The organism is Micromonospora sp. SYSU B005 (assembly GCF_055362685.1).
Map to the genome: position 1 here is coordinate 1 of NZ_JAXCFU010000009.1, position 55196 is coordinate 55196.

Consider the following 55196-nt stretch of genomic DNA (forward strand, 5'->3'; position numbering starts at 1 on the left):
CGACTGCTGTCCTACCGGGAGCTTCGTCCTATCCGGACAATCGACACGCCGCCCCCGCCTACCTGGTCAACCGCCCTTGATCACGATGAAAAGAGCTCAGTCATCGCTCGAAGCCCGCGGACGGGTTGCCGCCGAGGCGAGCATCCTGCCGTCCGATGACCCTTGGTAGGGAGCGGGGCGGCGTACGTGATCTTGCATTCGCGTGCTCGGGGGTGCTCCTGGGCTGGGAGAACAGGGGGTCCGGGTTACGGGGGTGAACGTGGGTCACTCCCTGCCACCCCGGGTGAACCCCCAGGTCGCTAGACTAGGCCCTCGCGCCCTCGTAGCTCAGGGGATAGAGCATCGATTTCCTAAGACGATGCTCTATCTGTACCCGGAGGCTGACTGCCTGCCGGTTCCTATTCTTCTTGCATATTAATGGGTCGCACGCGGTCCTTGCTGTGCTCGCTTGCTGAAGATCAGCAGAATAGGCGTAAGTCCTGCTCAGGCCCTGCCTCGATCGGTTCGACGCGTCCTTGCCGAGATCTCGCGAAGTTGCCGCGCCGCGTCAGTTTACGGTGCCGCGAGAGCGTGGGCCAGCAGCGCGGCGAGTTTGGCTGCGCGTGCCGGATGGTGATGACCGACCCAGGCAACTCGCCCGATGAGGTATTGAGCGAAGCCGGGGTGGCCGGTCCGGTTCTGCGCGGCGAGGCCGGTGCGGGCGGCGTTGTGGAGGATGGCGCGGAGCCGGTCGTAGTCGTCGCGTGGTGTGGCGGGGTGGTGGTTGACGACGAGTCCGACGAGGAGTTGCCGGTCGGCTTGGCTACGGACGCGGGTCTTGGCTGGGTGGAGTTGGAAGCCCTCGTCGCGGGCGATGTGGGTGACGGAGGCGATCAGGTCGTTAGTGCGGCGTGGGGTGAGGTCGCCGGAGAAGGCGAGGTCGTCGGCGTAGCGGGTGTAGGTGATCTCGTAGGCGTCGGCGAGGCCGGTGAGGCGTCGGTCGAGTCGGTAGGCACACAGGTTCGCCAGCGCGGGTGAGGTGGGCGCGCCTTGGGGCAGGTGACCGGTGCGCAGCGCGGCGAGCCGCGCCGCCCGCTGCGGTAGGTCGGTGGGTGCGCGGCGCAGGACTGGGTGCGGGGTGCGGGTGGTGCAGAGTCCGGTGAGGGTGTGGGCGACGGGTTCGGGGTAGCCGGCGGTGCGGTGTGGGCGGCGGCGAAGGTGTGTGCGGAGCGGCCGGGTACGAATCCGTGGGCGGCGGGGTGGACCGGGATGGGGCCGAGGACCTCGGTGAGGAGCCGGCGTTGCAGGGCGCGCAGCCGGGACTTCGGTGCCTCGATGAGCCGGCCACCCTCGGTCCAGCGGTAGTGGTAGTGGTGCAGCCGGTGGGCGGTGGCGCGTCGGTTCATGGCGCGTCGGTCGGCGTACCAGTCGAGGTGTTCGATGCTCAGGTCGAGCATCGCGGCCAGGTCGCCGACCGTGTCGATGACCGGAGTGTGCCAGGGACGGCGGACGGTGCGGGTCGGTGTCACGGGCCGCGTGTGGATGATGATCGGCCGCTGGTGCTGGCGGGCGACTGCGACGCGGAGCGGATCGAGGGTGCTCAGGAACTCCGCCAGCTCGCGTGGCCGGTCGGCGGGTGGGCGCGGGTAGGCGATCAGCGCCGCGTCGGCAACCGGCCACAGCCAGCGCCGCCTTATCCCGAGGACGAGCCCACCCTGGTCGACGAGATCGGCGCGGCGCCAGCCGTCGCCGGCGAGGAACGCGTCGGCGAGCGCGGTGGCCAGGGCGTGAATGGTGGTCACGAGCGGGCCGGTGGTGGCAGCGTGTCCCGACGATGCCCGGTCGTGCGGGTGCACAGGCTCGCGGAGCGTGCCGACGCACCTGTGGCGTGGTGCCGAGGCGAGGATCGCGTCCCCGGGGTTGCCCCGGAGAGACCGTGACCGGACCCCACGCGGGGGACCGGCCTGGTCAGCTCGGGACACGCTGCCATGGGAGCAGCGTAAAGAACGGAGACCGCCATCGGTGTCCGCGCTGCGCCTGGCGTGGCGCAGAGAACCGTTTCGCCGAGCATCAACGGAGCACCGGTCCGACCGGTGGTCGGCGACGGCATCCTGCTGGGACTCGTCCTGGCGGGGGCGTGGATCAGTAGGTTGTCAGCGCAGGCCTGTGGCGATCCGGTGGTCGGCGATGAGACGTGCGACGAGTTCGGCGGCCACGTCGGTGGGGCGGGCGACGATGCTGCCGTAGTCGATGGCTTCGTCCGGAGAGACGTGGATGTGGTCTGCCTGCGCGAACCCGAAGGTGGCGGTGTTGCTCGGTACGTTGACCTTGCCGTAGGAGATCATGGTGGCGGGGTCGAGCCCGATGGCCGGTACGACGAGGTCGCTGTGAGGCAGTTCCAGCGCCGTCAGCGTGTTAAGCATGGCAGCGAGCTGCTTGATCAGGTCGTCACGGTCGAGCACCGCGCCCATTTGGCCTCGGGGCAGAGGGGCCCACGCCGACCGCTGGCCCGACCGGCAAATCACAAGCCCCTTCTCGTTGTCCCGGCCGCTGCTCGTCGCCCGGGCGGCGGTGGAGTCGGCGTGCGCGTGCAGGGCTTCCAGCCGGGTGAACATGCCGTGCTGTCGGCCATGGTCGGGCAGCAGGTCGGCAAGGGCGGCCAGCTCGCTAACCTGCAGTCGCGCCTCGTCGGCGGCGAAGGCCAGGTGCACCTCGACGGCTGCGCCGCCTAGCCTGCGGTCCTGCATGCGTTGGTCAAGGTCGCTGCGCCAGGAGACGCTGACCGGCGGTGCCGGGCTCTGCCAGCGCAGCCGCGATGGGCTGGCCGGCGCGGCAGTGCGGGCTGTCGGATATGGCACAGCCTGGGCGGGCGCCTCGGTGGACGCCGCCGACGTACCCGGGAACGGCGGAGGTGTGGCGGGCTTGTTCCGTTCGCGGCGGACGCCTTCGAGGATCTGCTTCCGCGCAGCGGTCTCGTCGAGTCCGTGAATGCGGATCTGCACCACCTGGCTGAGCAGCCCCTCCGGCTGGCACTCCTGCACCATGATCGGCACGAGGGCGTTCTTCGCGCCCTCCGGGTCGCTGGCGAAGACGGCTGCCCACTCCGAGGCTGGGAAGGGTGCCTTCAGGTAGGCCGGGGAGAGCACAGCGATCATCCGCGGACACTGCTTGAGGGCCTTGTCCATCTCGACGGCGAAGTTGCTGCCTGGCCGGAAGTCCCACTCCTGAATCGTCACGGCGAAGCCGTCCGCCTCGAGGATGTAGGCGATCCAGGTAGCCCACGCTTTGTCAGCGGCCGTATACGAGATGAAGAAGTCCTTCGCTACACCGTCCACCTAGCCAGGATAGGTACAGGCGGCGACATTGCCCCGTCCTGGACCGCCGCGATGGGTCATGCCTGAACGTAGAGCCCGCTGCTCAGGGTCGAGCCACGCGCGGTGGGACGCTCAACCGCCGCGTTCCGCCTCTCGCACGGCCGGGTCTTGAGGCGTCGGCGGCGGTCGCCGATGGCGTCGGTCAGCGGGGTCTTCTTCGTTGCTCGTTTGCGGGGCGGGGTCAGCAGGTCGGCGATCGTGGCGATGGCGGACGGCACGAGCCGGTAATAGGCCCAGACACCGCGCTTGTCCCGCTCGAGCAGGCCGGCTGTCGGCCTCGGTGAGGATCAAGGTGGTGAGTGACGGTCGGCTGGGAGTGTCCGAGGGGCGCGGTGAGGTCACTGACGGATGCCTTTACTCAAGGCTCTGTAACCGATGCTGGCAAGAGCCACGTCGACTCTCACGTGGGCCCGTTCATCGGCGGTGCAGCGAAGGACCGCCCCAGAGACTCCAGTGGGCGTACTCGTCAGCGGTGATGCCACGGAACCTGACAGGGAGATCGCGTTGGAACCAGTCGTAGGGCAGCCGCAGGTCCTCGGCATCCCAATCGCGATGGTGGGCGGAACAGATCTCGACGATGAGCCAGTCAACGAGTTGGACGATCAACGCAAGACAGGAACGGGCGCATCCTGCCTGGATGGTCGCTCCTACCATCCGCTGTTCCGGCGGAACGCTGCTGTCGCCTTCGGCATCCGAGTGCCACAACCGGTATCGACCGTACAAAATACTCGCGTAGGGATCACCGATCACTGGGTCGGTCCACCGGTGCGGGTCGCCCACGCGGTTGAGCAGCTGGTGTAGGCTGCCGTGCGCGAGGGCATTGCGTAGCGTCACCCACTGGTTGAGGTGCTGGCTGAAGGTCAGGCCTGACCGTTCCCCCGGGTCGTTCCCGGTCAACGGCTCCATAGCCTTCATCCGCACGCCGTTCCAGTCGGTCGCCGCATTCACCCGGAGTCTCAGGGCCCCGGCAAAGTCGTTAGGTGATGCCGAGGAGGGCCAGTGTCCGGCTGCTGTCGCGGGCGTGGTGCCGGTTGGCGGCGGCGATGTTGGTGACTCCGGCGAGGCGTAGGGCGCCGATGGCGGCGTTGCGTAGGGCGGCCATGACCTGTGGTCCGGTGCCGGTTCGGATCTGGCTGCGGTCTTCGTCGTAGGTGACGTCGCGGACCCAGTGGAGCTTGTTCTCGATGGACCAGTGGCCGCGGATCCACGCGGCCAGTTGATCCGGTTTCGCCTGGTGGACTTGCAGATCGGTGATGGCGTAGACGGTCTCGGTGGTGAAGCGTTTCGGCTCATCGAGGCGTCGTCTTCGGCGGCGGACCTGGATGGCCTGGGCGGCGTGCGGGAAGTCGATGCCGGTGGAGATCGTCAGGATCTTGCACGTGCGAATCTCGCGGCGACCGTGCCCGCGATCGTCGTGGCGGGTGGCGTCGGGAACGGCCCGCCAGGGCAGGCTGGCGAGTTGGGTGTGCAGGTGGGGTTGGTTGGCTTTGACGGTCAGGATCCAGTGCGCGCCGCGTTCGGCGAGGTAGGCAACGTGGTCGCGCTGGCAGTGCAGCGCGTCGGCGGTGATCACCGTGTCGCGCAGGTCGCCGATCTGGTCAAGCAACGGCTGGAAGCGGGTGATCTCGTTGGTCTTGCCGTCGACGTCGGTGCTGGCCAGGACCACACCTGTGCCCTGATCACAGGCGGCCATCACGTGATCGGCGGCGGCGACGGCGGTGCGGGATCCCCGTAGCGTCTTGCCGTCGACCGCGATCGCCCGCCGGACGCCCGAGGCGCTGGTCGTGGCCCGGCCGACGAGCCAGCCGCTGATCGCCGTGGTCAGCACATCCGGGTCCAGGGCCTGCAGCAACCGGCGGATCATCGCCTCCGACGGGCGCCGGTCAGCGGCGATACCCAGCGCCTCGGCCGTTTCGTCCGGGGCGTCCGCCACCCACTCCGCGATCGCGGAGTACGAGCGGTAGCCGGCCACCACGGCACACACCACCGCGGTCACCACCACGCACAACCGATGCCGCACGCCGCGCCGAGCCCGTGGATCAGCCACCCCGGCCAGTGCTGTGGTCAGCCCGCCAGCGGTTTCGGACACGGTCAGAGCCGGTGCAACGGATAAAGACGAGATCAGCGATGATGGCAGAGCGGGCATGACTCACTTCGGATCGATCACCGTGGCGTAGGAACCTTGATGATCTTCTGAGCCGGTCATGCCCGTCTTGCTGCCACCAACGCCGGCGCTTCTACTCCAGAAGCCTCAAGTCGGACAGCGTCACGACTTTACCGGGGCCCTGGCCCGGGAGTGCCCCGGGGACGACTTGGTCAGGGCTCGATGTGCAGGCTGGCTGGGGGCCACTCGCCTCCGGCGAACACCTTTGCCCAGTAGTAGGGGTGCACGTCGGCGAGGGTACGCGCGCTCCAACCGGCCGGGCTGTCCGAGTCGGGGACGGCCACCTCGACGTCTGGGCCCCACAGCGCGAGCCGTTCCTGGCATATACCGCAGGGTGCCATCACGTACGGCTCGCCGCCGGATTCGCGGTACAAGAAGATCGACGCGGTGATCCGACGGTTGAGGGTGTATGCCTGGCAGATCGCTCCCGTCTCGCCGCAGAGCGTCACCCCTCCGTTGACGTTGTCGAGACCGACGCTGGTGAGGATCATGCCGTCGTCCAAATACACGGCCCCGGCACCGCCGGGCGTCCCGACCGGCCAGCGGCGTTCGAGCTGATCAAGCGCGGCCTCGTACAACAGTGGGTCCAGGCGCATAAGGAGGACGGTGCCAGCCGCGGTGCCGGCTCGCAACACGTTTCCCAGCGCGACTATCCCGCGACAGCACCCGGCCGCTGGCCCTACCCGGCATCACCTGACGACTTTGCCGGGGCCCTGGGATGCAGATGGCTGTCGAGTACCGGCTGACGCTGGCGGGCAACCTCCCACTCGAACAGGTAGCGGAGCTGGCTGCTCCCGGAGCGGTCGAGACGTCCACGGCGTCCGGCGGCAGGATGCTCAGCGCCGACCTGAACGACGAGCACGGGTACGTCGTGGACATCACCGGCGGCCGGCACGGCTACTACAGTGCCGAGGACGACGGTGGCGCTCTGTGGGAATGGGAGCCGGAGGCCTACGTCGACGTCAGCTTCTACATGCGCAAGGACACCATGGTCGACAAGGGCAAGCCCCACATGCTGGCGGCCGTGGCCAAGATCCTCACCGGCAGGGCCGAGGACGCCGCCCTGACCCTCAACGGCGATGTCCTGATGCTGACGCGCGTCGCGGGCACCCTCCAGAAGCACAACACTGACGGCTGGTACGACGAAGACTGCGACAGGATTCTTCACCCCTGACAGGTATGCCTGTCAGGGGCATGGCGACTGCCCGGAGGGTGACCGGCGGCTCTCAAGGCCTCGTGATAGCCGAAGATGGGGACGCTTCGAAGGGCCTGGATGGCCAGAAGTGTGGCGGATCAGCTGAACCGTCACGGGTTGAACCTGTTCTACCGTGACCAGATGCCTGAGACGTTCGAGGTCGACCGAGTCGACCGAATCGCGGACATCCTTTTCGGCGTCGCGACAGCGAAGGGACTGATCGGCTATGGCCCCCTCGCGAAGCGGGTGGACACAAGGCCGGACTTCCTGAGCCAGCCGCTCGACAAGGTCTCCCGTCGAGCGTTCGACAAGGGTGAGCCGCTGTGGAGCGCGTTGGTCGTCTCCCGTAGCACCAACCGACCGAGTTCGGGCTTCTACGGCCTGGCTCGAAAGATGCGGCCCGAGTATGCCTCGCTGGGTGACGACGAGTTGTGGGAGCAGGAACGCGAGCGCTGTTACGAAGCGGCTTCCTAAACTCGTAAGCCTGCAGAGCTGCCCAGGTGGGCTCTCGATCGCTGGACTAATATTCCGACACGCTCCGCCGGCAAGCGTTGATCTGATTACCCAAGGATGTGCACCTTGCGCCTGACGAAGCAGGTGATTCAACAACTGTTGGATCAAAATGAAGGATTCGAGGCGTCGACTCACTATAGCGACAGAAACAACACCAACGATAGGCACTACCAGATTGTGAGTGGAGAGTTACGTATCCGCGAAACAGGCAAGACTTCATGGGCGGACAGTCGTTATGACAACGAGTTCATAGCTGACGAGGACCAAACGAGAAGGTTCCTGAGGAACAACCTTGGCGCCTTGAATACTGACGGCTTCAACATAGACTGAGACAACCGGCGCCACTTGATGTTGCAATTCGTCGCGCTCTCATCGGCTATGGGTGGTCGCCTGGTCGGTCGCGGTCAGCAACGTGGCGAGACGCTGGTGCACCCAGGAGCCGGGACCTGCCTACGCCGGTGCGGCCGGGCCTGCCCGGCTGATTTCCGGCGGCGAAGCGCAGCGCCGAGGCCAGCCGGGCAAGGCGGGCATCGAGGTTAGGCCAGTGTTCGCCGGCGCGACCGGTGTGGTCGGGCAGAGCCGTAGCGTGACGACGGCCGACGTGCTCGACGGTGGCGCGCAGCGCCCGCTGGCGGCCAGGTCGACATCCTGCCGGCTGCCGGTAGCAGCCGCGCTCGGTGAAGGGGGCCGCCTTACTCTCCCTGCGTGGAACTATCCCTGGACTCCGCGTTCGCGATCTTCGACGCCCAGGACTCCGGGTGCGTCTCCTACGGCGTCGAGGCGTCCGGACGCCGCTGGTTCGTCAAGACAGCCACCACCGCGCCCAGCCGCCGTTCCTTGCTGTGCGCCGCCCGGTTCCACGCCACGGTCCAGCACCCGGCGATCGTGCGTCCCGAGCACGTCCTCGACGGGCCGACGCTGGTCTACCCGTGGCATGACGGCACCGTGCTGAACCACGCCACCATCCACGGCTCGGACCGCAGCGCACTGCACCGGTTCCAGCAACTACCCCTGCCCGACGTCGAAACGGCCATCGACACCATCCTCGACGCACACCTGGCCGTCACCGCCGCCGGCTACGTCGCAGTCGACCTCTACGACGGCTGCTTCCTCTACGACTTCCACGTCCGTCGACTCCGCCTGATCGACCTCGACGAGTACCGTCCCGGGCCGTTCACCCTCGACACCGACCGCCTCCCCGGATCCCGCCGGTACATGGCTCCCGAAGAACTCGTCCGCGGTTCCGTCATCGACCAGCGCACCACCGTCTACACCCTCGGCCGCACCATCCACCACCTCCTCGACTCCCCATCCGGCTGGCGCGGCTCCCACCACCAGATGCAGGTAGCCGTGAACGCCACCGCCACGACACCTGCCGACCGATACCCCGACGTGGCAGCACTCACTGCCGCCTGGCGTACCACCCTGCCGAGCCCATAGCCCGGAGCCCGGGGCAGGCATCATCATCATCATCGATGATGTGCGCGGTGTGTGCTCTCCAGCGGATGCCAACCCGGGTGAACCGGTGCCAACGCGGGTCACCGCGGCCGACCGCCGGTCGCAAACCGGCGTTCGTGTGCTCCGGCTGTGGTCCTGGGCTGGGCGAACGGGGTTCCGGCGAACGTGGGTGAACGTGGGCCACTCCCTGCCACCCCAGGTGAACGCCCCGGTCGCTAGACTAGGCCCTCGCGCCCTCGTAGCTCAGGGGATAGAGCATCGGTTTCCTAAACCGTGTGTCGCAGGTTCGAATCCTGCCGGGGGCACCACATTCCGCCTACGGGCTGACCGTTCCGGACAGGTTGCTGACCCGGCCCATCGCGTCGAAGTCGACACGCAGGACCGACCCGTCCCGATCCTGCGCCGTCACCGACATCGGCGCCCGATCCAGCCGCCACCCCTGCTGGTGCAGGAACGACTCGACGGCGACGCGGTGCTCCACCGGGAAGGACTGTAGGACCTGGGTCAGGACGGTCAGCACCCGCTCCGGCCGGACCGGCGCGGTGATCTGCGGCGGGGCGTCGTCGAGGTGGAAGAAGACGGCGCCGCCGTCGTACGGCCCGCGGTAGTAGCAGCGGCCGGTGAGGCCGGACGCCAGCAGGGCGAGGCGGTGACCGTCGGCGCGCTGGAGCGGGAACGTGGGCTCGGTGAGTTCGGCGACCCCTTGGCGGTGTCCGTACTCGCGAAGCCAGCCGGCCAGATGCAGCACCGACGGCGGGAGGTTGCTGGCCTCGTTGGCCCAGGCCCACAGCCAGGTGCCGTCGTCGTGGCTCTCGGTGCCGAGGACCTGGACGCGGTACCGCAGGTCGGTCCCGAACGTAGCGATGCCGCCGGGCACGTCGAGTTGCCAGTCACGTTCGCCGAGCAGGTCGGCCAGCGCCATCTGGCGGGCCAGGCCGGTGCCGACATGTTCGGCGAAGAGTCGATCAAACGTCGGCATCGCCGCAGTGTGCCAGACCTTTCAGCGCGGGGCGGCCCCGCGTCCGGCCGGAGCCGGAGCGCGGGGCCGGCGGGTCAGCGGACCAGCGCTGCCACCAGCGTCCCGATGCAGGCGACGACGGCGGCGATGATCGGACTGAGCGTCTTGATGTACGCCAGGATGAGCCGGTGCCGGTCGGTCGGCTCGGCAACGGTTTCGTCCTCGTCCTCTGGTGTCTCGAAGTCTGACCCGTGAGGGATTACAGTCAACGTGACTCCTTCCGTTGCAGCGGTGGAGTCGAATGCGGCGTCCGGTGGCAGCCGGGCGCCGCCCTCTGTGTGAGGCGACGCAGTGCCGTTCGACGGTTCGAGCATCCTCCCGGCGGACAGCTAGCACAAGAGTGGTCAATTCACTGTCGGGTACCTGACAAGCAGATGCATCGCATCGAGAAAATTTCGGTGCCATCTCTTGCCAAATGCAATTTTCCGTGAAGCAGTTCAACCCAGCGTGACCACACCAAAGCGCATGGTGAGCAGTCGTGTCACCAGGCGCGCCGACTACGACACGACGAAGCCGGTCGAAGGGCGGGTCAGGACGCCGGTCATCGGGAAGCGGGTGGAGCCGTTCCACCAGTGCCACACCACGCGCTCGCTGCCGTCGGCGGCGGCGAAGACGTCCATCCCGCCAGGGCCCTGGTGGTTGCCGGGCAGGCCGCTGATCGGGTTGAGTCCGGCGCTGCCGGTGTAGCCGAAGAAGGGCCGCGACACGCCCTCGCGGATGGGAGTGCATCGGGAGCCGGGCAGGGGACTGGCGCCGCAGCGAGCGATGCCGGTTGCGTAGCGGGCGCTGTCCCAGTTGTTGCCTGAGTACATGAGGTACCAGTCGCCGTCGGCGGCCTTCCACATCGACGGGTTCTCCACCACGTGCGTACCGCCGCTGGTCTTGGCGGTGTCCCAGGTGATGTCGGTGCTCTTGAGCATGTCCCGGCGGGTGTCCCAGATCGCGCGGCCCTCGCCGTCGGTGCGGACGGTGGAGATGCCGGTCTCGGCGCCGGAGGCGATGGCGTCGTCCCGGTAGGTGACGTACAGGTTCCCGCCGGCCACGAAGGGGTTGGCGTCGAGTGCCCACCGGCCGGCGTCCGGGCAGGCCCACTCGCCCTGGTTCTGGAAGGGGCCGCGGGCGCTGTCGGAGATCGCTCGTCCGATGCACTTCTGGCCGGTGCCCTTGCGGGAGGCGGTGTAGAACATGAAGAACCGGCTGCCGAAGCGGGCGACGCCCGGTGCCCAGACCGCGCCGCCGGGCTCGGCCCAGGCGCCCGGGCCGGACGGCAGGGCGTCGTGCGACGCGCAGTCGGCCATGCCGACGCTGTTGCCGGAGCCGTGGACGAGGACCGGTACGTACAGCCTGCCGGTCGCGCCGCAGCGCGCGCCGGTCCCGGCGCCGACCGTGGTGCCGTAGGTGACGTACGAGCCGTCCTTCGCCAGGAGGGTGTCGGGGTCGGCCAGCGGGAAGGTGGACGAGCTCGCCAGGGCGGACAGGTCGCCCTCGGCGGCCGCCGTGGCGGGCGTCGCTGCCGTGCCGGCGACCAGGACGGTCGCCGCGAGGGCGGCGAGCGCCCCGCGCATTGGAAAGAAACTCACCGGACAGCCTCCCCTGATGAAGGTGGTTGCCGGTCGGAGGCTATAGATGGGTGGCGATCCCGTCAATGAGCCGGAGGTGGCAGGTGCCCGACGCGAGTATGTCGGTCAGGTTGGGAGGGACGTATCCGCCGACGACTGGGCCGTGAAGGGGTCTGTCGATCCCCTCCGCGCTCCAGGCGAGCAGTCGTCAGCCCGCGAGGTGGACTTGTACGTCGCGGTGCAGGCTCGGGTTCGCGACGGCGAGGATCTGGTGTCGTCTGACCTCGCCCCGGCTGAGACCCCTGACGATCTCACCAAAGTCGATCGGTCGGCCGGCGGGATCCGTGACCGTGCCTCCGGCGCGCGCCACCAACTCGTACGCCAAGGTCTCGTAGGACGGCTGACCGAACTGGTGGTCGACGAACCCGTCGACCTCACCCACCGCGATCCGGGCGGCGACGATGGCGCCGTCCACCGTCCCAAGCAGTTTGGGGCCGCCGAGCAGCTTCAGCGGCGGGTCCTGCCGGCGGTTGCGCTTCAGCAGCGACACGACCAGGAACGCGTCCTCGACGCGCTCGGTGGCCGAGCAGGTCGCGGGCGTGGTGCTGCCGTGCATCGACGTGACGTGCACACCGGTGTCCGAGGTGGCCCAGACGACACGTGGGATCTGGATGTCCGCGATGGCACCGCTGAGGAACTCTCCCTCGAGGGTGTACTCGTACACGGCCACCGCCGACTCCCGTACGCCGTGGAAGGTCAGCGTGGTGTTGCAGTAGGGGTCGCACACGATCATTCGCGGCTCGTCGCCGAGGCGCACGAGGCCGGCCTCCTCCGAGAACACCTGTCCTTGGAACCCGTGCCGCCCCAGCGCGTCGAACAGCACCCGCTCGGCGACGTCGTCCACCTTGTGGGCGGTGTGGCCGCCACCCTTGTCTTCGGTGACCTCACCGAGAGTGGTCGTCGCCGCCGCGTCCGAGAGGGCGGGTCGAACCGTTTCGGCGATCTCGGCGGCCAGGTCGAATGTCAGCGGTTCGTGCGCCACGTCCTCAGCCTCTCGCCTGCCCTCGGGCTTCGATGTCCGCGAAGCATGTCTCGCACACCGTACGCCTGCTTGCCCGATGCAGCCTGCTTCGGCGACGCCAGATGAGCCGTGCCGTGCAGACGTCGCAGTAGTGCGGCGGCAGGATCTGCTCCCTTACAGCGAGGAGGATCGCCGTTCCCAGCAGGCCGAGCAGCACACCGAACGCGTAGCAGAGAACCTGGCTCACCCGGCGGAGTTCGGTGAGATCGGTGATCGTGACGATCGCGAACAGGGCGGCGGGCACGTACAGGATGATGGAGATGGTGAAGATCCAGGCTCCAGGGCTGCGGCTGTGGATGTCGGCCGATCGGTAGAAGCCGGTCGACGGTCGTACCGCCTGGAGCACGGGCGGCGCGAGGGCGAGCGCGAGCGTCACCGCGGCCATGTCCGTGTAGCCGCCGTATACGAGTGCGATGGTGAGGGCGGAGGCCAACAGGCCGACGCATCCGGCGAAGGGCAGCATCGCGAGATTGCGGAAACGTGATTCGCTGTGCAGGCCGAAGAGGTAGGAGAGCTCGCCTCGGCCGTACGGGTAGAAGCCGATCTTGCGAACGGTGCCCGGCCCGACTCCTTGCGCCAGTGAGTGGTACTCGGACGTGTCCACCCGGCAGCGCAACGATAGTTCCGGCGAGTGTTCGAGGTTAATGATCATGCGGGAGGCGGACGGCGCCTCGACGGAGAAACCGAGTCGCCAAGTTTGGAGCACGCCGTCGCCACCCATCAGGAAGAACAGGCTGGCGCTCGTGAAACTGACGCGCAGGCTACCGGACAGTCCGCGTAGCTCCCGGGTGGGTGCCTCGACGATCAGGCAGGAGTCGGTAGTGACCTGACGCGCGCCGATAGTGCGGCTGCCGCCGGAGATGGTCAGAGCGGCGACCCGGGGTGGTGCTGTGCCGGTGGCCCGCAGGGAGTCCAGCGGGAGCGGCACCGCGAACTTGACCAGCGGTGTCCAGGCGCTGCGGCCCCGCGCCGGCACCGGTACGTCGATGTCGACATGGACCGTGCCGACGTAGGTTGCCGGTGCGTCGACCACGCGAAGGTGGACCACGGCGGCGCGTCGTTCGGTGTATTCGTGCAGAAGATCGTGTACCCGAATTCCATCGAATCGCTGCAGATTGGCGGTCACGTCGGATGAGGCAGCAGATGACATCGTCGGCTTCCCTCTGGCGCGGATTTCGCCCGGGCGGGTATCGACGACGGTAGCGGGGGACACAACATCTCCATCTCGTCGAACCATTCCAAAGCGGTAGGAGAGGAAAATGGTGCGGGTCCGGTCCGTCGTATTCGCCTCGGCTGCGGATCTCGCGACCCAGGTGGCGCTGGAAATTGCCCGTGGGTTGCGGAGCGCTGCGTCCGAGGATCGTCCCTATCTCCTGGGCTGTCCCTCGGGTCGAAGTGCGACCCAGGCGTTCCGGGCTCTCGCCGGGATCGTGGCGGAACAGGGCGTTCCGGTTGCCGGGCTCGTCGTGGTCTCGCTGGACGCGTATGTCGATTCCGGGGCCGGCGGGTTCACGCCGGTGCCGGCGGATCGCCACCACAGTTGTGAGCGGTACGTCGCAGCGGAGATCGTCGGCCCGCTCAACCGAGGGCTGCCGCCGGGGGGCCGGCTTCCCGCCGATCAGGTGTGGGTGCCCGGGCCGGAGCGGCCCGGTGACTTCGACGTGCGGATTCGAGCGCACGGGGGCATCGACCTGTTGCTGTTGGCGTCCGGATCGGGTGACGGGCACGTGGGCTTCAACGGCCCGGGGGCGCCCCGGGAGAGCGTCACGCGGGTGGTGCAATTGGCGGAGTCGACCAGGCGGGACAACCTTCGTACGTATCCCGATTTCCGCTCGGTCGACGAGGTGCCTACGCACGGCGTCACCATGGGAATCGCCACGATGGCCGATTTGGCTCACCGTGCGTTGCTGCTCCTGCCCGGGAAGGAGAAGGTGGCCGCCTTCCGGCGGGTGAGCCGGTGCCGGGACTATGACCCCGAGTGGCCCGCGTCAGTGGTGGCGGCCTGCGGCGACGGGGTGGTGTACTCCGACATTTCCGCAGCTCGTTCCCACGAGTGAGCGGCGGAGGAGATAGCCTGCGACCGGAAGGTGGCGCGGAGTGACGATCGGGGCGCGCGGACGCCGGGAGTGTCACCGTCGGTACCCTGGCAGGTCCTGGCCTGTCCGCGACGACATGAGGTATTCGTGAACGATCTTCGAGTGGTGGCGTTCGATCTCGACGACACCCTGGCGATTTCCAAGTCCCAGATCGATCGTCGGATGGCGGAGTTGCTCGGCCACCTGCTCACCGAGGTGGACGTGCTGGTCATCTCCGGTGGCCGGTTCGAGCAGTTCCAGTCGCAGGTGCTCGCCCACCTCGACCTCACCGAGGAGCAGCGCGACCGGCTGCACCTGATGCCGACCTGCGGCACCCGCTACTACCGCTGGTCCGACGGGGACTGGCGGCAGGTCTACGCGGAGGATCTGACCGAGGCCGACAAGGTCCGTGTCGTCGCCGCGCTCACCGAGTCGGCGCAGGCGCTGGGCCTGTGGGAGGCGAAGACCTGGGGCGACATCATCGAGGACCGGGGTAGTCAGATCACGTTCTCCGCGCTGGGGCAGTCCGCCCCGGCGGCCGAGAAGTACGGCTGGGACCCGGACGGCGACAAGAAGCGGCGTCTGCGGGACGCGGTCGCGGCGAAGCTGCCCGACCTGGAGGTGCGCGGCGGCGGCTCGACGTCGATCGATGTCACCCGCAAGGGCGTGGACAAGGCGTACGGCATGCGGAAGCTGCTGGAGCACCTGGATCTGAAGATCGACAACGTGCTCTTCGTGGGTGACCGCCTGGACGTGGGCGGCAACGACTACCCGGTCAAGGCGATGGGCATCCGCTGCGTCGCTGTCACCCGCTGGGAGGAGACCGCCGACTACGTCGAGAAGCTGGTCGACGACCTGGTGAAGCAGCGCGCCGAGCGCGCCTGAGCACAGCCCGCAGCAGAGCCCGCCGGTTCCGGAACCGGCGGGCTCTGGCGGTATCGACGGTGATGAGGTAGGAACAGCCGGGAGAGCGCTCTCCCGTCCCATCACCGAACAGGCAGGCAGATGCGATCATCCGACCCCTCCCGCCGCCGTTTCCTCACGCTCACCGCCTCCGCGGCCTCGCTCACCGCCCTCGGCCTCCCGGCCGGCGCCGCCGCCGCGTCCCCGGCCGCATCGCCGGCCGCGCGACCCGCCCGCGAGCCCGACTTCGGCCCGAACGTCTTCGTGTACGACCCCAGCACGCCGGTCGAGGAGATCCAGTCCACGCTGGACGGGCTGTTCACCGCCCAGGAACGCAACGAGATGGGCTTCGACAGGTACGCCGTGCTGTTCAAGCCCGGCCGCTACGAGGTGGACGCCCGGCTCGGCTACTACACGACTGTCGCCGGTCTCGGCGCCCACCCGGACGACGTGGAGATCCACGGCGCGGTCCGGGTGGTCGGGCAGCCCGACCCCAACTCGCCCGCCGGCATCTCCGCGCTCACCAACTTCTGGCGCTCGGCGGAGAACCTCGCGGTCACCCCGACCGACTGGTCGAACCAATGGGCCATCTCGCAGGCGTCACCGATGCGGCGGGTGCACGTGAAGGGCGTGCTGTGGCTGGAACCCGGCAACGGCGGCTACTCCAGCGGCGGCTACATCGCCGACTCCAAGGTGGACGGCATCACCATCAACGGTTCCCAGCAGCAGTGGCTCACCCGCGACAGCGAACTCGGCGGCGAGTGGACAAACGGCGTGTGGAACCAGGTCTTCTCCGGCGTGATCGGCGCGCCCGCGCAGGGCTTCCCCGACCCGCCGTACACCACGCTGCCGACCAGCCCGGTCACCCGGGAGAAGCCGTACCTGTTCGTCGACGCCAAGGGCGCCTGGCGGGTCGCCGTACCGCGCCTGCGCCGGAACACCGCCGGCACCACCTGGGCCACCGGCGGCGCGCCGGTGCCGTCGCTGCCGCTGTCCGCGTTCTACCTGGCCCGGCCCACCGATTCGGCCAAGCGCATCAACGCCGAACTGGCCCGGGGCCGGCACCTGCTGCTCACCCCCGGCGTCTACCACCTGGACCGGGCCCTGCGGGTACGCCGCCCGGACACCGTCGTGCTCGGCATCGGCATGCCGAGCCTGGTGCCGGACGGTGGGGACGCGGCGCTGCGGATCGAGGACGTGGACGGGGTCCGCATCGCCGGGGTGCTCGTGGACGCCGGGCCGGTCGAGTCGCCGGTGCTGGTGGAGGTCGGTACGCGGCACTGCCACCGGTCGCACGCCACGAACCCGATCTCGCTGCAGGACGTCTTCTTCCGCATCGGCGGCCCGTACGCCGGGCGCGCGGTGACCAGCCTCGTGGTGCACAGCCGGCACACGCTCATCGACAACATCTGGGCCTGGCGCGGCGACCACGGCCGGGCCGGCACGATCGGCTGGACCGTGAACACCGCCGCCACCGGCGTGATCGTCAACGGCGACGACGTGACCGCGTACGGGCTGTTCGTCGAGCACCACCAGCGTTGGCAGACGATCTGGAACGGCGAGCGTGGCCGGACCGTGTTCTACCAGAGCGAGCTGCCCTACGACCCGCCGAGCCAGGCGGCCTGGCGCAGCCCGACCGGCAACGGCTGGGCCTCGTACAAGGTGGCTGACCACGTCCGCACGCACGAGGCGTGGGGGCTCGGCGTCTACTCGTACTTCAACCAGGGCGTCGACATCCGCTGCGACCGGGCTATCGAGGCGCCGCGCCGGGCCGGGGTGCGGTTCCACGACGCGATCACCGTGTTCCTGGACGGCAGCGGCGGCATCGAGCGCACGATCAACGAGATCGGCACGCCGGTCGTCGGCTCGTACGGCACCAGCCCGGTGATCAGCTACCCCTGACCGCGAGGCGCGGCCCGGCCGGTGCGGGACCGGCCGGGCCGCGCCCGCTCACGCCGCGAGCTGGTCGACGCGGGTGAGCACCTGGTCGACGAGGCCGTACTCGCGGGCCTGCTCGGCGGTGAACCAGCGGTCGCGGTCCCAGTCGCGCTGGATCTCCTCCAGCGTCCGCCCGCTGTGCCGGGCGATCAGCTCCTGCATGGTGCGCTTCACGTGCAGCATGTTCTCGGCCTGGATGGTGATGTCCGCGGCGGTGCCGCCCATCCCGCCGGACGGCTGGTGCATCATGATCCGCGAGTGCGGCAGCGCGAACCGCTTGCCCGCCGCCCCGGCGCAGAGCAGGAACTGTCCCATCGACCCGGCCATCCCGAGCGCCAGCGTCGCCACGTCGTTCTTGACGTACCGCATGGTGTCGTAGACGGCCATGCCGGCGCTGACCGAGCCGCCCGGCGAGTTGATGTAGAGGAAGATGTCGCGCTCCGCGTCCTCGGCCGCGAGAAGCAGGATCTGCGCGCAGATCTGGTTGGCCGACGCGTCGGTGACCTCGGTGCCGAGGAAGATGATCCGCTCCTTCAGCAGCCGTTCGAAGACCCGGTCGCCGAACGCCGGCTGCCCCTCGTCGAGCATCCAGATGCCACTCATCGCCGCCACCTCCGTGCCGCCGGTGGGCGGGGGACCGCCCGGGAACCCGGCGGTCTCCAGCGTCCGCCGGGCGCACCCGTGCGGCCCAGGCTTTCTGCCCGGGGCAGATTCGCCGTCGGCAGAAGCTACGCGGCGACCGGCCGCCGCCGGCCCGCGCGGGCTCGCCGCCGCGCCAGCGTGACGGAGGTACGCGGACGGGGGCGGACGGCCGGGGCGGAGGGAGCCGGCCAGATCCGGATGCCGCCGCCGAACCCGATCGGCGTGGCGGCGTCGAGGGGCGCACCGAGCGGCGCCGGCACCAGGCCGAAGGGCCTCAGCGCGCCGCCCAGCAGCGGCGTGGCGGTGACCGGCCGGCGGGCGACGTGCGGCCGGAGCGAGACGGCGGGCCGCCGGGTCACGTGCTGCCGGGGCGACACGGCCGGACGGCGCGTGACGGACAGCCGGGGCGGGCCGACCCGCAGCTGCGGCCCGGTGCGGGCGACCGGCACCCGGTCGAAGCGGGCCGCCGAGATCCCGGGACCGACCGGGGCCGGACGCTCCCGGCGCAGCTCGTCGCGGGCCTCTTCGAGCAGGTCGGCGAGGTGGATGCCGAGCGCGCGGCAGATCGCGGCGAGCACCTCGGAGGAGGCCTCCTTGCGGCCGCGTTCGACCTCCGAGAGATAGGGCAGGGAGACGCCGGCGGCCTGGGCCACCTCGCGCAGCGTGCGGCCCTGGCGCAGGCGGATGCGCCGGAGCACCCCGCCGATCACGCGTCGCAGCAACGACATGCCGGCCTCCTCGCGGTCGCCGTCCCGACGTCCCCATCATGCCCTGTCCACGTCGCCGGCAGCGGCCCCGGCGGGTACCGATCGTCACCCGGCGGGCCGGATCCCGGCGTACCCGTTATCTTGTGGGCGTGCAGGTGGCGGAGCAGGACCGACGGTGATCCACTTTCCCGCGCAACGGCGGGGGCCGCTGAGCGCGCTGAGTCTGCGCCTGCTCGCAGCCCTCGGCCTGGTCTTCGCCACGGTCTTCGTGGTCTGGCTGGACCGCGACGGCTACCGCGACGTGGACGAGAGCGGCCTGACCCTGCTCGACTGCTTCTACTACGTGGTGGTCTCGCTCTCCACCACCGGGTACGGCGACATCACGCCGGTCAGTTCGTCGGCGCGGCTGGCGAACGTCCTGTTCATCACCCCCGCCCGGGTGCTGTTCCTGATCATCCTGGTCGGCACCACCCTGGAAGTCCTGACCGAGCAGTACCGCACCGGCCGTCGCCTGTCGCGGTGGAGGAGAACTGTGAAGGACCACGTCATCATCTGCGGCTACGGCACCAAGGGCCGCAGCGCGGTCTCCGCCCTGCTGGAGAACGGCACGGACAAGTCCAAGATCGTGGTGGTCGAGCGGAGCGGGCCGGCGCTGCGGCAGGCCACCTCCAACGGGCTGGTGACGATCGAGGGCTCGGCGACCCGCTCGTCGGTGCTGGAGCAGGCGCACGTGCGTACCGCGAAGTCGGTCATCATCGCGACGGACAGCGACGACGCGTCGGTGCTGGTGGCGCTCACGGTCCGGCAGCTCACCGCCGGCCAGGTACGCATCATCGCGGCGGTCCGGGAGGCGGAGAACGCGCCGCTGCTCAAGCAGAGCGGGGCGCACCACGTGATCGTCTCGTCGGCCACGGCCGGGCGGCTGCTCGGCCTGTCCACCTCGGCCCCGCCCCTGATCGACGTGGTGGAGGACCTGCTCACCCCGGGTCAGGGCATGGCGCTGGCCATGCGGTCGGCCGAGCGCAGCGAGGTGGGCCGCTCGCCGCGCGAGCTGGAGGCGCTGGTCATCGCGCTGGTCCGCCGGGGCAAGGTGGTCACACTCAACGACCGTGCCGCCTCGGTGATCGAGACCGGCGACATGCTCGTCCACGTCCGGGACGACCGGCCGCAGGCCACCACCGCGATCTGACCCTCACCCCGCTGAGCGCCCGCGGTCAGCAGGCGCCCGGGCCGCCCTCCGCGATCACTTCGCCGCAGGTCGACGACCGGCCCTGGGTGGCCCGCCGCAGCAGGTCGTAGAGCAGGTCCCGCTCGCCCGGTGCCAGCGCGCCGAGGACTTCCTCCTCCGCCCCGGCGAGGGCGCACTCCGCCTCGCGCAGCCGCTTCGTGCCCGCCTCGGTGAGGCGTACCTCGTGCCGGCGGCGGTCCTCCGGGGAGCGGCGGCGCTCGGCCAGGCCGTCCGCCTCCAGGTCGTTGAGCAGCCCGACCACGTTCGTGCTGTCGATCTGGAGCGTGCCGGCGAGCGCCTGCTGGCTGATTCCGCCGGCGTCGCGCAGCACGGTGAGCGCCACCAGGTGGCGGGGGCGCAGGCCCAGCGGGGCGAGTACCGACTCCGAGCGCAGCCGCATCCGCCGGGCCAGGTGGTCGAGCAGGGGCCCGGAGCGGCGCTCGGACTCCTCGACCGGTGCGGCGGACATGTGACCCAGTTTACGCGGCCCGGGGAACATCGACCTGCTATAAATAGTTGGTCCTACACGAACGATCGTCGGAGGAGGAATCACCAATGGCACACCTACTGCACATCGACTCCAGCATCACCGGGGAGCGGTCGATCAGCCGACGGCTCACCGCCCGCGCCGCCGCCGCGTGGCGTGCCGCCCACCCGGACGGCACGGTCACCTACCGCGACCTGGGCCAGAACCCGCTGCCGCACCTCGACACGGCGAGCGGCCTCGCGCGCATGGTGCCGCCGGATCAGCACTCCCCGGAGCAGCAGGCGTCCTGGCGGCTGACCGAGGAGGTGGTGGCCGAGGTGAAGCAGGCCGACACCGTCCTGCTCGGGCTCCCGCTCTACAACTACGGCGCGCCCAGCAGCGTGAAGTCCTGGGTCGACCACCTGATCGCCCCCGGCATCGCGTACGACCCGGTGACGAACGCCGGGCTGCTCGGCGACCGCCAGTTCGTCGTCCTGGTCAGCCGCGGTGGCGGGTACGGCCCGGGCACCCCGCGGGAGGGCTGGGACCACGCCGAGCCGTGGCTGCCGCACGGGCTGTCCCTGACCGGGCTGGAGCCGCGGTTCATCTGCGCCGAGCTGACCCTGGCCCCGGTCAACCCGGCGATGGCCGAGCTGATCCCGCTGTTCGAGCAGAGCCTCGCCGCAGCCGAGCGGGCCGTCGACGAGCTGTGGGTGCCCGCCTCGGCGGCCGCCTGACCGGGCCGACACACACGTGAAGGGCGGGCCGTTCCGCGGGGGAACGGCCCGCCCTTCGCGTGTGACGGGTCAGCGGCGGATCAGAGGATCGTCCAGGTGTCGCCGCTGCCGAGCAACGCGGCGAGCTGCTCCTCCGGGGTCTTGTCGACGGTGGCCTTGGCGGCCGCGACCTGCTCCTGCACCACGCTGTCGTAGGAAGGGCGGCCGACCGACCGGAACACCCCGATCGGGGTGTTGCTCAGGTCCAGGCCGGGCAGGCGGGACAGTGCGAACGCGTACGCCGGGTCGGCCACGCCCGCGTCGTGCACGACGATCTGGTCGGCAGGCGTGTTCGCGGTCTCCCGGACCTCCAGCCCGAAGCCACCGGGCGGGTGGACGACGCAGAACTGCCCGTCCTTGCCGAACGTGATCGGCTGGCCGTGCTCCAGCCGGATCAGGAAGTCGTCCCGGGTGGCCGGCTCCTTCAGCGGGTCGAACGCGCCGTCGTTGAAGATGTTGCAGTTCTGGTAGATCTCCACGAACGCCGAACCCTCGTGCTGGGCGGCGGCCCGCAGCACCGACTGGAGGTGCTTGCGGTCCGAGTCGATCGTCCGGGCCACGAACGTGGCCTCGGCGCCGAGCGCCAGCGACAGCGGGTTGAACGGGGCGTCCGCCGAGCCCACCGGCGTCGACTTGGTGATCTTGCCGACCTCGGACGTGGGCGAGTACTGGCCCTTGGTGAGCCCGTAGATCCGGTTGTTGAACAGCAGGATCTTGAGGTTCACGTTGCGGCGCAGCGCGTGGATCAGGTGGTTGCCGCCGATGGAGAGCGCGTCGCCGTCACCGGTGACCACCCAGACCGACAGGTCCGGCCGGGACACCGACAGGCCGGTGGCGATCGCCGGGGCGCGGCCGTGGATCGAGTGCATGCCGTACGTGTTCATGTAGTACGGGAAACGCGACGAGCAGCCGATGCCCGAGACGAAGACGATGTTCTCCCGGGGGATGTTCAGCTCCGGCATGAAGCCCTGTACGGCCGCCAGGATGGCGTAGTCGCCGCAACCGGGGCACCAGCGCACCTCCTGGTCGGACTTGAAGTCCTTGGCGGTGAGCTTGAGGGCGACGGGCTCAGACATTCTTCAGGACCTCTTCCAGCATCGTCTCCAGCTCGGCGGCGGTGAACGGCAGGCCGCGGACCTGGTTGTAGCCGATCGCGTCGACCAGGTACTTCGCCCGGATCACGTGGGCGAGCTGGCCGAGGTTCATCTCCGGCACGACCACCTTGTCGTAGCGGCTCAGCACCTCGCCGAGGTTGGCCGGCATCGGGGCCAGATGCCGCAGGTGGGCCTGGGCCACCGAGAGCCCGCGCTGACGCAGGCCACGGCAGGCCGCGCCGATCGGCCCGTACGTCGAGCCCCAGCCCAGCACCAGCACGCGGGCGTCGCCGTCCGGATCCTCCACCTCGACGTCCGGCACCGGGATCGTCTCGATCCGGGCCGCCCGGGTCCGCACCATGAAGTCGTGGTTGGCCGGGTCGTACGAGATGTCGCCGGTCTTGTCGGCCTTCTCCAGACCGCCGATCCGGTGCTCCAGGCCGGCCGTGCCGGGCACCGCCCACGGGCGGGCCAGCGTCTGCGGATCCCGCAGGTAAGGAAGGAACGTGGTGCCGTCCTCGCCGTTGGGCTCGGTGGCGAACTCGACCCGCAGGTCGGGCAGCGACTCGACGTCGGGCAGCAGCCACGGCTCGGAGCCGTTGGCGACGTAGTTGTCCGACAGCAGGATCACCGGGGTGCGATAGGTCAGCGCGATCCGGGCCGCCTCCAGCGCCGCGTGGAAGCAGTCCGACGGCGACTTCGGCGCGATCACGGCGACGGGCGCCTCGCCGTGCCGGCCGTACAGGGCCATGTTCAGGTCGGCCTGCTCGGTCTTGGTGGGCATGCCGGTGGAGGGACCGGCCCGCTGCACGTCGACGATGACCAGCGGCAGCTCCAGCGCCACCGCCAGGGAGATCGTCTCGCTCTTGAGCGCCACGCCCGGGCCGCTGGTGGTGGTGATGCCGAGAGCGCCGCCGTACGAGGCGCCGAGCGCCGCACCGACGGCGGCGATCTCGTCCTCGGCCTGCATGGTGACCACGCCGAACTTCTTGTGCTTGCTTAGCTCGTGCAGGATGTCCGAGGCCGGCGTGATCGGGTACGCGCCGAGGAACACCGGCAGCCCGGAACGCACGCCTGCCGCTACCAGGCCCAGCGACAGCGCCGCGTTGCCGGTGATGTTCCGGTAGGTGCCCGGCAGCATCTTGGCCGGCTTGACCTCGTACCGGACGGAGAAGTCCTCGGTGGTCTCGCCGAAGTTCCAGCCGGCCCGGAACGCAGCCACGTTCGCCGCCACCAGCTCGGGGCGGGCCGCGAACTTGCGCTCCAGGAAGCGCAGCGTGGACTCGTACGGGCGGGAGTACATCCAGCTCAGCAGCCCGAGCGCGAACATGTTCTTGGCCCGCTCGGCGTCCTTCTTGGACACGTCGAGTTCGGCCAGCGCGCCGATCGTCATCGAGGTGAGCGCCACCGGGTGCACCGCGTACCCGGCGAGCGAGTCGTCGTCGAGCGGGCTGGCCGCGTAGCCCACCTTGGCCAGGTTGCGCCGGGTGAACTCGTCGGTGTTGACGATGATGTCCGCCCCGCGCGGCAGGTCGGCCAGGTTGGCCTTCAGCGCGGCCGGGTTCATCGCCACCAGGACGTTCGGCGCGTCACCCGGGGTCAGGATGTCGTAGTCGGCGAAGTGCACCTGGAAGCTCGACACGCCGGGCAGGGTCCCGGCGGGAGCGCGGATCTCGGCGGGGAAGTTGGGCAACGTGGAGATGTCGTTGCCCAGTTGCGCCGTCTCCGAGGTGAACCGGTCGCCGGTGAGCTGCATGCCGTCGCCGGAGTCACCGGCGAACCGGATGACCACCCGGTCCAGCTGACGGATCTGCTTGGTCACACCCGCACCTCGCTTAACTGAGCGCCGTCGCCCTCGCCGGCCCGGCCCGCTCCGATTCTCACGTCAGAGCCTACGTCGCCACGTTAGGGCCACCTTGGTCGAGGTCCGACGTATGGGACTGGATCGGGCCGCTGTATGCCCTGCTTTGCAGCGTTTAGTACCTGGACCCGTAACCCAGATCACCACATATCCATGATCACCGGTCGGTGATCGGACGCTCCGGCACGGTGATGTCGCTGCGGCGGCGCAGCGAACGGGTCGCCAGCGTCAGCGCGAGCACGACCAGGAGACCGGACACGGCGATGAGCGCGACGGCGGTCCCCCGGACCGAGGTGTCGTCGCGGTCCCGTTCGCCGGCGGCGACGAGCACGCCCTGCGAACCGGTCGGAGCCGGCGCCCCGCCGGGCGGGACGGCGTCCGCCGCCGCGGCGCTGATCCGGAAGCTCATCTGCACCTGCCGGTCCCGCCCGCTACGCGGATCCAGCCGGCCGATCACCGCGCCGGACAGCGGCGCCCGCCGCTGCGCCTCCGCCGAGGCGGCCAACGTCAGGCGTACGGTGGCGGTCCGCCCGGCCGCCAGTGCGCCCAGCTCGCAGCGGGTCCGGTCGGCCGACACCGGGGCGCAGCCGCTCTCGGTGCCGGCCACTGTCACCCCTTCGGGCAGGAGCACCTCGATCCGGCCCGCGGCGTCGACCTTGCCGGTGTTGCCCAGCCGGACGGTGAGCGTGCTGGGCGCGCCGCTGATGTCGAACAGCACCTCCTCGGCGCGCAGCGAGATGCCGGGTACCGGCGGCCCGGGCGGGAACAGCACCGCGAAGCCCTCGTCGTCGTACGCCGCGCCGGTCACCCCGGGTGCGACGGCGGTGACCTGGATCGATCCGGCCAGCGGCATGGTCCGCCAGGCGTCGCCGTCGACCCGGACCCGGATGGTCGCGCTGAACCGGGCACCCGGCTCGGCGTCCCACCCGACGCAGCGGTGGTTGCCGTCGCCGGCCGGCTCGCAACCCGGGGTGCCCGCGTCGGTCAGCCCCGGCGGCAGCGTGTAGCCGAGGCTGATCCGCTCCGCCCGTCCGCCCGTGTTGGCCACCGTCACCAGCAGCGTGGCCACCGTGGCGTCGGCGTTCCAGTAGGCCGGCGGGAGGACCACGTCGCCGGTGGTCACGCGTACCCCCAGGGGCCCGCCGGCCGGCTGCGGCGGCGGTGGCGGCGGGGTCTTGACCGGCGGCACGACCGGCGGGGGCGCCGGTGCCGTGGTGGCCGGCGCGGCGGTGGTCGGCGCCGGTTCGGCGGGAGCGCTCGTCGGCGGCGGGGCCGGCGAGGTGGTGACCGGCGCCGGAGGCGTGGTCGGAGGCGGCGGTGGCTCGGTGGGCGGCGGGGCCGTCGCGGTGTCCGTCGGCTCGCCGGTGGGCGCGGGCTCGGTCGGCTCGCCGCCGGGGTCGCCGCCCGGCTCGACGGGCTCGATCACCCGGAGCGCGGCGGCCGGTCCCGGGTGAGCGACGGCCCCGGCCGGCACCACCGCCACCAGCGCCGCGACGAGCGCTGGCGCCAGGAGTGCGAGGGTACGGCGGAGCGCGACCCGCCGAACGGGCGCAACGCGGGGGCGGGGCATCTGTCCTCCGGGACGATCAATGAGATCCCATTATTCGGTGATACTTGCCATCAAGCACTAGTCCTGCGAGGAAACAAATTCGTAACGTGTCCGGGACATCTGGACGGGACCGGTACGCTCCGGTCGTGACCGGATATCTCGGCTCGTACGCCACGCTCGGTCTGCTGCTGCTCGCCGCCGTGCTCTTCTTCGTGACGGCGTTCTCGGCGAACCGGGTGTTACGTCCGAGCCGGCCGGCCGAGCCGTGGGGCAAGCGGGCCTCGTACGAGTGCGGTCTCGACCCGGTCGGCGGCGACTGGGCCCAGATGCAGATCCGCTACTACGTCTACGCGTATCTGTACGTGCTCTTCGCGGTCGAGGCGGTGTTCCTGTTCCCCTGGGCGCTGGTCTTCGACCGGCCCGGCTTCGGCGCCACCACGGTCGTGGAGATGGGCGTCTTCGTGGCGATCGTCGCGCTCGGCATCCTCTACGCCTGGCGGCGCGGCGTCCTGCGCTGGACCTGACGCGCCGGGCCGGCCGGTCAGGCCAGCCCGCGCCGGGTCGCCGCCGGCGGCCGGTCGCCCCGGATCGACGCCACCATGTCCAGCACCCGGCGGGTCTCGCGGACCTGGTGGGCGCGGAACACCCGGGCGCCGAGCCAGGCCGAGACCGCCGTGGCGGCGAGCGTGCCCTCCAGCCGCTCGGGCACCGGCAGGTCGAGCGTCTCGCCGATGAAGTCCTTGTTCGACAACGCCACCAGAAGCGGCCAGCCGGTGCCGGTCAGCTCCGCCAACCGCCGCGTGATCTCCAGCGAGTGCCGGGTGTTCTTGCCGAAGTCGTGCGCCGGGTCGATCAGGATGCCGTCCCGGCGCACACCCAGCCCGGCCGCGCGTTCGGCCAGCCCGGTGACGGTGCCGACCACGTCGGCCACCACGTCGTCGAAGGCGGCCCGGTGCGGCCGGGTACGCGGGGCGAGCCCGCCCGCGTGCGAGCAGACCAGCCCGGCGCCGGTCGCCGCGGCGACCCGGGCCAGCGCCGGGTCCGCCCCCGACCAGGTGTCGTTGAGCAGGTCCGCGCCGGCCGCTACCGCCTCCACGGCCACCTCGGCACGCCAGGTGTCGATGGAGATGACCACATCGGGGAAGGCGGACCGGACCGCCGCGATGGTGTCCACCGTCCGGCGGATCTCCTCGGCCACGTCCACCTCGTCGCCCGGCCCGGCCTTCACCCCGCCGATGTCGATGATCTCGGCGCCCTCGTCGACCGCGCGTTCCACCGCGCGCAGCGCGCTGTCCTGGGCGAAGGTGGCGCCCCGGTCGAAGAACGAGTCCGGGGTGCGGTTGACGATCGCCATCACCACCAGCTCACCGGGGCCGAACGTCCGTCCACCCAGCCGCAACGCCCCGGTCATGCCCGCCTCCTCGCCGCCGGACCGCACCGGCCGGTCCGACGCTATCCGGTCCCGCCCGCGCGGCCCGTGCCGGTCCCGTGCGCCGGACGCATTTACGGACCGGACGTCTCGGAGGGCTCGCCCGATCCCGGCCCGCATGCCACGATCTGTGCATGGGTGAGGTTCTGCTCCTCTTGGTCGTCGCGCTGACCGTCGCGGCTGTGGTGTTCGGGGTGACGGTGCTGGTCTCCGGCAAGGATCCGGGCCTCACACCGGCCGAGCCGGACGGGCGGGCCGTGCCGCTGCCCGGCAGCCGTCCGCTCGACGAGTCGGACGTGTCCGACGTCCGCTTCGACACGGCGTTGCGCGGCTACCGGATGAGCCAGGTCGACGCGGCGCTGCGCCGGGCCGCGTACGACATCGGCTACAAGACCGAGCTGATCGGCGTCCTGGAGGCCGAGAACGCGGCTCTGCGGGACGGGCGTACCGAGGACGCCGACGCGCTGCGCCGGGCGCGCGAGGAGGCCGCCGCGACCCGCCCCGAGACCGAGCAGGCGCCCGACCCGTCCACCTCCGAGCCGGTCGTGATCGACCTGTCCGCGCCGGAGCCGCCGGCCCGCACCGGCACCGACCGGCCGGTCCGCGGCGAGGCCGACGGGCAGCCGGGGCGCGCGCCGGCCGAGGCGGGCGTGGCGGAGGCTCCGGCCGCTGCGGCGACCGAGGACACCGTCTCCCCGGCGAACGGGATCGCGGCCGGGCCCGCCGACGACGACCGGGAGCGCGGTTCGGTGGTCCGCTCGGAGTCGGCGTGACCGGCACCGGCCGGCCGGCCGACGACTTCACCGACGCGTCCCGCCGCGGCGCCGCCGAGGTCACCGCCACGGTGATCGTCGACGCCCCGGCCGACCGCGTGTTCGCCGCGCTCACCGCGTGGGAGCGGCAGTCGGACTGGATCCCGCTGACCCGGGTCCGGGTGGTCGAGGGCGACGGCGGCGAGGGCAGCCTCGTCGAGGCGGTCACCGCGCTCGGTCCGGCCGTGCTCCGCGACGAGATGCGGGTGGTCCGGGTCGACGCGCCGTACGAGGTCGGCGTGGTGCACTGCGGCAAGCTGCTGCGCGGCCCCGGCGTGCTGCGCTGCACCCCGATGGACCGCGACCGCACGCAGGTGGTCTGGCACGAGTGGTTCCACCTGCCGGGCGGGCCGGCCGGCCGGGTGGCGTGGCCGGTGCTCTGGCCCGGCTCGAAGTTCAGCCTCACGCAGGCGCTGAAGAAGTTCGCCCGGCTGGTCGAGCAGGGCCGCCTGCCCTGACCGGGGTTGTCGGTGGGCTGGCCTACCGTGGACGCCGTGACTGACCTGGTGACCGGCGCCGACGGGCTGCCGCGCTGCGCGTGGGGGGCGAGCACCCCCGACTACGCCGTCTACCACGACGAGGAGTGGGGCCGGCCGCTGCGCGGCGACGACGCGCTCTACGAGCGGCTGACGCTGGAGGCGTTCCAGTCCGGCCTGTCCTGGCTGACCATCCTGCGCAAGCGGCAGGCGTTCCGGGACGCCTTCGCCGGCTTCCGGATCGACGCGGTGGCCCGCTACGGCGAGGCCGACGTGACCCGGCTGATGGCCGACGCCGGGATCGTCCGCAACCGGGCCAAGATCGAGGCGGCGATCGCGAACGCCCGGGCCGCGTCGGAGCTGCCGGAGGGACTCTCGGCGCTGCTCTGGTCCTTCGCGCCCCCACCCCGGGCGGCACGTCCCCGGTCCTTCGCCGAGGTGCCGGCCAGCAGCCCGGAGTCGGTGGCGATGGCGAAGGCGCTCAAGAAGCGGGGCTTCCGGTTCGTCGGCCCCACGACCGCCTACGCGCTGATGCAGGCCACCGGCATGGTCGACGACCACCTGGCCGACTGCCACGTGAGCGGTGACCGGGCCGGGGTGTGACGGAGCGCCCCACCTCCGGCGTGATGGGATTGGGGCATGACCGACACCGAGCCGCGTACGAGCGGGACGACAGACGGTGCGACCACGACCGGAGCCTGGGCGGTGCTGCTGCCCGCCGAGCGCTTCGAGGCCGAGCGGCTGGTGCACCACGACGCGCTGGAGCTGACCGGGCTGTCCGGGGCGGCCCGCCCCCGGTCCGGTGACCGGGTGGCGGTGCTCGTCGACGAGCCGCTGCGCCTGGTCGCCCTCGGCCGGGTCGCGCTCGCGTCGTCCGAGACCCGGGAGGACCCGGACGATCCGCAGTCCGACGCGGTGGCCGGGTCGCTCGTGGTCGCGTACACCCGGCGGGTGCTCGACGAGCCGGTGCCGGTCGACGGCCCGGCGCCGGACGGCCCGGTCGTGGCGCTCGACCCGGCCCGCTGGCGGTCGCTGGCCGACCGGCTCGGCCCGCCGCCCGCCCGCAGCAGCTGGCTGGTCAGCCTGGACCTGCCGATCGAGGCCGCGTCGCGCGCCGAGGCGGTCCGGATCTTCTGGTCCTACGTGCAGGAGCTGGGCCCGCGGGAGCTGCCGGCGTTCGTCTCGCCGTACGGCGACGAGCTGGCCATGCAGGCGTTCGTGCTGGGCGTCGAGGCCAACCAGGATCCGGAAGAGGACGACTGACCCCCCGTCACGGGCGGTAGCGTCCGGGAAGGGGCCGGCGCCGGCCGGCGTGGTGGAGGGGGTGCCATGCGGTTCCGGGACAAGGTCGTGCTGGTGACCGGTGGGGCGTCCGGCCTGGGCGAGGCGACGGCACGCCGGTTCGCCGCCGAGGGCGCCAAGCTGGTGATCGCCGACATCAACACCGAGGGCGCCGAGCGGGTGGCGGCGAGCCTGCCGGACGCGCTCGCGGTGACCGTGGACACCGGCGACGCCACCTCGGTCGAGCGCGGCATCGCCGAGGCGGTCGGCCGGTACGGCCGGCTCGACGTCGTCTTCAACAACGCCGGCATCGACGGGCAGCAGCAGGCGCTGCACGAGATGGACCTGGCGAACTGGGAGAAGGTCCGCCGGATCAACGGCGACGGGGTGTTCTACGTGTTGCGGTACGCCATCGACGCGATGCTGCGTACCGGCGGCGGCGCGATCGTCAACACCTCGTCGACTGCCGGGCTGACCGCGCAGGACAACATCTCGCCGTACACGTTCACCAAGGCCGGCATCGTCGGGCTGACCCGTTCCGCGGCGGTCGAGTACGCCGCCCGGGGGATTCGCGTCAACGCGGTCGCCCCGACCGTGGTGATGACGCCGCTCGTGGAGCACTTCATCGAGAACGCGCCGGACCCGGAGCAGATGCGCCGGCAGATGGAGTCGTTCAACCCGAAGCCCGGCATCCCCACCGCTGACGACGTGGCGGGCGTGGTCCTGTTCCTCGCCTCCGACGACGCGGCCTGGGTCACCGGGCACACCATCCCGATCGACGGCGGCTACGTGGCCCGCTGAGCGGGTGCGCGACGCGTTCCCGGTGCGGTCAGCGCCCCTCGAAGACCGGCTTCTGCTTGGCGACGAACGCTGCCGTGGCGGCCCGGTGGTCCGCGGTGGCGCCGCAGATCGCCTGCGCCTGTGCCTCGGCGGCCAGCGCGTCGGCGAGCGTGCCCGCGTCGGCGATGGAGAGCTGGCGCTTGATCGCCCCGTACGCGACGGTCGGGCCGGCGGCGAGCCGGGCGGCCAGTTCCTGCGCGGTCGGGAGCACCTGCTCGTCGTCGTCCACCAGCCTGGTCAGCAGGCCGAGCCGGCAGGCGTCGTCGGCGCCGACCGGCTCGGCGAGCATCAGCAACTCGACGGCCTTGGCGTGACCGACCAGCCGGGGCAGCGTCCAGGAGGCGCCGGTGTCGGCCGCGAGGCCCACGCCGGCGAACGCCATCAGGAACCGGGTCTTCGGGCCGCCGATGCGGAAGTCGGCCAGGAACGCCAGCGAGGCGCCGGCCCCGGCGGCCATCCCGCGTACCGCGGCGACGACCGGCTTGGGCAGGTTGGCCAGCCGGGCGGCGATCGGGTTGTAGTGCGCCCGGACCGTGGCCAGCGGGTCGGCGTCCGAGGTCTCCAGCGTCCGCACGTGCTCGCGCAGGTCCTGCCCGGCGCTGAACGAGCCGCCCGCGCCGGCGAGCACGACCGCCCGGCAGGATCTGTCGGTCTCCAGCTCGGCCAGCGTGTCCCGGAGCGCCTCCTTGAGCGCCACGTCGAGCGAGTTCATCGCCGTGGGGCGGTTCAGCGTCAGGGTGACGACGGCGTCGGTGCGGTCGACGAGCAGCGGCTCGGTCACGTTCTAACGACCCTTCTGTCGGGCGAGGCGGTTGCCGGCGTCGAGGCACTGCTCGACGTACCGGTCGGCGGCCGGCCGGAGCCGGGCCGCGTGCCGGTCGAAGAAACTGGCCGCGCTGGTGCCCGGCCAGCGCTCGGGCAGCAGTGCCGGGGGCAGTTGCGGATCCCGGAACAGGAACGTACGCCACGCGTGCACGAGCCGGAACCGGGCCGCGTACGCGTCCTCGTCGCTGCTGCGCACCGTGACGCCGGAGAGCAGCGGCTTCTGCTCGGCCACGAAGCGCTCGTACGCCCGCCCGATCTCGGCCAGGTCCCACGCGCGGCGGACCACGCCCATCGCGCCCGGTGTGCCGGCCGCGTGCGCGGCGGTGAACCGCTCGTAGCGCACGCCCGCCTCGTCGAGCAGCAGGTCGACGTCCTCACCCGGACGGGTGGCCACCCAGGTGCAGTCGTCGAGCGTGCCGTACCCGAGGAAGGCGAGGTTCGCGGCGAGCCGCTGCCGGTCCCGGCGGGAGGAGGGCGCGGTGAGCACCAGGAGATCGAACCGCCCGTCCCAGCTGTGCCGTCCGGTCCGGTAGATCCGGGACGCCGCCTCGTCGAGTCGACGAGCCGCTTTCGGGGTGATCGAATATCCCGGTCCGGACGCGAGCCGGAGCGGTTCCAGCCAGCCCTGGCGGACCATCCGGGAGACCGCGGTGCGTACCGCCGGTGGGGCGATCCCCAGCGGGGCGAGCAGCTTGACCAGGGCGGCGACCGGTGCGCGGCCACCCCGGGCCCGGAGGTGGTCGCCGTACAGGTCGAAGAGTGCCGACCGTGCCTGCATGACCGCACATTGTGACAGGCCTATCCAAGATAAGCTAGATGCTGTTACATCAATGCTGCTTCGGTTTGGGTCCGGCGGTGTTCATCAGGGAAAATCGTTGGTCGAGCCTTCCGCGATGGTTGCGGATGGCGATGGCGAAGTGGCTGTGGGGCAACTCACCGACCCTGGTGTAGGTCTGAGGGGAGACAACATGGCGGCGATGAAGCCGCGGACGGGCGACGGTCCGCTGGAAGTCACCAAGGAGGGCCGGGGCATCGTCATGCGAGTCCCGCTGGAGGGTGGTGGCCGGCTCGTCGTCGAGATGACTCCCGACGAGGCCACCGCGCTCGGTGACGCGCTGAAGGCGGCCGCGGGCTGATTCGAGGAGTGTCCCGCACGGCGTCCGCCGTGCGGGCGGTTCGTCCTACCCTGAGCCACCGGCGTGCCCGGTGGCTCAGGGTCTTTCCTCGGCAGGCGCGTGGCGAAATGTGCCTGTTCAACCCATTTCGGAGGTACGGTCCAGCGTGCTGGTCATTCGTCTGGTGAGCGGGCCCTCGGGGCCCGACGCTCTCGTCCTGCCCGTCCGTCCCGGAGGGTCGGACTCCCCGGACTCCCTGATCTCGCCGGACTCCACCGCCTCGCCCGAACCCGGACTGGTCCCGACCGCCGTGCCGATCGGCGGCGACGTCCGGGCCGAGGCCGCCGCCGTACTCCCCGCCACCCGGCTCACCGGCGCGGCCGGTGAGGTACGCGAGCACCTGCGCCCCGGTGGCTCCCCGGCGCGGCTGTGGCTGCTCGGCGTCGGCGACGGCGAGGAGCGTGACCGGCGTACCGCAGGCGCGGCGCTGGCCCGCGCGGCGAAGGATGAGACGCAGATCACCATCGCGCTTCCCGCCGACGCGACCGCGGCGCTGCGTGGCCTCGCCGAGGGGCTGCTGCTCGGCTCGTACCGCTTCCGCCTCACCGAGGCCGGCAAGCGGCCCGCCCTGGCCGAGGTGTCGGTGCTCGTCGACGACCCGGACGCGCTCGCCGGCACGCTCGACGCCGCCCGGGCCACCGCCGAGGCGACCCGGCTCGCCCGGGACCTGACGAACATGCCCTCGTCCACCAAGAACCCGGAGTGGTTCGCCGCCCAGGTGACCGAGGCCGCGTCCGGGCGCCCCGGCCTGCACCTGCGGGTACGCGGCCCGGAGGAGCTGGGGGCCGAGGGCTTCGGCGGTCTGCTGGCCGTCGGCGGCGGCTCCGCGAGCGGCCCGCGCCTGGTGGAACTGGACTGGCGGCCCGATGACGCGCGGACCCACGTGGTGCTCGTCGGCAAGGGCATCACGTTCGACACCGGCGGCATCTCGATCAAGCCGGTGCCGGCCATGAAGCTCATGCGAAAGGACATGGCCGGCGCCGCCGCGGTGATCGCCGCGACGCTCGGCGCCGCCGACCTGGGCCTGCCGGTCCGGGTCACCACGCTCGCCCCGCTCGCCGAGAACTCGGTCAGCGGCTCGGCGTACCGCCCCGGCGACGTGATCCGGCACTACGGCGGGCTGACCAGCGAGAGCACCAACTCCGACGCCGAGGGCCGGCTGGTGCTCGCCGACGCGCTGGCGTACGCGGTCCACGAGCTGAAGCCCGACCTGCTGATCGACCTGGCGACGCTGACCGGCGCGAACGCCGTGGCCCTGGGCAAGCGGCACGCCGCGCTCTACAGCGAGAACGACGCGCTCGCGACCCGCCTGCTCGACGCGATCACCGCGGCCGGCGAGCGGGCCTGGCGGATGCCGCTCGCCGACGACTACGTGGAATACCTGGCCAGCGAGATCGCGGACCTGCACAGCTCCCCGGCGCAGGGCGCCGGCTCGGTGGTCGCCGCGCTGTTCCTGCGGGAGTTCACCGGCGACCTGCGGGACCGATGGGCGCACCTGGACATGTCCGCGCCGTCGTGGTCCGACGACACGCACGGCGAGCTGGTCAAGGGCGCCACCGGCTGGGGTGTGCGCGGGCTGCTGCGCTGGCTGGCGACGCTGGGCTGAGTCAGGCGTGCAGGGCACGCCGGCCTGAGTCAGGCGTGCAGGGCACGCTGGGCTGAGCCGGCCTCGTCAGGCCTTCACGGCGGCGAGCAGGCCGTGGCCGACCGGCAGCAGCGCGGGCACCCAGTGCTCCGACTCGCGGATCGCCTTGATGGTCTCCCGCACGGTGACCGTCTCGGCGTCCCGCGCGGCCGGGTCGCCGATCCGGCCGGCCGCCAGCGCGCCGTTGAGCGCGAGCACGCCGCCGGGGCGCAGCAGCCGCAGCGCCGCGTCCACGTACGCGGCGAAGCCGGTCGCTACCGCGTCCACGAAGACCAGGTCGTAGGCGCCGTCCGCGAGCCGCGGCAGCACGTCGAGGGCCCGGCCGGTGATGATCCGGGTACGCCCCGACGGAAAGCCCGCCTCCTGGAACAGCCGCCGGGCGATGCGCTGGTATTCGACCTCGACGTCGATCGTGGTGAGCACACCGTCGGGGCGCATGCCGCGCAGCAGCCACACGCCGCTCACCCCGGTGCCGGTGCCGATCTCCACCACCGCCCGGGCGTTGCCGGCGGCGGCGAGCAGCCGCAGCGCGGCACCCGACCCGGGCGTGACCGCCTCCACCCCCACCTCGTGGGCGAGGGCGCGGGCCGTGCGCAGCACGAGATCCTCGGTGACGAAAGACTCGGCGAAGTGGAGCGCCTGGGCCGTCGAACTGCCGTGACCGGCGACCGTGGCGATGGGACACCTCCGAGGGGCGGACTGGTGCGAGGGGCGGTATGCACTGTGAGCGTAGAGGCGGGCCGGTAGCGGCGCAGCCGCGAGTCCGCCGTGGAGTGCTCACGGAGGGCAACCCCTGACCCCGTTCGCGTCATCCGTGTAATCCTGGATGGGTCCCGCGCGTCACTGTCGTCCGGCTCCGCCGGCCGCCGGCGCGGGGCCAGCGGGACGAAGTGGGAGGCACCGACGTGACCGACGGCTGGGACTGGCGGCGGCCCGGCGGATCGCCGGTGCCGGGTGGGCCGGCGTCCGGACGACCGCCGCAGGACGCGTCGGGTCGGACGGCGTCGCCGTGGTGGTCCGACGCGCTGGCCGACCCCTGGCGCGACCCGTACGCGCCCGCCGCCGTGGTGGTTCCGGCGGCGCCGGCACCGGGGGCGGGGGAGCCGGAACCGGTCACCGACCCGGACCTGCCGGCCCGGCCGGGGATGCGCCAGGTGGTGCTGATCTCCCTGGTCACGGCCCTGCTGGCCGGTTCGCTGGGCAGCGCCCTGACGTACGCGTTCCTGCGCGGCGGTGACGTGCCGACGATCGGCGCGCAGTCCGGCCAGGCCCCGGCGTTGGCCCAGCGCAAGCCCGAGTCGCTGGCCGGGGTGGCCGAGCGGGTCCTGCCCAGCGTGGTCACCATCCGGGTGGTCAGCCTCGGCGGCACCAGCGAGGGCTCCGGCTTCGTGGTGACCAGCGAGGGCCACATCGTCACCAACGACCACGTGGTCGCCGACGGCCCCGGCAAGGCCACCGTCGTGTTCAACGACGGCAGCACCGCCGCCGGCACCGTGGTCGGGCAGGATCCGGAGTCGGACCTCGCCGTGATCAAGGTCTCGCGCAGCGGGCTGACCCCGGTGCAGTTCGGCGACTCCGACGCGCTCGCGGTCGGTGACCCGGTGCTCGCCATCGGGTCGCCGTTGTCGCTCGCCAACACCGTCACCGCCGGCATCGTGAGCGCGCTGGACCGGACCATGCAGGCCGGCGAGCCGGGCGGGCCGACCCGCTACTACGCGGCGATCCAGACCGACGCCGCCGTCAACCACGGCAACTCGGGCGGCCCGCTGGTGGACGGCGCCGGGCGGGTGGTCGGCGTGAACTCCACGATCAAGTCGCTGGTGGCCGACGGGCAGGAGGCGGGCAACATCGGCCTCGCCTTCGCCATCCCGATCAACCAGGCGAAGCGGATCACCGAGGACATCATCGGCACCGGCAAGGCCCGGCGTACGGTGATCGGCGCCCAGGTGGGCGGCACCGGCGCCACCGGCGGCGGGGTACGCCTCAACGCGGTCGAGCCGGCGGGTCCGGCGGCGGCGGCCGGACTGCGTACCGGGGACGTGGTGCTCCGGCTGGACGGCCATCCGATGACCGATCCGACCGACCTGGTGGCCCTGGTGCGCAAGTACGCACCCGGTTCCGTGGTGACAGTCGAGTACCGGCGCGGGTCGGCGCGGCAGAACGCGTCGGTGACGCTCGCCGCGGATGCGAAGTGAGGACCCGTCACCCCCTCCCCGATGGTCACCTGACGTGCGTAGTCTGGCCCTGACACGGACGAGGAGGCCGCGGTGTTCGAGAACCTGAACTGGTGGGAGATCGGCGTCCTGCTGCTCCTGGCGCTGTTGATCTTCGGCGATCGGCTGCCCAACGTGATCAGCGACGGCCTCCGCATGGTCCGCAACCTGCGCAACATGGCGCGCAACGCGACCGGTGACCTGAGCCGCGAGCTGGGTACGGACATCCAGCTGGAGGATCTGCACCCCAAGGCGTTCATCCGCAAGCACCTGCTCAGCGAGGACGACGAGCAGGCGATCCGCAAGCCGCTGCAGAGCATGTACGACAACCTGCGCTCGGACGTCACAGGCGTGCACGACGAGCTGAAGGACGTCGCCAAGGCCGCCGACCTGCGTACCCCGAGCGTGGCGACCAGCACCCCCACCCCCGCGCCGCCGGCCCCCCGCCCGTCCTACGACGACGCCACCTGACCGAGCGCCCTCCCGCCGATCGTCCCCCGATCGCGCCGTCGATCATGAAGTTGACGGCGCGACACGCCGCCCCGGCGACCGTCAACCTCATGATCGACCCCGGCCCCGTCCCCGGGCCGGCCCGGGGACGGGGAGCGGCGGGAGCGGAGGCGGGGTCAGCGGCCGGCGGGCTTGAGGCCCAGGGGCTTGCCGAGCAGCGACTCGCGGCGTACGGCCAGGCGGTCGGCGACCTCGAACAGGGCCTTCGCGGCCGGGGCGTCCGGCTGCGCCAGCACGATCGGCTGACCGGCGTCGCCGCCCTCGCGGACCCGGGTGTCCAGCGGGATCTGCCCCAGCACCGGCACCTGCGCGCCGATCGTGCGGGTCAGCGACTCGGCCACCGCCGCGCCGCCACCGGCCCCGAAGACCTCCATCCGGGAACCGTCCGGCATCTCCAGCCAGGACATGTTCTCGATCACGCCGACCACCCGCTGGTGGGTCTGCAGCGAGATCGCGCCGGCCCGCTCGGCCACCTCGGCGGCGGCCGCCTGCGGCGTGGTGACGACGAGGATCTCCGCGTTCGGCAGCAACTGGGCCACCGAGATCGCGATGTCGCCGGTGCCCGGCGGCAGGTCGAGCAGCAGGACGTCCAGGTCACCCCAGTAGACGTCGGCGAGGAACTGCTGAAGCGCCCGGTGAAGCATCGGCCCGCGCCAGACCACCGCGGCGTTGCCGGGGGTGAACATGCCGATCGAGATGACCTTCACGCCGTGCGACTGCGGCGGCATGATCATGTCCTCGACGCGGGTCGGCGCGCCGTCGGCGCCGAGCATCCGCGGCACCGAGTGGCCGTAGATGTCCGCGTCCACCACGCCCACCGACAGGCCGCGCGAGGCCAGTGCGGCGGCCAGGTTGACGGTGACGCTGGACTTGCCGACACCGCCCTTGCCGCTGGCGACCGCGTAGACCCGGGTCCGCGAGCCCGGCTGGGCGAACGGGATCACCGGCTCGGCGGTGGCGCCGCCACCGCGCAGCTTCGACTGGAGCTCCTGGCGCTGCTCCGGGCTCATCACTCCGAAGATGATCTCGACACCGCTCACGCCGGGTACCGCGCCCACGGCGGCGGTGATGTCACTGCGCAGCTTGTCCTTCAGCGGGCAGCCGGCCACGGTGAGCAGCAGCTCCACCCGGACCACGCCGTCCTCGCCACGCTCGGCGGACTGGACCATGCCGAGTTCGGTGATCGGCCGGCGGATCTCCGGGTCGTTGACGGTGGCCAGGGCGGCCTGGATCGCGTCGGAGACGGTGCTGACGGGTGCTGACATGCCCGCAATGCTACGTCGCGGGTCATCGGCCACCGCCGCTGGCGGGGGCGGTGTGAGCGATTCGATGGCCGCGGTCAGCCCTCGTAGCGGCCGTCCCGCGCGTAGTCGCCGTCAAGATCGTCCCGGGGTTCGTCCAGCGGCTCGCCGCCGCCCGTCCGGCGGCCCTCCCGCTCCTGCTGCCGCCGCTCCAGCTTGCGCCGCCGCTCGGCCGCCTCGTCCAGCTCCTCACCCAGCCGGGTCAGCTCCGAGCGCAGGAAGTCCCGCGTCGCCACCTCACCCATCGCGATCCGCAGCGCGGCGATCTCCCGGGCCAGGTACTCCGTGTCGGCCTTCTGCAGCGTGGCCCGCCGCCGGTCCTCGTCCAGCGCGATCCGGTCCCGGTCCGCCTGCCGGTTCTGCGCGAGCAGGATCAGCGGCGCCGCGTACGACGCCTGCAGGGAGAGGATCAAGGTCAGGAACGTGAAGGTGTACGGGTCGAAGCGCAGATTCGCCGGCGCCAGCGTGTTCCACAGGAACCAGGCCACCAGGATCAGCGTCATGTAGACGAGGAAGTTCGCCGTACCCATGCCCCGGGCGATGCCCTCGGCCCAGCGGCCGAACGTCTCCGCGTCGATCCGCGGCAGGTGCAGGCTCCGCGGGGCGCGCGGCTGGTCGAGCCGGTCGCCGCGTCGCTGATCACTCATCGTCGCCGTCCAGGGTGCCGTCGTCGGTGGCGGACGAGGGGGAGGCCGCGTCCCGGTCCCGCCAGTCGCGCGGCAGGGAGTGGTCCAGCACGTCGTCCACTGTCACCGCGCCGACCAGCCGGTTGTTCCGGTCCACCACCGGCATCCCGACCATGTCGTACGTGGCCATCCGGCGGGTGATCTCGGGCAGCGGCGTCGACGTGCGCAGCGGGTCGATGTCGTTCACCACGATGCCGCCGAGCAGGTCGGCCGGCGGTTCGCGGAGCAACCGCTGGAAATGCACCATACCCAGGTAGCGGCCGGTCGGCGTGGTCAGCGGAGCACGGGCCACGAAGACCTGTGCCGCCACCGCGGGGGACAGCTGAGCCTCCCGGATCCGGGCCAGCGCCTCGGCCACCGTGGCGTCCGGCGGCAGGATCACCGGCTCCGAGGTCATCACGCTGCCGGCGGTGCCGGAGGCGTAGCGCAGCAACTGGCGTACCGGGTCGGCCTCGTCCGGCTCCATCAGGTCCAGCAGCACGTCCTGCTCCGGCGGGGGCAGCTCGTTCAGCAGGTCGGCCGCGTCGTCCGGCTCCATCTCCTCCAGCACGTCGGCGGCGCGCTGACGGTCCAGCGCGGCCAGGATCTCCACCTGGTCGCGCTCGGGCAGCTCGCTCAGCACGTCGGCGAGGCGTTCGTCGTCGAGCGCGGCGGCCACCTCGTTGCGCCGGGCGTCGGGCAGATCCTGGAGGGCGTTCGCCAGGTCGGCCGGGCGCATGTCCTCCAGGACGGCGAGCAGGTTCGCCGTACCCCGGTTGTCGCCGACCGCGCCCAGCCCGCGGACCCGGTCCCAGTCGACCTGGTGGAGGTGGCCGCGGCGGGTGAGCCGGCCGGTGTGCTCGCGCACGGCGACGCGGCTCAGCGCCCACTCGCCGCCGCGGCTGGACTCCATCGCCACGTCCACCACCGAGCCGGCCTGCCCGCTGTCGAGCTGGACCCGGCGGTCCAGGAGCTCCTGGAGCACCAGCAGCTCGTTCGGGCGCTTCTCGAACCGGCGCAGGTTGAGCGTGCCGCTGCCGAGCACCACCGCGTCCGTGTCGATGGAGGTGATCCGGTTGATGGACAGGAAGATGCGCCGCCGCATCGGCATCTCGGCGACCAGACCGACCACCTCCGGCGGTCGCTGGGTCGCCCGCATCCGGGCCACCGCGTCGCGGACGCGGCCGACCTGGTCGCCGTTGGGGTCGAAAACGGCGACTCCGGCGAGTCGAGCGAGGTAGACCCGGTTCGGCGTGCTCACGGCCACCAGCCTAAGGGCCTAGTCTCTAACAACATGTCGACCTTGGGCTACGAGATCGTGGACGTCTTCACCGACCGCCCGTTCGCCGGCAACCCGCTGGCCGTGGTGTTCGGCGCGGAAGGGCTGGCCACCGAGCAGATGCAGGCGCTCGCGCTGGAGTTCAACCTGTCCGAGACGGTCTTCGTGCTGCCGCCGACGCAGGTGGGCGCCACCTACCGGGCCCGGATCTTCACCCCGGCCGACGAGCTGCCCTTCGCCGGGCACCCGAGCGTCGGCGCGGCGGTGACCGCGAGCCGGCGCGGCGTCTTCGGCGCCGGCCGGATCACCCAGGAGTGCGGCGCCGGCGTCCTGCCGATCGAGGTGACAGCCACCGGCGCGACGCTCACCGGCGGCACGCCCACGCTCGGCCCGGAACTCGACCCGGAGCCGCTGCTGGAGATGGTCGGCCTCACCGGCCCCGACCACGTCGGCCCGCCACCGCGGGTCGCCGGGTGCGGCCTCGAATTCCCCTACCTTCCGGTACGCCCGGACGCGGTGGCCCGGGCACGGTTGAACACGACGGCGGCGCAGCGGTACGGAGTGGAGCACGTCAGCCTCTTCTCCTGGGAGCCCGGTTCGCAAACCGCGCACGCCCGGGTCTTCGTGCCGGGGCTCGGCGTACCGGAGGACCCGGCGACCGGCTCGGCCGCCCTGGGACTGGGCGTGTGGCTGGTCGCCAGCGGCCTGCTGCCCGGCGAGGGCCGCGCGGAGTACACCGTCCGGCAGGGCATCGAGATCAACCGCCCGTCGACGCTCGCCTGCACGGTGACCGCGTCCGGCGGGCTGGCCGTGGGCGCGACCGTCTCCGGCCAGGTCATGCCGGTGGCCCGAGGCGAGATCACCGTCCCCCCGTTCATCGGCTGACCCGCGGGGGATGGGGCAGGATGGCGGGGTGAGTGACGAGGTGGACGAGCGGGTGACGCCGCCGCTCGTGGACGAGGCGGTGAAGAAGGCCGCGGTCTGCTGGGTGAGCACCGCCGGCGGCCCGGCGTACGCGCTGTGGTGCCTGCCGGTGGAGGGCACCCTGCTCGTGGTCACCGGCCCCGGCGAGCAGACCGCGCCCGGGCTGGCCGACAGCGACACGGCCGACGTGACGCTGCGCGGCGACCACGGCGGGCGGATCGTCACCTGGCCGGCGCGGGTGACCCGGCTGCGACCCGGCACCGAGGAGTGGGACACCGTCGCGCCGCTGGTCGCGGCGAAGCGGCTCAACGCCTCCGGCTCCGCCGCCGAACTGGTGGAGCGGTGGGCGGCGCAGGGGTGCGCGCTCAACCGGCTCGCGCCCGCCGGCACCCCGGTGACCGGCGCCGACCTGCCGGACGGCTCGCTGAGTGAGCAGCCCCGACCGGCCCCTGTGGTGCGGGCCGTCCGCAAGCCGTTCCGCCTGCACCGCGTCCGCCGCCGCTGACGCCGGGTCCGATGGGCCGGGTCAGGCGACGGGGACCGGGGCGAGCAGGTCGAGCACGTCCGTCAGTGAGGTCAGCGACGGCCCGTCGAAGCCGTGGTCGGCGTTCAGGACCACGTGGTCGGCGAGATCCGGCGCGGCCAGCCGGACCGCGCTCAGCCCCGCCCGCTCCGCGCCGGTCAGCTCCTCGCTGTCGCCGTCCCCGACGTAGAGGCAGTCGGCCGGGGACTGGCCGAGCCGGTAACACGCGGCCAGGTACAGCGCCGGGTCCGGTTTGCAGCGTCCGAGGCGTACCGAGAAGACCTGCGCGTCGAGCAGCGGCGCGACGGCGAGCTGCGGCAGGAACGCCGGCAGTTCGTGCGTGCAGTCGCTGACCAGCCCGGTGCGGACGCCCCGGTGGCGCAACGCGGCCAGCACCGGCACGGCCTCCGCGCGCAGCCGGGTGTCGGCGCGTACGGCCCGGTGCCGGGTGGCGACGGCGGCGCGCACGGTCTCGTCGGACGGGTGGACGCCGAGCCGGGCGCACACCCAGCGCATCGTCGACTCGGCGTTCCCGAAGGAGCCGCTGGCCCGTTCGTAGAAGCTGCTGTCCAGCACCTCCACCAGGGCCTCGGTGGAGCAGCCGAGCATGTCGGCGGTGGCGCGGTGGGCGGCTCCGCGCCGTACGCCGTGAGTCAGGGTGCCGAAGAAGTCGAACAGCACCGCCTGGAATCGGAGCATGAGGGAACGCCTCCGGACGTCGAGGGGGAGGATCGCCGGGACGCGCATGATCGTAACGGAGTGCTGACGTTCCGTGTCGGTCGGGTGCCCGTGTGAGGATTACCGTTCGTGCCCACCGTTCCGCATCGCCCGCCGCTCGACGCGCTGACGGTCGGCGCGCTCGCCCTGGCCGTCGCCTCGGTCTCGTCCTCGGCGCCGCTCGTGGCGTTCGCCGCCGCGTCGGCGCTGGCGGTGGCGTTCTGGCGTACCGCGTTGTCGGCGGCGGTCCTCGGCCCGGTCGCGTTGATCCGAAAACGCGCCGAACTCCGCGCGCTGACCGTCGGGCCGGGCCGGCGCGAGGGGCTCTACTGCGTACTCTCCGGGGTCGCCCTTGCCGCCCACTTCGCCACCTGGATGCCGAGCGCGCAGCTCACCTCGGTGGCGGCCGCGACCGCGCTCGGCGCGACGCAGCCGGTGTGGCAGGGGTTGATCGCCCGCGGGCAGGGGCGGCGGCTGCCGAGGGCGGTGTGGGCCGGCATCGGGGTGGCGGTGCTCGGCGCGGTGCTCGCCACCGGCGCCGATTTCGGCGTCTCCGGCCGGGCGTTCGCCGGTGACCTGCTCGCCGTGGTCGGCGGCCTGTTCGCGGCCGTCTACACCGCGTTCGGCGAGCGGGCCCGGGCCAGCATCAGCACCACCACCTACACCACCGTCTGCTACGGCGTCTGCGCGGCGATCCTGCTCGTGGTGTGCCTGGTCGGAGGGGTACGCCTGCACGGCTTCGACGGCCCGACCTGGCTGGCGATCCTCGGCCTGGTGGCGGGCGCCCAACTGCTCGGCCACTCGATGTTCAACTACGCCCTGCACCGGGTCTCGGCGACCACTGTGAGCGTGCTGATCCTGCTGGAGGCGCCCGGCGCGGCGCTGATCGGCTGGGTGTGGCTGGGGCAGTTGCCCCGGCCGCTGGCGCTGCCGGGCCTGGCGCTCCTGCTGGCCGGCGTGGCGGTGGTGGTGCTCGGCGGGGCGCGGGCCGGTCGCCGTGCCGCGCCGGTCGCGGCCCCCGCCGACCCGACCCCGCTCGGCGACGCAGCGCCGGCGCGGCGACCCGGCACCCCGCTCGACTGAGCCGGTCGGGGCGAAGTCGCGCCGTTCCGGCCACCGGGCCGTCCGGTTTGCACGAAAGTGCTCAGAGTGGGGGCGGACCGGGACGACGCGGCGGAGACGGGCACCGTCGTCACGCCCTCGGCCGAGTTCCCGCCGCTCGGCGACGAGGAACGCGCGGCGCTCGGCCGGATCGGCGAGCGCTGGCGCGGCCCGCGCCGCGCCGACGACCTGCCGGTCGACCCGACGCTGGGACGGCACGACCACCACCCGGCGCCGACCCGGTTCGGGCGGCTGGCGCCGATCGACATGTTCACCGTGGCGCAGCCGGACGAGCTGGTCGCCACCGGTGCGGCCGACCTGCCCGGCGACCGGACCGGCCGGGCCGCCGCCCGGACCCGCCGGGCGCTGCTCGGGCCGCCGCTGTCCAGCGCGTCGGTGCTGTACGAGCGGATGCGCAAACTCGTAGCGCTGCCGGTGCTCTCGTCGGACCTGCTCAGTTCCGTGGCGTACGGGCCGGAGGCGATGCTCGCGGTGCTGGTGCTGGCCGGGAGCGCCGCGCTCGGATTGGCCCTGCCGCTCGCCGCCGTACTGGTGCTGCTGATGATCGCCGTCGGCCTCTCCTACCGGCAGACCATCCCGGCCTACCCGCACGGTGCCGGCTCGTACATCGTCGCGGGGGACAACCTCGGGCGTACGCCGGGCCTCGCCGCCGCGGCCGGGCTGATGCTCGACTACGTGCTGACCGTGTCCGTGTCGGTGGCGGCCGGGGTGCACGCGGTCACCTCGGCGCTACCAGGGCTCGATCCGTGGGCGGTGCCGCTCGGGGTGCTGGTGATCGTCGTGCTGCTCGCCGGGAACCTGCGCGGCGTACGCACCGCGGGGAACATCTTCGTGCTGCCCACGTACGCGTTCGTGGTGGTGCTTGTCGCGGTGCTGGCGATCGGGTACGCGAAGGCCGCCTCGCGGGGTTTCGCGCCGCTGCCGCCGCCCTCGGTGCCCGCAGCCGAGGGCCTGGGCCTGCTGCTGGTGCTGCGGGCCTTCTCCTCCGGGGCGGTGTCGATGACCGGCATCGAGGCGGTCTCCAACGCGGTGCCCGCGTTCCGCCCGACCGAGTGGCGCAACGCCCGCACCACGCTCGGCTGGATGGTCGCCATGCTGGTGACGCTGTTCGCGGGCCTGATCGGGCTGATCCACCTCGACGGACTGGTGCCCCGGGCGGACGAGACGCTGCTGTCCCAGCTCGGCCGGGTCACGTTCCCGAGCGGACCCTGGTACGCGATCCTCCAGGCCACCACCGCGCTGATCCTGCTGCTCGCCGCGAACACGGCGTTCAACGACTTCCCCCGGCTGCTGTTCTTCATGGCCCGGGACGGGCACGCGCCGCGCCGTTTCCTGCACATGGGCGACCGGCTGGCGTTCAGCAACGGGCTGGTGGCGCTGGCGCTGACCGCAGCGGTCGTGTTCGTCGCGTTCGGCGGGCACACCGAGCGGCTGATCCCGCTCTACGCGGTGGGCGTCTTCCTCGCCTTCACGCTGTCCCAGACCGGGATGGTGGTGCACTGGCGCCGCCGCCGGGGGCCGGGGTGGCGGCGCCGCCTCGCGCTCAACGCGGTCGGCGCGGCGCTGTCCGGGCTGGTGCTGCTGACCGCGGCGGTCGCCAAGTTCACCGAGGGCGCCTGGGTGGTGGTGCTCGCCGTGCCGCTGCTGGTGCTGCTGTTCCGCCGGATCCACAGGCACTACGACCGGCTGCACCGCGCGCTGGCACTGCATCCGCCGCCGTCCGCGCCACCCGCCGAGTGCGACGAACTGCCCCAGCAGGTACGCCACCTGGTGATCGTGCCGGTGGCCCGGCTGAACCGGGCGTCGCTGCGCGCGCTGGCGTACGCGACGTCACTCGGGCGGCCCACGCTCGCCGTGCACCTCGCTCCCGAGGAGGCCGAGGCGGACCGGTTCCGGGAACAGTGGCGGGCCTGGGGAGACCACCTGCGGCTGGAGACGATCGTGTCGCCGTACCGGTCGGTGATCGGGCCGCTGGCGCACTACCTGGAGGCGCTGCACGCCGCGAACCCGGACCTGACGCTCACCGTGATCGTGCCGGAGGTGGTGCTGCGCCGGCGGCGGTACCGGCTGCTGCACAGCCGCGCCGAGCAGCGGCTACGGGCGGCGTTGCGCGCGCTGCCCGGCGTGGTGGTCACGAGCGTCCCGGTGCACGTGTCGTGACCTCAGACGTCGCGTACCTCAAGCACCCGGGTGGCGGGCGCGGCGTCGCCCAGCTCGGTGCGCAACGCGACGCGCTCCGGGTCGACAAGGAACGCGTCCAGCCCGGCGCGGGCGGCGAACCGGATGACGTGCACCTCGGTCTCCCCGTCGCCGGTACGCAGCCGCCGTTCCAACTCGCCGCCGTGCCGGCCGAGCAGCGCCAGCACCGCGTCCTCGTAGCGCCGCCCGGCGTCCACGTCGGCGCTCAGGTCGACGAGCGCGACCAGCAGGACCTCTTGCTCCGTGGTCATGTGTCCCCTCGGTGTCGTCAGGCGTCGAGCCCGACCGCCTTCGCGCTGGCCGTCCAGAGCCGTGCGGCCAGCGCCGGATCGGCCGCCTTGGGTCGGGGCCGGTGCGGCTTGCGGTCGGCGTAGTAGCCGCCGTCGGTCAGCCGGGACGGATCCTGGCAGGCCAGCCACACCAGCGTCTCCGCACCCTTCTCCGGGCTGCGGAACGGCAGCAGCCGCATGCCGAGCGCCACGATCCGGCTCTCGTTGCCGAAGCGGGTCCGCACCACGCCGGGGTGGAACGCGTGCGCCGGCACCTCCGGCCAGCGCCGCGCGGCCTCGGCGGTGAACAGGATGTTCGCCTGCTTGCTGGTGCCGTACGCGCGGAACGGCCGGTACGAGCGCAGCGCGGAATTGAGGTCGTCCGGGTCCAGTACGCCGCTGCGGTGCGCGTCCGAGGCGGTGACCACCATCCGCCCGATCCGGTCTCGCAGCAGGTTGCTGAGCAGGAACGGGGCGAGGTGGTTGGCCTGCATGCTCAGCTCGAAACCGTCGACCGTGGTGATCGGCTCCAGCACGATCGCGCCCGCGTTGTTGGCGAGCACGTCGATCCGGTCGTACCGCTCGCGCAGCCGTTCGGCGAGCCCGCGTACGTCGTCGAGCACCGCGAAGTCGGCGCGGAACAGCTCCGGCTGCTCGCCGCAGCACTCGCGGACCCGCTCGCCCGCGGCGCGCAGCCGGGCCGGGTCGCGGCCGACCAGCACCACCTGGTCACCGCGGCGCGCCAGCTCCTCGGCGGCGGCCAGGCCGATGCCGGAGCTGGCCCCGGTCAGCACGACGATCCGACGCTCAGTGAGATCTTCCACAGGTCCATTCACCCCGGTCACGGCACGAGGTTACCGTGGCGTCACCACGCCCTTTGGGATCGTTAAGTTCTCGAAATCCACCGCTGCGCCGGCACCCGCGCCGGACGCTGGAAGGAGCGCATCCATGACCGCTGTCGGTCGTCCCCGCCGATCCTGCCTGGCGGTGCCCGGCTCCAGCGTCAAAATGCTCGGCAAGGCCCAGGGCCTTCCCGCCGACCAGGTCTTCCTGGACCTGGAGGACGCGGTCGCCCCGCTCGCCAAGCCGGACGCGCGCAAGAACATCGTGGCCGCGCTGAACGAGGGCGACTGGACGGGCAAGACCCGCGTGGTCCGGGTGAACGACCTGACCACGCCGTGGACCTACCGGGACGTCATCGAGGTGGTCGAGGGCGCCGGGGCGAACCTGGACTGCATCATGCTGCCGAAGGTGCAGAACGCCGAGCAGGTGCACTGGCTGGACCTGCTGCTCACCCAGATCGAGAAGACGCTCGGCCTGGAAGTGGGCCGGATCGGCATCGAGGCGCAGATCGAGAACGCGGCCGGGCTGGTGAACGTGGACGCCATCGCCGGCGCCTCGCCCCGGGTCGAGACGATCATCTTCGGCCCGGCCGACTTCATGGCCTCGATCAACATGAAGTCGCTCGTGGTCGGCGCGCTGATCCCGGACTACCCGGGCGACCCGTACCACTACATCCTGATGCGCATCCTGATGGCCGCGCGGATGCACGACAAGCAGGCCATCGACGGCCCGTTCCTGCAGATCCGGGACGTGGACGCGTTCCGCGAGGTGGCGAAGCGCTCGGCGGCGCTGGGCTTCGACGGCAAGTGGGTGCTGCACCCCGGCCAGATCGACGCCGCGAACGAGGTCTACTCCCCGGCACAGGCCGACTACGACCACGCCGAGCTGATCCTCGACGCGTACGACTACTACACCTCGGAGGCCGGCGGGAAGCTCGGCGCGGTGATGCTCGGCGACGAGATGATCGACGAGGCGTCCCGCAAGATGGCGCTGGTGATCGCCGCGAAGGGCCGCGCCGCCGGCATGTCCCGCACGTCCACGTTCACGCCGCCCGCGTCCTGACCGCGCGCCGGGCCGCCTCCACGCCGGGGGCGGCCCGATCGCGTCAGTAACTGCTGCTCGTGCTGCTGGCGCCGATCGCGATCACGATCATCACGATGTAGAAGATGATGAAGGCGACCAGCAGGGCGGTCAGGATCCAGCCGACGATGATGGCGGCCTTCGCCATGCCCTCGCCCTGCTCACCGGTCTCCCGGATCTGCTTACGGGCGACGTGGCCCATGATCGCGCCGATCGGTGCGGTGATGCACGAGGTGAAGCCGACGAGCGACAGCACCAGCGCCACGATGGCGAGTGTGTTCGTGCGGGACGCCGGCATCGCATAACCGGGATAGGCGCCGGGCGGGGGATAGGCACCCGGATAGCCGGGCATCGGCGCCGCGTACTGCTCGCCGCCGGGCGGGGCGTAGGGCGACTTCGCGCCCGCGTACGGGTCCGCGACCGGCGCGTACGGGTCGGCCTGCGCGTACGGGTCGGCCGGGCCCGGCTGACTCGGCACGCCCGGCGGGCTCGACTGCTGCCCGGCCGCCAAGGGATCCTGCCAGCCACCGGACGGTGGGGGATAGGTCATCTGATCATCTCCAGGTACGTGGTCGCGCTCAGGGTAGCCATCCCATGCGCGACACGGACGCCCCCTTTCCGGCCACCGCGTTGCCCGTGGGGTCGGCACCGGGCAGGATCCTCGGCATGGCACTTGACGCGCGTGGGGGTCGGTCGCGACGGGACATGAGCCGGCCGGGGTCGGTGCGGCGCCCGCGCGCCGGCGAGCCGGTCGGCGCCGCCGACTCCGAACGGCCGGCGCCGCTGCCGGAACCGGCCACCATGCGCCTGGACGGCCGGGTCGCGCTGGTGACCGGCGCGGGCAGCCCGGACGGCATCGGGTACGCGACCGCGCGCCGGCTGTCCGACCTGGGCGCCCGGGTGGCGATCGTGTCCACCACGAGGCGCATCCACGAACGCGCGGGCGAGCTGGGCGTCACCGGTTTCGTCGCGGACCTCACCGACGAGTCGGAGGTGGGCGCGCTCGCCGACGCGGTGGCCGAGCAGCTCGGCGACGTCGAGGTGCTGGTGAACAACGCGGGCCTGGCGAGCCGGGCCAGCCCGGAGGTGCTGCGGCCGGTGGCGCAGCTGACGTACGACGAGTGGCGCGGCGAGATCGACCGCAACCTGACCACCGCGTTCCTGTGCAGCCGCGCGTTCATCGGCGGCATGGCCGAGCGGGGCTGGGGCCGGATCGTCAACCTGGCCGCCACCGCCGGGCCGGTGAACGCGCTGCCCACCGAGGCGGCCTACGCGGCGGCCAAGGCCGGCGTGGTCGGGCTGACCCGGGCGCTGGCGATGGAGATGATCGCCGACGGGGTGACTGTGAACGCGGTCGCGCCGGGCATCATCCACACCGCGGCGTCCACCATGGCCGAGATCAAGCAGGGCCTCGGTACGCCGGTCGGTCGTCCCGGCACGCCGGACGAGGTGGCCGCGGCGATCGCGTTCCTCTGCTCGCCGGCCGCGTCGTACATCACCGGGCAGATGCTTGTGGTCGACGGTGGCAACAGCGTCCGGGAGGCGCAGTTCCGCTGAGGCGTCAGTAGGTGCTGTTGTCGGAGTTGGCCCAGATCGCCAGCCCGATCCAGCCGCAGCAGACCAGCAGGCCGATCGCGGTGAAGATGTAGCTGAGAACCAGGCCCCAGGTGGCGAGCTGGTCGCCATCCTCGCCGGTCTGCCGGATCTGCCGCTTGGCCAGGTGGCCGCAGACGATGCCGGCGGGCGCGAAGACGAACGCGAAGACGAGCGACAGGATGGCGAGCACGTTCGTGCCACGGGGTCCCGGCCCCTGGCCGGGTGGCCCGTACTGGCCGTAGGGCGGCTGCGGGGCGTACGGGGGCTGGTGGCCGTACTGCGGGTGCTGCTGGCCGTACTGCGGCTGCCCGTACGGCTGGCCGTGCGACGGCGGCTCGTACGGCGACGGTGGCTGCTCGTCTGTCACAAGCGCCCCTTCCCCTCAGGTCAACGGCCCTCTTACTTGCGGACGCTACCCGTAGCGGTGAACCTTTTCACAGCGGTTGTGTGGACTGGTCACCTTGGCGCGGCCGGTCCCGGGGCCGATACTGACCGAGCGTTCAGTTACCCATGAGTAAGGCGCCGACCCCGGAGGCTGAGATGGCCCGACTCGCCCAGACACCCGGACTGACCGACGTGCAGCGGTCGATCCTGGAAACCGTCCGGGAGTTCGCCGACAAGGAGATCATCCCGCACGCGCAGCGGCTGGAGCACGCCGACGAGTACCCGGGCGACATCCTCGACGGCATGCGCGAGATGGGGCTGTTCGGCCTCACCATCGACGAGGAGTACGGCGGCCTGGGCGAGTCCCTGCTGACCTACGCGCTGGTGGTCGAGGAGCTGTCCCGGGGCTGGATGTCGATCTCCGGCATCGTCAACACCCACTTCATCGTGGCGTACCTGATCTCGCAGCACGGCTCCGCCGAGCAGAAGGCCCGGCTGCTGCCCCGCATGGCCACCGGCGAGGTGCGCGGCGCGTTCTCGATGTCGGAGCCCGAGTGCGGCTCCGACGTCTCGGCGATCAAGTCGAAGGCCGTGCGCGACGGCGACAACTACGTCCTCAACGGCCAGAAGATGTGGCTCACCAACGGGGCGTACTCCTCGGTGGTCGCCACCCTGGTCAAGACCGACACCGGAGCCGACTCGGTCTACGGCAACATGAGCACCTTCCTGCTGGAGAAGGAGCCCGGCTTCGGCGAGACCGCGCCCGGCCTCACCATCCCCGGCAAGATCGACAAAATGGGCTACAAGGGCGTCGAGACCACCGAGATGGTGCTCGACGGCGTCACGGTGCCCGCCTCCGCCGTCCTCGGCGGCGAGGAGAAGGTCGGCCGCGGCTTCTACCAGATGATGGACGGCATCGAGGTCGGCCGGGTCAACGTCGCCGCCCGCGCCTGCGGCATCTCGATCCGGGCGTTCGAACTGGCCGTCGCGTACGCCCAGCAGCGCCACACCTTCGGCCAGCCGCTCGCCAAGCACCAGGCCGTCGCGTTCAAGCTCGCCGAGATGGGTACGAAGATCGAGGCCGCGCACGCGCTCATGGTCAACGCGGCCCGGCTCAAGGACGCCGGCCAGCGCAACGACGTCGAGGCGGGCATGGCGAAGCTGCTCGCGTCCGAGTACTGTGCCGAGGTGGTCCAGGAGGCGTTCCGGATCCACGGCGGCTACGGCTACTCCAAGGAGTACGAGATCGAGCGCCTGATGCGCGAGGCGCCGTTCCTGCTGATCGGCGAGGGCACCTCGGAGATCCAGAAGACGATCATCTCGCGCGGCCTGCTCAAGCAGTACAAGCAGTAAGGATCACCGTTCCGCCACGCCGGAGGCCGGTTCCGGGGGAGCCACCGGCAACCCCACCGCCAGCGTCTCCGGCGTGGTCCGGAACCGCTCGATCGCGGCGATCAGCCGCTCGTCCGGCACGGCCAGGTCGCGCCCGCCGATCAGCGGCCGGGGCAGCCGTTCCGGTTCCAGGCGGAGGTGCACACCGCCGCCACGCTCGCCGGACCGCTGCGCGCCACGGATCCCGGACCACGGATACCAGTCCCCGTCGTACCGGAGTCCGCCGCCGGTCAACGCCAGCCGGCCGGTGAACCGCACCTCGCTGTGGACGACCCAGCCCAGGCCGAGGGCCACGGCGCCCAGCACCAGCGGTCGCCACGGCTCGACCTGCGGCCAGCGCTCGGTCAGGAACGAGAACCCGCCGAGCACCACCACGAGGCCGAGCGCCACGTCCGCGGTCAGCCCCAGCCATCCCGCCGCCGACCGCCGGGCCATCAGCCCCGGTTCGGCGCCGTGCGGCCCGGCTACCCGGGGTCGCCAGACCAGCCGGCCGGTCCGCCGTGGCCGCCAGTACCGCTGCGCCAGGTGCACCAGGCCCACCAGCCACACCGTGCCACGAATCGCGCTGAGGTCCGACGGGTCCAGCGCGAGGAGAACCCGGCCGCTCACCGCGGCCGCCGCCGCACCGGCCAGGAGCGCGAGCAGCCTGCGGGACCAGAGCCCGTCGCGGCCGGGCACCGCCGCAGCCGCCATCGGGCCGGGACCGGACATGCCCGAAGGGTACGCGCCGCGTGCCGCGTCGTCAGGCTGACGTGCCGCCGGATGTACGGGTCAGGCCGGCGGCGGCCCGCTCGACGATGAGGCACTTGTCCTCGACGTAGTCGAGGCCGGCCTCCTCGGCGATCCGGCGCGCCTCGTCCGAGTAGATCCCGAGCTGCAACCACACCGCCGGGGCACCGATCGCCACCGCCTGCCGGACCACGTCGACCGCGTCGCGGGCCGGGCGGAACACGTCGACCAGGTCGACCGGGTGCGGGATGTCGGCGAGCGTCGGGTACGCCTTCTCGCCGAACAACTCGTCCACTGTCGGGTTGACCGGGATGATCCGCCAGCCGTGCCGTTGCATCTCCAGCGGTACACGGTGCGCGGCCTTGCCCGGGTCACGGGAGGCGCCCACGACGGCGATCACGGCGGAGTCGGCGAGGATCTGCTGAGCGGAACGCATCCCCCGAGACTAGCCCCGCCGGTGCGGGTTCTCCCCGCTAGAGCAGGGAGAGCTGTTCGGCGGCCGGTGCGGGCGGCGGGGTCTCGGGCAGCCGCCTGTTGTCGCCGGTCTCGCCGCGGTGCAGCCCGTGCCGGCGTGCCGCCATCCGCACCCGCGCTGTCACCTCCCGCTGGTACGCCTGCGGCGCGTACGAGCCGGCCTGGTAGAGCTGCCGATAGCGGGGCACCAGGTGGGGGAACTCCCGGGCCAGCCAGCGGGCGTACCACTCCCGGGCGCCGGGCCGCAGGTGCAGCGGCAGCGGCGTCACGCCGGCCGCGCCGGAGGCGGCGATTGCCGCGACCGTGGCGTCGATGGACTCCTCGTCGTCGCTGAGGCCGGGCAGGATCGGCGCCATCAGCACGCCGACGGAGAAGCCGGCGTCGGTGAGGGTGCGGACCGCGTCGAGGCGGCGGCGCGGGCTCGGCGTACCGGGCTCGGCCGCCCGCCAGAGCGCCTCGTCGACGAACCCCACCGAGTACGACACCCCCACCCGGGTCACCTCGGCGGCCTGGCGCAGCAGCGGCAGGTCGCGCAGCAGCAGCGTGCCCTTGGTCAGGATGGAGAACGGGTTCGCGAAGTCCCGCAGCGCCTCGATGATCGGCGGCATCAGGCGGTAGCGGCCCTCGGCCCGCTGGTAACAGTCCACGTTGGTGCCCATGGCGACGTGCGCGCCGCGCCAGCGTGGGGCGGCCAGCTCGCGGCGGACCAGCTCGCCCGCGTTGACCTTGACGATTACCTTGCGGTCGAAGTCGGCGCCCGGGTCCAGGTCGAGGTAGGTGTGGGTGTTGCGGGCGAAGCAGTTGTGGCTGACCACGCCGTTGGCGATGAAGTCGCCGGTGCCGGTGGTGATGTCCCACAGCGGAAGCTCCAGGCCGAGGTCTTCGACGGCGGTCACCTGGAGTCGCGCCGCGCACTTGAGCGCCATGCCCTCGATCGAGCGCCGGGCGGTGACGGCCGGGTCGGTGAGGTGGAAGAAGCGCAGCCGCTCCGGCAGCCCGCCGGTCAGCCGGAGCTGACGCGCCGCACCCGGTGCGCCCGGCACGTCGAGCGCCCACCGGAAGCCGAACCGGTCCAGCGCGCCGGCCGCGCGGGCCCGGCTCTCGTCGTCGGCGACGCTGATCCGGAACACGCCCCGATGGCAGGTGCCGACGGCGTCGAACATGCCGGCCAGGTAGCCCAGTGCCCAGTCGTCCGTCGCTTCGTCGGGTGGCGTGAACAGCCCGGTGACGACGTCGGCCGGGCCGGCTGTGCGTACCACTGTGGTCGTCGCCCGGCGGCCCACCCGGGCGACGGTGGCCCGCTCGATGGTGACGCCCGCGTCGGTCAGGTAGTGCTCGGCCCGGTCCAGCGCCTCCGCCTCGGCGGTGGCCAGCCGGAACCGGGTGTCGCGCCGGTGACCGGCGGGGTCGTCGTCGCGGACCAGGGCGTGCAGGTAGCCCCGGCGGTAGTCGGCCGAGCGCTTCGGCGCCACCACGAACCCGCCGGTGCCGAGCAGACGGTTGCGGGTGGTCAGGTGCGGACGGCGTCCGCCGCCGCGCATGGTCCCGGTGACGTGCTTCCAGCCGCGTTCGGTGAGGAACCGGTGGTCGCCGCTGGCGACGAGCGTGGTGCCGTCGGCCAGGGTGATCCGGTAGGCCCGCTTCACCGTCGACCACTTGTCGAGCACCGTGGTGACGACGTAGTGGCGGTAGGCGCCGCTGCGCCGGGTGCCGTAGATCCGGTCGCCGGGCTCCAGCTCGCTGATCGCCCTGGTGCGGCCGTCGGCCATCAGGATCGGTGTGTCGCCGCCCAGGCAGTAGACGCAGGCGTGCGAGCAGCCCCGGTAGGGGTTGATCGTCCACTCGAACGGCACGCGTGACTGGCCGGGCACCCGGTTGATGATCGACTTGGCGTGGACCTCGTAGAAGGTCATGCCGGCGAAGTCGGGGGTGTCGAACGTGCGGGTTACGGCGCCGGGCAGCGCCAGCGGCAGGGGTGGAGCCGCCGGCGCCGCCCGATCGGGAGTCCCCTCGTCCGGGGGAGCGGAGAGGTTGTCCCAGCGCATGGAGTCATTCGAACACGTGTTCGAACATTGCGCAAGCGAGCCGTGCCGGCGCGGGGCACGCCGCCGGCCGGCACCCCGTAGGGCGCCGGCCGGCGGCGTGCGGAACGTCAGTGGTTGTGCTCGGCCAGCTTCTTGCGGACGTCGTCCATGTCCAGCGCCTGGACCTGCTCGATGAGGTTCTCCAGCGCGGACTCCGGCAGCGCGCCCGGCTGGGCGAAGACGATCACACCGTCACGGATCGCCATGATCGTCGGGATGGAGCTGATGTTGAACTTGGCCGCCAGCTCCTGCTGCGCCTCGGTGTCGACCTTGCCGAAGGCGATCTCCGGGTGCTTCTCCGAGGAGCGCTCGTAGACCGGGGCGAAGCGCTTGCACGGGCCGCACCAGTCCGCCCAGAAGTCGAGCAGGACGATCCCGTCGCGCCCGGTCACCTCGTCAAAGTTGGCCGTGGTCAGCTCAACCGTTGCCATTTGCTCTCTCCGATCACCGCGGATTGTCGTACGTCCGGTGGAACCAGGGTCAGTCCGTCCGAATTCCCGTCGCGCGGGTGACGAAACGCTGAGCGCCCGGACGGTGACCCTGGGCACATCGAACACCATCTGTTCGCTCCGTTCGTGCGGAACGCAAATGCACGCCGCACTTGCGTGACGGGACGTGATGGGAGCGTTTCCAAGGAGATCACGCTCAGTTGCGGCTACGTATCAGTAACTTTGGGCTTGACGAGCATCTATCCGGCCTGCGGAGATCGCTTACCGACCTCGTGTCGGTTACTTTGAGTAGTGTTACGAAAAGATAAATGTGACCTCCGTCTCTGTCGGCGACGGGTGGTCGTACGGCAGAATTCTTCGCATCAGAGCGTGGGCGGCGG

The 55196-nt window shown here is 71.7% G+C and carries 58 protein-coding genes, 1 tRNA gene and 1 pseudogene; 27 read left to right on the plus strand and 33 right to left on the minus strand.

Annotated features, from left to right (window positions below; translation table 11 throughout):
- Positions 1-552: 552 nt before the first annotated feature.
- From SM452_RS20395 to SM452_RS20420, 6 genes and pseudogenes are all read right to left on the minus strand, one after another.
- A complete protein-coding gene (locus tag SM452_RS20395; RefSeq protein WP_463840502.1) occupies positions 553-1860 on the minus strand; it encodes a reverse transcriptase family protein in 1308 nt (435 codons plus the stop codon).
- A 272-nt stretch (positions 1861-2132) separates the two neighbouring features.
- Positions 2133-3314: a toll/interleukin-1 receptor domain-containing protein gene (locus SM452_RS20400; protein WP_463840503.1), complete on the minus strand. Its 1182-nt coding sequence runs from the start codon at positions 3312-3314 to the stop codon at positions 2133-2135.
- Positions 3315-3505: 191 nt separating this feature from the next.
- A pseudogene (locus SM452_RS20405) lies at positions 3506-3708 on the minus strand (ArsR/SmtB family transcription factor); the annotation flags it as partial.
- Between the two features lie 59 nt (positions 3709-3767).
- Positions 3768-4301 (minus strand): hypothetical protein, encoded by a 534-nt coding sequence (locus SM452_RS20410; protein ID WP_463840504.1) that lies wholly within the window; start codon positions 4299-4301, stop codon positions 3768-3770.
- 28 nt (positions 4302-4329) lie between these two features.
- Positions 4330-5442 (minus strand): ISAs1 family transposase, encoded by a 1113-nt coding sequence (locus tag SM452_RS20415; RefSeq protein WP_355514926.1) that lies wholly within the window; start codon positions 5440-5442, stop codon positions 4330-4332.
- A gap of 227 nt (positions 5443-5669) precedes the next feature.
- Entirely contained in the window at positions 5670-6113 is a 444-nt protein-coding gene (locus SM452_RS20420) for a cytidine deaminase (protein WP_128139190.1), read from the minus strand.
- A gap of 128 nt (positions 6114-6241) precedes the next feature.
- Between SM452_RS20420 and SM452_RS20425 the strand changes: the two genes are divergently transcribed.
- The 5 genes from SM452_RS20425 (at position 6242) to SM452_RS20445 (ending at position 8991) form a co-directional block, all read left to right on the plus strand.
- Positions 6242-6691 carry a SitI3 family protein gene (locus tag SM452_RS20425; protein ID WP_047890527.1) on the plus strand — a complete coding sequence of 150 codons (450 nt, stop codon included), beginning with the start codon at positions 6242-6244 and terminating at the stop codon, positions 6689-6691.
- Positions 6692-6853: 162 nt separating this feature from the next.
- Complete coding sequence (locus SM452_RS20430; protein ID WP_152748165.1) at positions 6854-7186, plus strand: hypothetical protein; 333 nt, start codon at positions 6854-6856, stop codon at positions 7184-7186.
- A gap of 105 nt (positions 7187-7291) precedes the next feature.
- Positions 7292-7555 carry a hypothetical protein gene (locus tag SM452_RS20435; RefSeq protein WP_152748166.1) on the plus strand — a complete coding sequence of 88 codons (264 nt, stop codon included), beginning with the start codon at positions 7292-7294 and terminating at the stop codon, positions 7553-7555.
- 375 nt (positions 7556-7930) lie between these two features.
- Positions 7931-8665 (plus strand): serine/threonine-protein kinase, encoded by a 735-nt coding sequence (locus SM452_RS20440; RefSeq protein WP_463840505.1) that lies wholly within the window; start codon positions 7931-7933, stop codon positions 8663-8665.
- 250 nt (positions 8666-8915) lie between these two features.
- Positions 8916-8991 (plus strand) — tRNA-Arg (locus SM452_RS20445).
- 8 nt (positions 8992-8999) lie between these two features.
- Here the strand turns inward: SM452_RS20445 and SM452_RS20450 are convergent.
- From SM452_RS20450 to SM452_RS20470, 5 genes are all read right to left on the minus strand, one after another.
- The gene (locus tag SM452_RS20450) at positions 9000-9662 is read right to left on the minus strand and encodes a DUF6882 domain-containing protein (protein ID WP_463840506.1); all 663 of its coding nucleotides are present in this window, start codon (positions 9660-9662) and stop codon (positions 9000-9002) included.
- Between the two features lie 74 nt (positions 9663-9736).
- Positions 9737-9910: a hypothetical protein gene (locus SM452_RS20455; RefSeq protein ID WP_013283846.1), complete on the minus strand. Its 174-nt coding sequence runs from the start codon at positions 9908-9910 to the stop codon at positions 9737-9739.
- A gap of 288 nt (positions 9911-10198) precedes the next feature.
- Positions 10199-11281: a family 43 glycosylhydrolase gene (locus SM452_RS20460; RefSeq protein WP_463840507.1), complete on the minus strand. Its 1083-nt coding sequence runs from the start codon at positions 11279-11281 to the stop codon at positions 10199-10201.
- 187 nt (positions 11282-11468) lie between these two features.
- Positions 11469-12302 carry an inositol monophosphatase family protein gene (locus tag SM452_RS20465; protein WP_402809402.1) on the minus strand — a complete coding sequence of 278 codons (834 nt, stop codon included), beginning with the start codon at positions 12300-12302 and terminating at the stop codon, positions 11469-11471.
- Positions 12303-12306: 4 nt separating this feature from the next.
- The gene (locus tag SM452_RS20470) at positions 12307-13467 is read right to left on the minus strand and encodes a hypothetical protein (RefSeq protein ID WP_262012683.1); all 1161 of its coding nucleotides are present in this window, start codon (positions 13465-13467) and stop codon (positions 12307-12309) included.
- A 133-nt stretch (positions 13468-13600) separates the two neighbouring features.
- Between SM452_RS20470 and SM452_RS20475 the strand changes: the two genes are divergently transcribed.
- The 3 genes from SM452_RS20475 to SM452_RS20485 all read left to right on the plus strand — a co-directional run bounded on the left by SM452_RS20475 (position 13601) and on the right by SM452_RS20485 (position 17221).
- Positions 13601-14398: a 6-phosphogluconolactonase gene (locus SM452_RS20475; protein ID WP_262012682.1), complete on the plus strand. Its 798-nt coding sequence runs from the start codon at positions 13601-13603 to the stop codon at positions 14396-14398.
- Positions 14399-14524: 126 nt separating this feature from the next.
- The gene (locus SM452_RS20480) at positions 14525-15301 is read left to right on the plus strand and encodes an HAD-IIB family hydrolase (RefSeq protein WP_355514727.1); all 777 of its coding nucleotides are present in this window, start codon (positions 14525-14527) and stop codon (positions 15299-15301) included.
- A gap of 120 nt (positions 15302-15421) precedes the next feature.
- Positions 15422-17221: an adenylyl cyclase gene (locus SM452_RS20485; RefSeq protein ID WP_463840508.1), complete on the plus strand. Its 1800-nt coding sequence runs from the start codon at positions 15422-15424 to the stop codon at positions 17219-17221.
- 48 nt (positions 17222-17269) lie between these two features.
- Here the strand turns inward: SM452_RS20485 and SM452_RS20490 are convergent, their stop codons facing one another.
- Positions 17270-17860, minus strand: a complete 591-nt coding sequence (locus SM452_RS20490; protein ID WP_194798752.1) for an ATP-dependent Clp protease proteolytic subunit — start codon at positions 17858-17860, stop codon at positions 17270-17272.
- A gap of 125 nt (positions 17861-17985) precedes the next feature.
- Positions 17986-18627, minus strand: coding sequence for a helix-turn-helix domain-containing protein (locus SM452_RS20495; protein ID WP_262012679.1), 642 nt, complete (start codon positions 18625-18627; stop codon positions 17986-17988).
- Positions 18628-18781: 154 nt separating this feature from the next.
- Between SM452_RS20495 and SM452_RS20500 the strand changes: the two genes are divergently transcribed.
- Positions 18782-19795 (plus strand): potassium channel family protein, encoded by a 1014-nt coding sequence (locus SM452_RS20500; RefSeq protein ID WP_135243166.1) that lies wholly within the window; start codon positions 18782-18784, stop codon positions 19793-19795.
- 25 nt (positions 19796-19820) lie between these two features.
- On the opposite strand, the gene SM452_RS20505 is transcribed toward SM452_RS20500, so the two are convergent.
- Positions 19821-20303, minus strand: coding sequence for a MarR family winged helix-turn-helix transcriptional regulator (locus tag SM452_RS20505; protein WP_174361689.1), 483 nt, complete (start codon positions 20301-20303; stop codon positions 19821-19823).
- A gap of 86 nt (positions 20304-20389) precedes the next feature.
- Here SM452_RS20505 and SM452_RS20510 point away from each other — a divergent pair, with 86 nt between their 5' ends.
- On the plus strand, positions 20390-21037 hold the full coding sequence (locus SM452_RS20510) for an FMN-dependent NADH-azoreductase (protein WP_262012678.1): 648 nt from the start codon (positions 20390-20392) through the stop codon (positions 21035-21037).
- A gap of 80 nt (positions 21038-21117) precedes the next feature.
- Here the strand turns inward: SM452_RS20510 and SM452_RS20515 are convergent, their stop codons facing one another.
- The 3 genes from SM452_RS20515 to SM452_RS20525 form a co-directional block, all read right to left on the minus strand.
- Positions 21118-22152 carry a 2-oxoacid:ferredoxin oxidoreductase subunit beta gene (locus SM452_RS20515; RefSeq protein ID WP_194798747.1) on the minus strand — a complete coding sequence of 345 codons (1035 nt, stop codon included), beginning with the start codon at positions 22150-22152 and terminating at the stop codon, positions 21118-21120.
- Positions 22145-23992: a 2-oxoacid:acceptor oxidoreductase subunit alpha gene (locus tag SM452_RS20520; RefSeq protein ID WP_194798746.1), complete on the minus strand. Its 1848-nt coding sequence runs from the start codon at positions 23990-23992 to the stop codon at positions 22145-22147. The genes SM452_RS20515 and SM452_RS20520 overlap by 8 nt, the downstream gene beginning before the upstream one ends.
- 196 nt (positions 23993-24188) lie before the next feature.
- The gene (locus SM452_RS20525) at positions 24189-25601 is read right to left on the minus strand and encodes a hypothetical protein (protein ID WP_269696072.1); all 1413 of its coding nucleotides are present in this window, start codon (positions 25599-25601) and stop codon (positions 24189-24191) included.
- Between the two features lie 125 nt (positions 25602-25726).
- On the opposite strand from SM452_RS20525, the gene SM452_RS20530 reads away from it, so the two are divergent.
- A complete protein-coding gene (locus SM452_RS20530) occupies positions 25727-26104 on the plus strand; it encodes an NADH-quinone oxidoreductase subunit A (protein ID WP_030273665.1) in 378 nt (125 codons plus the stop codon).
- 17 nt (positions 26105-26121) lie between these two features.
- On the opposite strand, the gene folP is transcribed toward SM452_RS20530, so the two are convergent.
- A complete protein-coding gene (gene folP, locus SM452_RS20535) occupies positions 26122-26991 on the minus strand; it encodes a dihydropteroate synthase (protein WP_463840509.1) in 870 nt (289 codons plus the stop codon).
- Positions 26992-27143: 152 nt separating this feature from the next.
- Here folP and SM452_RS20540 point away from each other — a divergent pair, with 152 nt between their 5' ends.
- The 5 genes from SM452_RS20540 (at position 27144) to SM452_RS20560 (ending at position 30379) form a co-directional block, all read left to right on the plus strand.
- Entirely contained in the window at positions 27144-27782 is a 639-nt protein-coding gene (locus SM452_RS20540) for a DivIVA domain-containing protein (RefSeq protein ID WP_421499656.1), read from the plus strand.
- Entirely contained in the window at positions 27779-28279 is a 501-nt protein-coding gene (locus SM452_RS20545) for an SRPBCC family protein (RefSeq protein ID WP_421499657.1), read from the plus strand. Before SM452_RS20540 ends, SM452_RS20545 begins: the two co-directional genes overlap by 4 nt.
- A 36-nt stretch (positions 28280-28315) precedes the next feature.
- On the plus strand, positions 28316-28900 hold the full coding sequence (locus SM452_RS20550; protein ID WP_463840510.1) for a DNA-3-methyladenine glycosylase I: 585 nt from the start codon (positions 28316-28318) through the stop codon (positions 28898-28900).
- A gap of 36 nt (positions 28901-28936) precedes the next feature.
- The gene (locus SM452_RS20555; RefSeq protein WP_463840511.1) at positions 28937-29560 is read left to right on the plus strand and encodes a hypothetical protein; all 624 of its coding nucleotides are present in this window, start codon (positions 28937-28939) and stop codon (positions 29558-29560) included.
- 66 nt (positions 29561-29626) lie between these two features.
- Positions 29627-30379 carry an SDR family NAD(P)-dependent oxidoreductase gene (locus tag SM452_RS20560; RefSeq protein WP_194798739.1) on the plus strand — a complete coding sequence of 251 codons (753 nt, stop codon included), beginning with the start codon at positions 29627-29629 and terminating at the stop codon, positions 30377-30379.
- A 28-nt stretch (positions 30380-30407) separates the two neighbouring features.
- Here SM452_RS20560 and SM452_RS20565 read toward each other — a convergent pair whose 3' ends face one another.
- Together SM452_RS20565 and SM452_RS20570 are read right to left on the minus strand one after the other, a co-directional pair.
- A complete protein-coding gene (locus SM452_RS20565; protein ID WP_194798738.1) occupies positions 30408-31199 on the minus strand; it encodes an enoyl-CoA hydratase/isomerase family protein in 792 nt (263 codons plus the stop codon).
- 3 nt (positions 31200-31202) lie between these two features.
- Complete coding sequence (locus SM452_RS20570; protein WP_018788949.1) at positions 31203-32021, minus strand: PaaX family transcriptional regulator; 819 nt, start codon at positions 32019-32021, stop codon at positions 31203-31205.
- 190 nt (positions 32022-32211) lie between these two features.
- Between SM452_RS20570 and SM452_RS20575 the strand changes: the two genes are divergently transcribed.
- Complete coding sequence (locus tag SM452_RS20575) at positions 32212-32379, plus strand: DUF3117 domain-containing protein (RefSeq protein WP_013283866.1); 168 nt, start codon at positions 32212-32214, stop codon at positions 32377-32379.
- Between the two features lie 145 nt (positions 32380-32524).
- Positions 32525-34024, plus strand: a complete 1500-nt coding sequence (locus SM452_RS20580) for a leucyl aminopeptidase family protein (RefSeq protein ID WP_463840512.1) — start codon at positions 32525-32527, stop codon at positions 34022-34024.
- A 66-nt stretch (positions 34025-34090) separates the two neighbouring features.
- On the opposite strand, the gene SM452_RS20585 is transcribed toward SM452_RS20580, so the two are convergent.
- Positions 34091-34741, minus strand: coding sequence for an O-methyltransferase (locus SM452_RS20585; RefSeq protein ID WP_082171245.1), 651 nt, complete (start codon positions 34739-34741; stop codon positions 34091-34093).
- A gap of 212 nt (positions 34742-34953) precedes the next feature.
- Here SM452_RS20585 and SM452_RS20590 point away from each other — a divergent pair, with 212 nt between their 5' ends.
- A complete protein-coding gene (locus SM452_RS20590; RefSeq protein ID WP_194798736.1) occupies positions 34954-36258 on the plus strand; it encodes a S1C family serine protease in 1305 nt (434 codons plus the stop codon).
- Between the two features lie 72 nt (positions 36259-36330).
- A complete protein-coding gene (locus SM452_RS20595) occupies positions 36331-36747 on the plus strand; it encodes a Sec-independent protein translocase family protein (protein ID WP_194798735.1) in 417 nt (138 codons plus the stop codon).
- Between the two features lie 155 nt (positions 36748-36902).
- Here the strand turns inward: SM452_RS20595 and SM452_RS20600 are convergent, their stop codons facing one another.
- The 3 genes from SM452_RS20600 to SM452_RS20610 all read right to left on the minus strand — a co-directional run bounded on the left by SM452_RS20600 (position 36903) and on the right by SM452_RS20610 (position 40013).
- Complete coding sequence (locus SM452_RS20600) at positions 36903-38051, minus strand: Mrp/NBP35 family ATP-binding protein (protein ID WP_013473894.1); 1149 nt, start codon at positions 38049-38051, stop codon at positions 36903-36905.
- A gap of 74 nt (positions 38052-38125) precedes the next feature.
- Entirely contained in the window at positions 38126-38734 is a 609-nt protein-coding gene (locus SM452_RS20605) for a DUF1003 domain-containing protein (RefSeq protein ID WP_194798734.1), read from the minus strand.
- Positions 38727-40013, minus strand: a complete 1287-nt coding sequence (locus SM452_RS20610) for a magnesium transporter MgtE N-terminal domain-containing protein (RefSeq protein ID WP_194798733.1) — start codon at positions 40011-40013, stop codon at positions 38727-38729. The genes SM452_RS20605 and SM452_RS20610 overlap by 8 nt, the downstream gene beginning before the upstream one ends.
- 33 nt (positions 40014-40046) lie before the next feature.
- On the opposite strand from SM452_RS20610, the gene SM452_RS20615 reads away from it, so the two are divergent.
- Positions 40047-40916: a PhzF family phenazine biosynthesis protein gene (locus SM452_RS20615; RefSeq protein WP_145823274.1), complete on the plus strand. Its 870-nt coding sequence runs from the start codon at positions 40047-40049 to the stop codon at positions 40914-40916.
- 10 nt (positions 40917-40926) lie between these two features.
- A complete protein-coding gene (locus SM452_RS20620; RefSeq protein WP_262012666.1) occupies positions 40927-41460 on the plus strand; it encodes a hypothetical protein in 534 nt (177 codons plus the stop codon).
- A 21-nt stretch (positions 41461-41481) separates the two neighbouring features.
- Here the strand turns inward: SM452_RS20620 and SM452_RS20625 are convergent, their stop codons facing one another.
- On the minus strand, positions 41482-42177 hold the full coding sequence (locus SM452_RS20625; RefSeq protein ID WP_402809455.1) for an HAD family hydrolase: 696 nt from the start codon (positions 42175-42177) through the stop codon (positions 41482-41484).
- Between the two features lie 108 nt (positions 42178-42285).
- On the opposite strand from SM452_RS20625, the gene SM452_RS20630 reads away from it, so the two are divergent.
- Together SM452_RS20630 and SM452_RS20635 are read left to right on the plus strand one after the other, a co-directional pair.
- Positions 42286-43278, plus strand: a complete 993-nt coding sequence (locus SM452_RS20630) for a DMT family transporter (protein WP_463840513.1) — start codon at positions 42286-42288, stop codon at positions 43276-43278.
- 66 nt (positions 43279-43344) lie between these two features.
- On the plus strand, positions 43345-45477 hold the full coding sequence (locus SM452_RS20635) for an APC family permease (RefSeq protein ID WP_463840514.1): 2133 nt from the start codon (positions 43345-43347) through the stop codon (positions 45475-45477).
- Positions 45478-45479: 2 nt separating this feature from the next.
- On the opposite strand, the gene SM452_RS20640 is transcribed toward SM452_RS20635, so the two are convergent.
- Entirely contained in the window at positions 45480-45767 is a 288-nt protein-coding gene (locus SM452_RS20640; protein WP_262012662.1) for a hypothetical protein, read from the minus strand.
- Between the two features lie 17 nt (positions 45768-45784).
- The gene (locus SM452_RS20645) at positions 45785-46609 is read right to left on the minus strand and encodes an SDR family NAD(P)-dependent oxidoreductase (protein ID WP_269696076.1); all 825 of its coding nucleotides are present in this window, start codon (positions 46607-46609) and stop codon (positions 45785-45787) included.
- 124 nt (positions 46610-46733) lie between these two features.
- Between SM452_RS20645 and SM452_RS20650 the strand changes: the two genes are divergently transcribed.
- On the plus strand, positions 46734-47690 hold the full coding sequence (locus SM452_RS20650) for an HpcH/HpaI aldolase/citrate lyase family protein (RefSeq protein ID WP_135243191.1): 957 nt from the start codon (positions 46734-46736) through the stop codon (positions 47688-47690).
- A gap of 43 nt (positions 47691-47733) precedes the next feature.
- Here the strand turns inward: SM452_RS20650 and SM452_RS20655 are convergent, their stop codons facing one another.
- The gene (locus tag SM452_RS20655) at positions 47734-48258 is read right to left on the minus strand and encodes a DUF4190 domain-containing protein (protein WP_355512524.1); all 525 of its coding nucleotides are present in this window, start codon (positions 48256-48258) and stop codon (positions 47734-47736) included.
- Positions 48259-48374: 116 nt separating this feature from the next.
- On the opposite strand from SM452_RS20655, the gene SM452_RS20660 reads away from it, so the two are divergent.
- Positions 48375-49265: an SDR family NAD(P)-dependent oxidoreductase gene (locus SM452_RS20660; RefSeq protein ID WP_184977396.1), complete on the plus strand. Its 891-nt coding sequence runs from the start codon at positions 48375-48377 to the stop codon at positions 49263-49265.
- A gap of 4 nt (positions 49266-49269) precedes the next feature.
- Here the strand turns inward: SM452_RS20660 and SM452_RS20665 are convergent, their stop codons facing one another.
- On the minus strand, positions 49270-49671 hold the full coding sequence (locus SM452_RS20665; protein WP_262012659.1) for a DUF4190 domain-containing protein: 402 nt from the start codon (positions 49669-49671) through the stop codon (positions 49270-49272).
- 173 nt (positions 49672-49844) lie between these two features.
- On the opposite strand from SM452_RS20665, the gene SM452_RS20670 reads away from it, so the two are divergent.
- Entirely contained in the window at positions 49845-51041 is a 1197-nt protein-coding gene (locus SM452_RS20670; protein WP_463840515.1) for an acyl-CoA dehydrogenase family protein, read from the plus strand.
- Between the two features lie 3 nt (positions 51042-51044).
- On the opposite strand, the gene SM452_RS20675 is transcribed toward SM452_RS20670, so the two are convergent.
- From SM452_RS20675 to trxA, 4 genes are all read right to left on the minus strand, one after another.
- A complete protein-coding gene (locus tag SM452_RS20675; protein ID WP_262012658.1) occupies positions 51045-51791 on the minus strand; it encodes a hypothetical protein in 747 nt (248 codons plus the stop codon).
- A gap of 31 nt (positions 51792-51822) precedes the next feature.
- Positions 51823-52245, minus strand: a complete 423-nt coding sequence (locus tag SM452_RS20680; RefSeq protein ID WP_357207784.1) for a CoA-binding protein — start codon at positions 52243-52245, stop codon at positions 51823-51825.
- 37 nt (positions 52246-52282) lie between these two features.
- Positions 52283-54328, minus strand: a complete 2046-nt coding sequence (locus SM452_RS20685) for an intein-containing Rv2578c family radical SAM protein (protein ID WP_463840516.1) — start codon at positions 54326-54328, stop codon at positions 52283-52285.
- A 107-nt stretch (positions 54329-54435) separates the two neighbouring features.
- The gene (gene trxA / locus SM452_RS20690) at positions 54436-54798 is read right to left on the minus strand and encodes a thioredoxin (protein WP_135243197.1); all 363 of its coding nucleotides are present in this window, start codon (positions 54796-54798) and stop codon (positions 54436-54438) included.
- Between the last annotated feature and the right edge of the window lie 398 nt (positions 54799-55196).

Bases quoted from the DNA above. Each gene is read 5' to 3' on its own strand.
- SM452_RS20600 (WP_013473894.1), bottom strand. From the start codon at position 38,051: ATGTCAGCACCCGTCAGCACCGTCTCCGACGCGATCCAGGCCGCCCTG.
- SM452_RS20675 (WP_262012658.1), bottom strand. From the start codon at position 51,791: ATGTCCGGTCCCGGCCCGATGGCGGCTGCGGCGGTGCCCGGCCGCGAC.
- SM452_RS20650 (WP_135243191.1), top strand. From the start codon at position 46,734: ATGACCGCTGTCGGTCGTCCCCGCCGATCCTGCCTGGCGGTGCCCGGC.
- SM452_RS20505 (WP_174361689.1), bottom strand. From the start codon at position 20,303: ATGTCCGCCGCACCGGTCGAGGAGTCCGAGCGCCGCTCCGGGCCCCTG.
- SM452_RS20450 (WP_463840506.1), bottom strand. From the start codon at position 9,662: ATGCCGACGTTTGATCGACTCTTCGCCGAACATGTCGGCACCGGCCTG.
- SM452_RS20560 (WP_194798739.1), top strand. From the start codon at position 29,627: ATGCGGTTCCGGGACAAGGTCGTGCTGGTGACCGGTGGGGCGTCCGGC.
- SM452_RS20420 (WP_128139190.1), bottom strand. From the start codon at position 6,113: ATGCGCCTGGACCCACTGTTGTACGAGGCCGCGCTTGATCAGCTCGAA.
- SM452_RS20680 (WP_357207784.1), bottom strand. From the start codon at position 52,245: ATGCGTTCCGCTCAGCAGATCCTCGCCGACTCCGCCGTGATCGCCGTC.
- SM452_RS20475 (WP_262012682.1), top strand. From the start codon at position 13,601: ATGGTGCGGGTCCGGTCCGTCGTATTCGCCTCGGCTGCGGATCTCGCG.
- SM452_RS20605 (WP_194798734.1), bottom strand. From the start codon at position 38,734: ATGAGTGATCAGCGACGCGGCGACCGGCTCGACCAGCCGCGCGCCCCG.
- trxA (WP_135243197.1), bottom strand. From the start codon at position 54,798: ATGGCAACGGTTGAGCTGACCACGGCCAACTTTGACGAGGTGACCGGG.
- SM452_RS20575 (WP_013283866.1), top strand. From the start codon at position 32,212: ATGGCGGCGATGAAGCCGCGGACGGGCGACGGTCCGCTGGAAGTCACC.
- SM452_RS20670 (WP_463840515.1), top strand. From the start codon at position 49,845: ATGGCCCGACTCGCCCAGACACCCGGACTGACCGACGTGCAGCGGTCG.
- SM452_RS20625 (WP_402809455.1), bottom strand. From the start codon at position 42,177: ATGCTCCGATTCCAGGCGGTGCTGTTCGACTTCTTCGGCACCCTGACT.
- SM452_RS20640 (WP_262012662.1), bottom strand. From the start codon at position 45,767: ATGACCACGGAGCAAGAGGTCCTGCTGGTCGCGCTCGTCGACCTGAGC.
- SM452_RS20570 (WP_018788949.1), bottom strand. From the start codon at position 32,021: ATGCAGGCACGGTCGGCACTCTTCGACCTGTACGGCGACCACCTCCGG.
- SM452_RS20660 (WP_184977396.1), top strand. From the start codon at position 48,375: ATGGCACTTGACGCGCGTGGGGGTCGGTCGCGACGGGACATGAGCCGG.
- SM452_RS20430 (WP_152748165.1), top strand. From the start codon at position 6,854: ATGCCTGAGACGTTCGAGGTCGACCGAGTCGACCGAATCGCGGACATC.
- SM452_RS20655 (WP_355512524.1), bottom strand. From the start codon at position 48,258: ATGACCTATCCCCCACCGTCCGGTGGCTGGCAGGATCCCTTGGCGGCC.
- SM452_RS20515 (WP_194798747.1), bottom strand. From the start codon at position 22,152: ATGTCTGAGCCCGTCGCCCTCAAGCTCACCGCCAAGGACTTCAAGTCC.
- SM452_RS20555 (WP_463840511.1), top strand. From the start codon at position 28,937: ATGACCGACACCGAGCCGCGTACGAGCGGGACGACAGACGGTGCGACC.
- SM452_RS20495 (WP_262012679.1), bottom strand. From the start codon at position 18,627: ATGTCGTTGCTGCGACGCGTGATCGGCGGGGTGCTCCGGCGCATCCGC.
- folP (WP_463840509.1), bottom strand. From the start codon at position 26,991: ATGACCGGGGCGTTGCGGCTGGGTGGACGGACGTTCGGCCCCGGTGAG.
- SM452_RS20525 (WP_269696072.1), bottom strand. From the start codon at position 25,601: ATGCCCCGCCCCCGCGTTGCGCCCGTTCGGCGGGTCGCGCTCCGCCGT.
- SM452_RS20685 (WP_463840516.1), bottom strand. From the start codon at position 54,328: ATGCGCTGGGACAACCTCTCCGCTCCCCCGGACGAGGGGACTCCCGAT.
- SM452_RS20620 (WP_262012666.1), top strand. From the start codon at position 40,927: ATGGGGCAGGATGGCGGGGTGAGTGACGAGGTGGACGAGCGGGTGACG.
- SM452_RS20615 (WP_145823274.1), top strand. From the start codon at position 40,047: ATGTCGACCTTGGGCTACGAGATCGTGGACGTCTTCACCGACCGCCCG.
- SM452_RS20485 (WP_463840508.1), top strand. From the start codon at position 15,422: ATGCGATCATCCGACCCCTCCCGCCGCCGTTTCCTCACGCTCACCGCC.
- SM452_RS20425 (WP_047890527.1), top strand. From the start codon at position 6,242: ATGGCTGTCGAGTACCGGCTGACGCTGGCGGGCAACCTCCCACTCGAA.
- SM452_RS20510 (WP_262012678.1), top strand. From the start codon at position 20,390: ATGGCACACCTACTGCACATCGACTCCAGCATCACCGGGGAGCGGTCG.
- SM452_RS20490 (WP_194798752.1), bottom strand. From the start codon at position 17,860: ATGAGTGGCATCTGGATGCTCGACGAGGGGCAGCCGGCGTTCGGCGAC.
- SM452_RS20540 (WP_421499656.1), top strand. From the start codon at position 27,144: ATGGGTGAGGTTCTGCTCCTCTTGGTCGTCGCGCTGACCGTCGCGGCT.